The organism is Phaeobacter sp. CECT 5382 (genome assembly GCF_001457775.1).
Lineage (GTDB): Bacteria > Pseudomonadota > Alphaproteobacteria > Rhodobacterales > Rhodobacteraceae > Pseudophaeobacter.
This window is the reverse complement of record NZ_CYSG01000001.1, coordinates 340,377-398,047: the sequence shown is the minus strand read 5'-3', so window position 1 is coordinate 398,047 and position 57,671 is coordinate 340,377. Positions and strand designations below refer to the sequence as shown.

47 protein-coding genes (2 of these 47 cut by a window edge) are annotated in these 57,671 nt (G+C 59.1%); 29 read left to right on the top strand and 18 right to left on the bottom strand.

The genetic code is table 11. The annotated features are described in order from the left end of the window. The 3 genes from PH5382_RS01805 to PH5382_RS01795 form a co-directional block, all read right to left on the bottom strand. Nucleotides 1–796, bottom strand: partial view of a pyruvate carboxylase gene (locus PH5382_RS01805; protein ID WP_058332614.1) — the beginning only. 2,648 nt of this gene lie to the left of the window's left edge; only the first 796 of its 3,444 coding nucleotides appear in the window; the start codon lies at nucleotides 794–796; its stop codon lies beyond the left edge, outside the window. A 328-nt stretch (nucleotides 797–1,124) separates the two neighbouring features. Then, nucleotides 1,125–2,294 carry an alpha-hydroxy acid oxidase gene (locus PH5382_RS01800; protein ID WP_058332613.1) on the bottom strand — a complete coding sequence of 390 codons (1,170 nt, stop codon included), beginning with the start codon at nucleotides 2,292–2,294 and terminating at the stop codon, nucleotides 1,125–1,127. A gap of 56 nt (nucleotides 2,295–2,350) precedes the next feature. Continuing rightward, nucleotides 2,351–4,177, bottom strand: coding sequence for a sensor domain-containing diguanylate cyclase (locus PH5382_RS01795; RefSeq protein WP_082645531.1), 1,827 nt, complete (start codon nucleotides 4,175–4,177; stop codon nucleotides 2,351–2,353). A gap of 203 nt (nucleotides 4,178–4,380) precedes the next feature. On the opposite strand from PH5382_RS01795, the gene PH5382_RS01790 reads away from it, so the two are divergent. Further along, the gene (locus PH5382_RS01790; protein ID WP_058332612.1) at nucleotides 4,381–6,855 is read left to right on the top strand and encodes an ATP-dependent helicase; all 2,475 of its coding nucleotides are present in this window, start codon (nucleotides 4,381–4,383) and stop codon (nucleotides 6,853–6,855) included. Nucleotides 6,856–7,600: 745 nt separating this feature from the next. Here the strand turns inward: PH5382_RS01790 and PH5382_RS01785 are convergent. Next, entirely contained in the window at nucleotides 7,601–7,819 is a 219-nt protein-coding gene (locus tag PH5382_RS01785; RefSeq protein WP_058332611.1) for a DUF1127 domain-containing protein, read from the bottom strand. Between the two features lie 340 nt (nucleotides 7,820–8,159). Between PH5382_RS01785 and PH5382_RS01780 the strand changes: the two genes are divergently transcribed. The 9 genes from PH5382_RS01780 (at nucleotide 8,160) to murD (ending at nucleotide 19,548) form a co-directional block, all read left to right on the top strand. Next, nucleotides 8,160–9,317, top strand: coding sequence for an Mrp/NBP35 family ATP-binding protein (locus PH5382_RS01780; RefSeq protein WP_058332676.1), 1,158 nt, complete (start codon nucleotides 8,160–8,162; stop codon nucleotides 9,315–9,317). Nucleotides 9,318–10,208: 891 nt separating this feature from the next. Beyond that, the gene (mraZ, locus tag PH5382_RS01775) at nucleotides 10,209–10,676 is read left to right on the top strand and encodes a division/cell wall cluster transcriptional repressor MraZ (protein WP_058332610.1); all 468 of its coding nucleotides are present in this window, start codon (nucleotides 10,209–10,211) and stop codon (nucleotides 10,674–10,676) included. Nucleotides 10,677–10,679: 3 nt separating this feature from the next. Further along, on the top strand, nucleotides 10,680–11,672 hold the full coding sequence (gene rsmH / locus PH5382_RS01770; protein ID WP_058332609.1) for a 16S rRNA (cytosine(1402)-N(4))-methyltransferase RsmH: 993 nt from the start codon (nucleotides 10,680–10,682) through the stop codon (nucleotides 11,670–11,672). Continuing rightward, nucleotides 11,669–12,031, top strand: coding sequence for a cell division protein FtsL (locus PH5382_RS01765; protein WP_058332608.1), 363 nt, complete (start codon nucleotides 11,669–11,671; stop codon nucleotides 12,029–12,031). The genes rsmH and PH5382_RS01765 overlap by 4 nt, the downstream gene beginning before the upstream one ends. After that, nucleotides 12,028–13,812 carry a peptidoglycan D,D-transpeptidase FtsI family protein gene (locus PH5382_RS01760; protein ID WP_058332607.1) on the top strand — a complete coding sequence of 595 codons (1,785 nt, stop codon included), beginning with the start codon at nucleotides 12,028–12,030 and terminating at the stop codon, nucleotides 13,810–13,812. Before PH5382_RS01765 ends, PH5382_RS01760 begins: the two co-directional genes overlap by 4 nt. Nucleotides 13,813–13,856: 44 nt before the next feature. Beyond that, nucleotides 13,857–15,356, top strand: coding sequence for a UDP-N-acetylmuramoyl-L-alanyl-D-glutamate--2,6-diaminopimelate ligase (locus PH5382_RS01755; protein ID WP_231751768.1), 1,500 nt, complete (start codon nucleotides 13,857–13,859; stop codon nucleotides 15,354–15,356). Further along, nucleotides 15,353–16,747, top strand: coding sequence for a UDP-N-acetylmuramoyl-tripeptide--D-alanyl-D-alanine ligase (gene murF, locus PH5382_RS01750; RefSeq protein WP_058332606.1), 1,395 nt, complete (start codon nucleotides 15,353–15,355; stop codon nucleotides 16,745–16,747). Before PH5382_RS01755 ends, murF begins: the two co-directional genes overlap by 4 nt. A 36-nt stretch (nucleotides 16,748–16,783) precedes the next feature. Then, complete coding sequence (mraY, locus tag PH5382_RS01745; RefSeq protein WP_058332605.1) at nucleotides 16,784–17,866, top strand: phospho-N-acetylmuramoyl-pentapeptide-transferase; 1,083 nt, start codon at nucleotides 16,784–16,786, stop codon at nucleotides 17,864–17,866. A gap of 284 nt (nucleotides 17,867–18,150) precedes the next feature. Next, a complete protein-coding gene (gene murD / locus PH5382_RS01740; protein ID WP_058332604.1) occupies nucleotides 18,151–19,548 on the top strand; it encodes a UDP-N-acetylmuramoyl-L-alanine--D-glutamate ligase in 1,398 nt (465 codons plus the stop codon). Between the two features lie 216 nt (nucleotides 19,549–19,764). On the opposite strand, the gene PH5382_RS01735 is transcribed toward murD, so the two are convergent. Further along, nucleotides 19,765–20,946 (bottom strand): BaiN/RdsA family NAD(P)/FAD-dependent oxidoreductase, encoded by a 1,182-nt coding sequence (locus PH5382_RS01735; RefSeq protein WP_058332674.1) that lies wholly within the window; start codon nucleotides 20,944–20,946, stop codon nucleotides 19,765–19,767. Between the two features lie 198 nt (nucleotides 20,947–21,144). Between PH5382_RS01735 and ftsW the strand changes: the two genes are divergently transcribed. The 16 genes from ftsW to PH5382_RS01660 all read left to right on the top strand — a co-directional run bounded on the left by ftsW (nucleotide 21,145) and on the right by PH5382_RS01660 (nucleotide 39,141). Further along, entirely contained in the window at nucleotides 21,145–22,314 is a 1,170-nt protein-coding gene (gene ftsW, locus PH5382_RS01730) for a putative lipid II flippase FtsW (protein ID WP_058332673.1), read from the top strand. Nucleotides 22,315–22,353: 39 nt separating this feature from the next. Next, nucleotides 22,354–23,445: a UDP-N-acetylglucosamine--N-acetylmuramyl-(pentapeptide) pyrophosphoryl-undecaprenol N-acetylglucosamine transferase gene (locus PH5382_RS01725; protein WP_058332603.1), complete on the top strand. Its 1,092-nt coding sequence runs from the start codon at nucleotides 22,354–22,356 to the stop codon at nucleotides 23,443–23,445. Nucleotides 23,446–23,447: 2 nt separating this feature from the next. Next, on the top strand, nucleotides 23,448–24,863 hold the full coding sequence (murC, locus tag PH5382_RS01720) for a UDP-N-acetylmuramate--L-alanine ligase (RefSeq protein ID WP_058332602.1): 1,416 nt from the start codon (nucleotides 23,448–23,450) through the stop codon (nucleotides 24,861–24,863). Between the two features lie 39 nt (nucleotides 24,864–24,902). Further along, nucleotides 24,903–26,114 (top strand): APC family permease, encoded by a 1,212-nt coding sequence (locus tag PH5382_RS01715; protein WP_058332601.1) that lies wholly within the window; start codon nucleotides 24,903–24,905, stop codon nucleotides 26,112–26,114. Next, entirely contained in the window at nucleotides 26,111–26,356 is a 246-nt protein-coding gene (locus PH5382_RS01710; protein ID WP_058332600.1) for a DUF2484 family protein, read from the top strand. Before PH5382_RS01715 ends, PH5382_RS01710 begins: the two co-directional genes overlap by 4 nt. Beyond that, complete coding sequence (locus PH5382_RS01705; protein ID WP_058332599.1) at nucleotides 26,353–26,598, top strand: DUF2484 family protein; 246 nt, start codon at nucleotides 26,353–26,355, stop codon at nucleotides 26,596–26,598. The genes PH5382_RS01710 and PH5382_RS01705 overlap by 4 nt, the downstream gene beginning before the upstream one ends. Nucleotides 26,599–26,773: 175 nt before the next feature. Next, complete coding sequence (gene murB, locus PH5382_RS01700; protein ID WP_058332598.1) at nucleotides 26,774–27,697, top strand: UDP-N-acetylmuramate dehydrogenase; 924 nt, start codon at nucleotides 26,774–26,776, stop codon at nucleotides 27,695–27,697. A 386-nt stretch (nucleotides 27,698–28,083) separates the two neighbouring features. Then, nucleotides 28,084–29,004 (top strand): D-alanine--D-alanine ligase, encoded by a 921-nt coding sequence (locus tag PH5382_RS01695; protein ID WP_058332597.1) that lies wholly within the window; start codon nucleotides 28,084–28,086, stop codon nucleotides 29,002–29,004. After that, the gene (locus tag PH5382_RS01690; RefSeq protein WP_058332596.1) at nucleotides 28,992–29,882 is read left to right on the top strand and encodes a cell division protein FtsQ/DivIB; all 891 of its coding nucleotides are present in this window, start codon (nucleotides 28,992–28,994) and stop codon (nucleotides 29,880–29,882) included. Before PH5382_RS01695 ends, PH5382_RS01690 begins: the two co-directional genes overlap by 13 nt. Before the next feature lies 1 nt (nucleotide 29,883). Then, a complete protein-coding gene (gene ftsA, locus PH5382_RS01685) occupies nucleotides 29,884–31,218 on the top strand; it encodes a cell division protein FtsA (RefSeq protein WP_058332595.1) in 1,335 nt (444 codons plus the stop codon). 63 nt (nucleotides 31,219–31,281) lie between these two features. After that, entirely contained in the window at nucleotides 31,282–31,659 is a 378-nt protein-coding gene (locus PH5382_RS19665; RefSeq protein WP_156414815.1) for a hypothetical protein, read from the top strand. Next, entirely contained in the window at nucleotides 31,613–33,298 is a 1,686-nt protein-coding gene (gene ftsZ / locus PH5382_RS01680; protein ID WP_058332594.1) for a cell division protein FtsZ, read from the top strand. Before PH5382_RS19665 ends, ftsZ begins: the two co-directional genes overlap by 47 nt. A 210-nt stretch (nucleotides 33,299–33,508) precedes the next feature. Continuing rightward, nucleotides 33,509–34,441, top strand: coding sequence for a UDP-3-O-acyl-N-acetylglucosamine deacetylase (lpxC, locus tag PH5382_RS01675; protein WP_058332672.1), 933 nt, complete (start codon nucleotides 33,509–33,511; stop codon nucleotides 34,439–34,441). Between the two features lie 328 nt (nucleotides 34,442–34,769). Beyond that, nucleotides 34,770–35,618 carry an outer membrane protein assembly factor BamD gene (locus tag PH5382_RS01670; protein WP_058332593.1) on the top strand — a complete coding sequence of 283 codons (849 nt, stop codon included), beginning with the start codon at nucleotides 34,770–34,772 and terminating at the stop codon, nucleotides 35,616–35,618. A gap of 37 nt (nucleotides 35,619–35,655) precedes the next feature. Next, nucleotides 35,656–37,302, top strand: a complete 1,647-nt coding sequence (gene recN, locus PH5382_RS01665) for a DNA repair protein RecN (protein ID WP_058332592.1) — start codon at nucleotides 35,656–35,658, stop codon at nucleotides 37,300–37,302. 156 nt (nucleotides 37,303–37,458) lie between these two features. Next, nucleotides 37,459–39,141: a chloride channel protein gene (locus PH5382_RS01660; protein WP_058332591.1), complete on the top strand. Its 1,683-nt coding sequence runs from the start codon at nucleotides 37,459–37,461 to the stop codon at nucleotides 39,139–39,141. Nucleotides 39,142–39,244: 103 nt separating this feature from the next. Here the strand turns inward: PH5382_RS01660 and PH5382_RS01655 are convergent, their stop codons facing one another. After that, entirely contained in the window at nucleotides 39,245–40,156 is a 912-nt protein-coding gene (locus PH5382_RS01655; RefSeq protein WP_058332590.1) for a LysR family transcriptional regulator, read from the bottom strand. Nucleotides 40,157–40,248: 92 nt separating this feature from the next. Here PH5382_RS01655 and PH5382_RS01650 point away from each other — a divergent pair, with 92 nt between their 5' ends. Further along, nucleotides 40,249–40,437, top strand: a complete 189-nt coding sequence (locus tag PH5382_RS01650; RefSeq protein WP_058332589.1) for a hypothetical protein — start codon at nucleotides 40,249–40,251, stop codon at nucleotides 40,435–40,437. Nucleotides 40,438–40,826: 389 nt separating this feature from the next. Here PH5382_RS01650 and PH5382_RS01645 read toward each other — a convergent pair whose 3' ends face one another. The 6 genes from PH5382_RS01645 to PH5382_RS01620 form a co-directional block, all read right to left on the bottom strand. Further along, nucleotides 40,827–41,168, bottom strand: a complete 342-nt coding sequence (locus PH5382_RS01645; RefSeq protein WP_058332588.1) for a DUF427 domain-containing protein — start codon at nucleotides 41,166–41,168, stop codon at nucleotides 40,827–40,829. Nucleotides 41,169–41,231: 63 nt separating this feature from the next. Further along, complete coding sequence (locus PH5382_RS01640; RefSeq protein WP_058332587.1) at nucleotides 41,232–43,022, bottom strand: aminopeptidase P family protein; 1,791 nt, start codon at nucleotides 43,020–43,022, stop codon at nucleotides 41,232–41,234. Between the two features lie 441 nt (nucleotides 43,023–43,463). Beyond that, nucleotides 43,464–45,350 carry a cobaltochelatase subunit CobT gene (cobT, locus tag PH5382_RS01635; RefSeq protein ID WP_058332586.1) on the bottom strand — a complete coding sequence of 629 codons (1,887 nt, stop codon included), beginning with the start codon at nucleotides 45,348–45,350 and terminating at the stop codon, nucleotides 43,464–43,466. Beyond that, nucleotides 45,347–46,048 carry an aspartate/glutamate racemase family protein gene (locus tag PH5382_RS01630; RefSeq protein WP_058332585.1) on the bottom strand — a complete coding sequence of 234 codons (702 nt, stop codon included), beginning with the start codon at nucleotides 46,046–46,048 and terminating at the stop codon, nucleotides 45,347–45,349. Before PH5382_RS01630 ends, cobT begins: the two co-directional genes overlap by 4 nt. A 19-nt stretch (nucleotides 46,049–46,067) precedes the next feature. After that, nucleotides 46,068–47,054: a cobaltochelatase subunit CobS gene (gene cobS / locus PH5382_RS01625; RefSeq protein ID WP_058332584.1), complete on the bottom strand. Its 987-nt coding sequence runs from the start codon at nucleotides 47,052–47,054 to the stop codon at nucleotides 46,068–46,070. A gap of 276 nt (nucleotides 47,055–47,330) precedes the next feature. Beyond that, on the bottom strand, nucleotides 47,331–47,954 hold the full coding sequence (locus PH5382_RS01620) for a DnaJ domain-containing protein (RefSeq protein WP_058332583.1): 624 nt from the start codon (nucleotides 47,952–47,954) through the stop codon (nucleotides 47,331–47,333). A 106-nt stretch (nucleotides 47,955–48,060) separates the two neighbouring features. Here PH5382_RS01620 and PH5382_RS01615 point away from each other — a divergent pair, with 106 nt between their 5' ends. Continuing rightward, on the top strand, nucleotides 48,061–48,318 hold the full coding sequence (locus PH5382_RS01615; RefSeq protein ID WP_058332582.1) for a BolA family protein: 258 nt from the start codon (nucleotides 48,061–48,063) through the stop codon (nucleotides 48,316–48,318). A gap of 94 nt (nucleotides 48,319–48,412) precedes the next feature. Here PH5382_RS01615 and PH5382_RS01610 read toward each other — a convergent pair whose 3' ends face one another. The 3 genes from PH5382_RS01610 to gatB form a co-directional block, all read right to left on the bottom strand. After that, nucleotides 48,413–48,946 (bottom strand): DUF4177 domain-containing protein, encoded by a 534-nt coding sequence (locus tag PH5382_RS01610; protein ID WP_058332581.1) that lies wholly within the window; start codon nucleotides 48,944–48,946, stop codon nucleotides 48,413–48,415. Nucleotides 48,947–49,181: 235 nt separating this feature from the next. Beyond that, nucleotides 49,182–50,432 carry a peptidase T gene (pepT, locus tag PH5382_RS01605; protein ID WP_058332671.1) on the bottom strand — a complete coding sequence of 417 codons (1,251 nt, stop codon included), beginning with the start codon at nucleotides 50,430–50,432 and terminating at the stop codon, nucleotides 49,182–49,184. A 149-nt stretch (nucleotides 50,433–50,581) separates the two neighbouring features. Next, nucleotides 50,582–52,093 (bottom strand): Asp-tRNA(Asn)/Glu-tRNA(Gln) amidotransferase subunit GatB, encoded by a 1,512-nt coding sequence (gatB, locus tag PH5382_RS01600; protein WP_058332580.1) that lies wholly within the window; start codon nucleotides 52,091–52,093, stop codon nucleotides 50,582–50,584. 196 nt (nucleotides 52,094–52,289) lie between these two features. On the opposite strand from gatB, the gene PH5382_RS01595 reads away from it, so the two are divergent. After that, nucleotides 52,290–54,662: a Tex family protein gene (locus PH5382_RS01595; protein ID WP_058332670.1), complete on the top strand. Its 2,373-nt coding sequence runs from the start codon at nucleotides 52,290–52,292 to the stop codon at nucleotides 54,660–54,662. 237 nt (nucleotides 54,663–54,899) lie between these two features. On the opposite strand, the gene PH5382_RS01590 is transcribed toward PH5382_RS01595, so the two are convergent. The 3 genes from PH5382_RS01590 to pepN form a co-directional block, all read right to left on the bottom strand. Next, nucleotides 54,900–56,363 (bottom strand): hypothetical protein, encoded by a 1,464-nt coding sequence (locus PH5382_RS01590; protein ID WP_231751767.1) that lies wholly within the window; start codon nucleotides 56,361–56,363, stop codon nucleotides 54,900–54,902. A gap of 250 nt (nucleotides 56,364–56,613) precedes the next feature. Then, nucleotides 56,614–57,138, bottom strand: coding sequence for a hypothetical protein (locus PH5382_RS01585; RefSeq protein WP_197409973.1), 525 nt, complete (start codon nucleotides 57,136–57,138; stop codon nucleotides 56,614–56,616). Continuing rightward, nucleotides 57,131–57,671, bottom strand: the 3' portion of a protein-coding gene (gene pepN, locus PH5382_RS01580) for an aminopeptidase N (protein ID WP_058332579.1). Its footprint extends 2,030 nt past the window's final position; the window shows 541 of its 2,571 coding nt (coding positions 2,031–2,571); the start codon falls outside the window, past its right edge; its stop codon occupies nucleotides 57,131–57,133. Before pepN ends, PH5382_RS01585 begins: the two co-directional genes overlap by 8 nt.

Here is a 57,671-nt window from a genome sequence, read left to right as displayed (position 1 = left end):
AGATCTTGCGACCCAGATCGCAGATCTCGGCGCGCTGCTCTTCAGACAGATAAGGCGCGGGCGCACGTTCCACCACTTTTTGGTTGCGGCGCTGAACCGAGCAATCGCGCTCAAACAGGTGGTAGATCTCGCCGTGTTTGTCGCCAAGGATCTGCACTTCGACGTGACGCGCGCGGGTGATCATCTTTTCCAGATAACCTTCGCCATTGCCAAAGGCGGCTTCAGCCTCGCGTCGCCCTTCCAGGACTTTTTCTTCGACTTCCTCTTCGGAATAGATCGGCCGCATGCCGCGACCGCCGCCGCCCCAGGAGGCTTTCAGCATCAGCGGATAGCCAACTTCTGAGGCCTCGGCCTTGATCGCGGCCATGTCACTGCCAAGCACTTCGGTGGCGGGAATGACCGGCACACCGGCTTCGACCGCGACGCGGCGTGCGCTTGCCTTGTCGCCCAGGGCGCGCATGGTTTCGGCCTTGGGGCCGATGAAAGTAATGCCGTTGCGCGCACAGGCGTCGACAAAATCGGGGTTTTCCGACAAGAGGCCGTAGCCTGGATGGATCGCGTCCGCGCCGCATTCTTTGGCGACACGAATGATTTCATCAATGCTTAGATAAGCGGCAACCGGGCCCATGCCCTCGCCGATGCGGTAGGCTTCATCCGCTTTGAAACGGTGCAGGCCAAGCTTGTCTTCTTCGGCGTAGACGGCAACCGTGCGTTTGCCCATTTCATTCGCAGCCCGCATCACACGGATCGCGATTTCCCCCCTGTTTGCAATCAGGATTTTCTTGAAGTCGGTCATCGTGGCTCCTCCGGGGTGGGCTGTGTTTGGCGAAGTGTTAGGTGTATCTTAACCGCTGGTATACTCGTAGTTTTGGGTATCTGCGGCATGATTGCGCTCTCATGCGCCCATTTTCCGTCAGTTTTTGTGCAGTCGCAGCATTGCAGCCTGAATTGGAGTGGTGATTTGCTTGCAATCCGCCTAATTTTTAGGCAACTCGGCTTTTGGCGAATCTTCAGTCATCACTATTGACGTATCTACAACACGCGTGCCGTGCCGCAATCTGCGGATCAAGCGTGGAAATGGCTCGCAGGCTTTGCTACATGTTTCAGCTGCTTACGGTTTGCGGCTAAAATTGTAACGCTAAGTTGCGAATTTGCAAAGTCTTCACTTCTGAGAGAGACCGCAGTCCCAACTGCCCCATGTTGGCCTCCAGATCTTTTGCCAAGATGTCGTGCAGATGCTGGAGTCCGGGGGTGCCTAATGCTGCAAGTGCAAAATGGAAGGCGCGCCCCAGCATGATGAAATCGGCCCCCAGCGCCAGGGCACGCAGCATGTCCAGCCCGCCTTCGATGCCACTGTCAAAAATCAGCGGCAGGTCAGTTGCCGCGCGCAGTTCTGGCAGCACCTCAATAGAGGCAGGGGCGGCGTCAAATTGCCGTCCCGCATGGTTTGACACCCAAAGTGCGTCAACGCCAAGAGCCTCCAGCGGGGCGGCATCTTCGGCCCGCATCACGCCCTTGATCACAAAAGCTCCCTGCCAATTGTCACGCAGCCATTTCACGTAGTCCCAATCGGGCGAGGTGCGCAGCAGGTAGCCGATATGGGCCGTCGAGGACAGGCTTTGACTTTGCTCGGTGATGTATTTGTCCAGCGTGCGCATATGCGGCATGCCGCCCTCATGACGGTGCTGTCGTGCCATGCCCAGGGCCCAGGCCGGACGGCGCGCCACCTGTGCCAGCAGGCGCGGGGTCAGGCGCGGCGGCTGAGTGAGGCCAGAGCGTGTTTGGCGTTCGCGGCGCGAGGCGACAGGCACATCCACGGTCAGCACCAGTGTGGAGAACCCGGAGGCGCGGGCGCGCTCCAGCATGTCGTGGCGGATGTCTTCGTCTTTTGGCGGGTAGAGCTGGAACCAGGCCTCGGTCCCCAAATGCGGTGCCAGATCTTCGGGGGATTGGCTGGCAACGGTCGACAGCGCATAGGGAATGCCGGTAGCCGCACCAAAGCGGGCTAGGTGGCCTTCGGCGTCGGGCCAGATCAGGCCGGACATGCCCAGAGGCGCGATGCCAAAGGGCAGCGGTAGGCGACGCCCCAGCAAGCTGGTCGACAGGTCCACCTCAAGGGGGCCATGCAGGATCGAAGGCATCAGGCCGATCTGGTCAAGCGCGGTGCGATTGCGCCGCTTGGTGGCCTCGGTCCCGGTGCCGCTGTCGAGATATTCCCAGACGAATTTTGGCAGACGGGACTGGGCGCGTCGGCGCAGGTCAGACAGGGCAGGGTAGTGTTGATGCAGATCCATCCCCGCATTGATACGGGGCCGGAACCAATTGGCAAGAGCGGAGCTGCAATGCTGACCTAGGCCGCGCGGGAGTCGTCCGGCTCCGAAGGGCTTTTCGCGGGGCTTTCGGATGGGCTCTCGGGGCCAGTTTGCTCCGGCCTTGCGTTGGGATTGCGCGGCTCAGGTTCCGCGCCAGAGGCGATGCAGACTTGGTTGCGGCCCTTGGCTTTGGCGTCATAGAGCGCGTCATCTGAAGAACGCAGCAGATCCTGTGGCATGGTGCCATGGGCTGGGTAATGCGCCACCCCCAGCGAGATGGTGATCCGTGGCAGTGCCTTTTCGCCGTACCGTACCACCACGGCCTCGACCGCCTGACGCAGCATTTCGGCCTTGGTGATGACATCTTCCTGGCTGGCACCAGGTACGATCAGCGTGAACTCTTCGCCACCGGGGCGGCAGGCGACATCATCCCCCTCGCAGGCCTGTTCCAGGACCGAGCCCACGGCGCGCAGAACCATATCGCCGGCGTCATGACCATGGTTGTCATTGAACTTCTTGAAATGATCGACATCGACCGCAATGATGCTGAGGTTGCTGCCATGGTTCTGACTGGCATTGATGAATTTGCGCAAAGACTCAGTCATGTGGCGGCGGTTGAACAGCCCGGTCAACGGGTCGCGCACGGATTGGTCATGCAACTGGTCGCGCATCCGCACATTTGCAATCGCCATCGATATCTGTTCAGCGCACATCTGTGCCAGCTTCCTGTTGGCTTTGAATTCCTCGCAGTGTTTGTCAAAGGCACGCAGATGCATCAGGCCAACGGTTTCGCCATGGGCCAAAATCGGAAAGCAATAATAGGCACGCCCATCGTGAGGCTCCGCGTGTTCGCAGACAAATTCGATCTCGGAGGAGCCGTATTCATAGGTGCGCCCGCGCCGCAGCCCCCAGCATTCTTCGGGATGGATGTGATCCTTGTGGCTGCCGCCGTTCCAGCTGGCGCAGCCGTCCAGTACGTCACGCGAGTTGGAGTAGACATAAACACTGCCCTCTGCATGCGGCAGGATATGGGTCATGAACCGCGCGACCATATCAAACAGCTCATCTAGCGAGCGGCTGGATTGCAGCCATTCGTTAAGCTCTCCCAGGAGCTGTACTTCACGGGCCAGACGCAGCTGTTCGTCCAAAATGGCGCGCTCGCTTTGATTGCGGTCTTTCATCTGCCGCAGGCGCAGACGGTTTGCACTGAAGGTCATGGAGACCGCAAAAGACAGCGCGACCATCGCGATTGCAGTCAGCACGATAAGAGAAAAGCGTGCCCGCATTATGAAAGTCTCGCGGCGGTCTGTGATATCGGTGAAAAATTCAATTGCGCCGTCAAATTGGCCATTGTGCATCAGCGGGACATAGATTTCCGCAACCTCGCGCCGATTGCCGGACTGGGTATTTGCAACATGCATGACGATGCCGTCGATCTCAGAGGCATCTAGGCTTTCGTGCATATAGTAGATTTCGCCCTGCGCCACCACGGTGTCAAAATAGCTGCGGCTTTCATAATCGCCGATTTCATCCGGGCGGGTAGACCAGAAGATCATGCCGTCACTTGTGAACAGACGAAAGCGGTACACGTCCGAGGCCTCTGGCATCAGATTTAGATACTTGGCGTCGGCTGTGTCGATGGCACCGCTGTCAAAGGCCTGTTGCGGGTTTTCCATATGCAGGACCACGCGGCGCTTCCACAGTTCCGCTTCGCGTCTGATGTCGGCTTCGAGCATGCGGTCGACAACAGGTTCGGGCACCGCAATGATGGCCCAGACCGAACCTGCAGCCATGGCAGCCAGCAGCACCAGGAGGGTAAAGCTTCTCAGCTTGCTTTGAATGGTTTGCTTTTGCTCGGTCTTCATGGGTCACCCAGGGTAAATATGCGTCGCCAGTTAGACCGGAAACTACTTTAGATCTGGTTTCCAAATTGAAACAGACAAGGAAAATGCATCTTATAAGGGCGTATATTCGCATAGAATTGAAGGCAGTTTTGCGATGACTTAACTTGCGAACAGAATGCGAACGCCCTCTTTTCTATGGGGCTGAATCACGCTAGTGTTGTGGTATGAGCAGTTATGATGAAATGGACGCCTTTGAGGGCGCCTCCCTGTCGTCGCGGGCCATGGCGGCCCGTCCCACCCCCTATCTCGATGGGCTGAACCCGGCGCAACGCGCTGCGGTGGAGTGTTTGCAGGGACCCGTTTTGATGCTGGCGGGGGCAGGAACCGGCAAGACCAAGGCGCTGACAGCGCGGATCGTGCATCTGTTGAACACCGGCTCGGCGCGCACCAATGAGATTCTGGCGGTCACCTTCACCAACAAGGCCGCGCGCGAGATGAAAGAGCGGGTCGGCGTCATGCTAGGACAGCCTGCCGAGGGCATGCCTTGGCTGGGCACGTTTCATTCGGTTTGTGTCAAACTGCTGCGGCGTCATGCCGAACTGATCTGTGGCGAGGCGGCGCCGAATTCGGACGCGGTTGTCGAAGAGATCGTAAACTCGGAGAACCCGAATCCTTATGAGAATTCGGGCGCATCGGCAACACCACGTCGGCGCAACACATTGCATCTGAAATCGAACTTTACCATTCTCGACACCGATGATCAGATACGTCTGCTCAAACAGTTGATCCGCGCCTCTGGTATTGATGAAAAACGCTGGCCGCCGCGCATGCTGGCCGGCATCATTGATGACTGGAAGAACCGGGCACTGACGCCGGAAAAACTGCCTGCCTCAGATGCAGGCGCTTACAATCATCGCGGGCCAGAGCTCTATGCTCAATATCAGCGGCGCCTGTTGGAGCTCAATGCCGTCGATTTTGGCGATCTGCTGCTGCATGTGGTGACGATATTCCAGACCCACAGCGATATTCTGGCGCAGTATCAACGCTGGTTCCGCTACATCATGGTCGACGAATACCAAGATACCAATATCGCGCAATACATGTGGCTACGGCTGCTGGCAGGCGGGCATAAAAACATCTGTTGCGTTGGCGATGATGATCAGTCGATCTATGGCTGGCGCGGGGCCGAGGTTGGCAATATCCTGCGGTTTGAAAAGGATTTCCCCGGCGCGCATGTGGTGCGGCTGGAGCAGAATTATCGCTCGACCGAGCATATCCTTGCGGCCGCCTCTGGGGTGATCAGCGGCAATTCCGGCCGCCTGGGCAAGGAACTGTGGACGGCTGAGAAGGGCGGCGAAAAGGTCCGCTTGATTGGTCATTGGGATGGCGAAGAAGAGGCGCGCTGGATCGGCGAAGAGATCGAGGCGACACAGCGTGGCACCCGTGGCCAGCGCCCGATTGAGCTGAATGACATGGCGATTCTGGTACGCGCCTCGCATCAGATGCGCGCCTTCGAGGATCGCTTTCTCACCATCGGTCTGCCCTATCGGGTGATTGGTGGGCCGCGCTTTTATGAGCGGCTCGAAATACGCGATGCCATGGGGTATTTTCGTATGGTGACCTCGGCGGATGATGATCTGGCCTTTGAGAGAATTGTGAATACGCCCAAACGAGGCCTTGGCGACAAGGCGCGCCAGACCATTCAGGGTTTTGCCCGTGAAAACGGGGTGTCCCTGCTGGAAGGCGCACGCCTAGCTGTTGAGTCGGGGGCGATCAAGGGCAAAGGTGGTGCCGCGCTGCGCCGTCTGGTCGAGGATCTGGCCCGTTGGGGGCGGATGACCGGAGACGCGGATATCTCTCATATGGAGCTGGCGGAAATCGTGCTGGATGAAAGCGGTTATACCGGCATGTGGCAGGCGGATAAAAATCCCGACAGCCCAGGGCGGCTTGAAAACCTGAAGGAACTGGTTAAGGCGCTGGAAAATTTCGAGAACCTACAAGGGTTTTTGGAGCATGTCAGCCTGGTCATGGACAATGACAAACAGGATTCGGACCAGAAGGTCTCGATCATGACGCTGCATGCGGCCAAGGGGCTGGAGTTTCCGGCGGTGTTTTTGCCCGGCTGGGAGGATGGGTTGTTCCCCTCGCAGCGCTCGATGGATGAAAGCGGTCTCAAGGGCCTCGAAGAAGAGCGTCGGCTGGCCTATGTTGGCATCACCCGGGCTGAAGAGATTTGTACGATTACCTTTGCCGGCAACCGCCGTGTTTTTGGCCAGTGGCAATCGCAACTGCCCTCTCGTTTTGTGGACGAGCTGCCGGAAGAGCACGTGGAGGTGCTGACACCTCCGGGACTTTATGGCGGCGGCTACGGGGCGGCTGCCAGCGCGGCAGAGCCGGTGCGCTCAACCATTGATGCGAAAGTTGCGCAGGCGGATGGCTACAATTCCCCCGGCTGGAAGCGCATGCAGGCACGCGCCGGCCAGCGTGGCATGTCACAGCCTAAAGAGGCACGCAGTCAGGTGATTGATCTTGCAGCTGTTTCCAGCTTCACCTTGGGGGAGCGGGTGTTTCACCAGAAGTTTGGATACGGCATCATTCTCGGTATCGAGGGTGATAAGCTGGAGATTGATTTCGAGAAGGCCGGGCAAAAGAAGGTGGTTGCCCGGTTCGTATCCGCCAATGAAGACGTTCCGTTTTGATAGGCGCTTGGCTGCGCCTCTCGGAGTGATGCAAGTGGGAGCTGGGGCAAATGCGAGGTTGTGCTTTAAGACCTGTTGAGCGCCCAGTCTTGCATTTGGTCTAATGTGATTTCCTGGCTCTATTTCCGAATCCATTCCAAGTGAGCTTTGCGTTGGAAGCGCGAAAGGATCGGATAGCATTTGCGATCCGCTGCAGCCCCCCCCCTTTTTATCTCTTGGTTCTGCATTCCGTTGCCCGATTTTGTTGGAAAACCAGTCCGGAGCGGCGGGGGTGATTCCTGCAGCACAGGCGGACCCTTTTGTGGATTCTCGGGCTTTCAGGAGGTTTAACCCTCATGAATTGGACTGCCCGGAACGTCCGCCAGAACATGGGGTGGCGTCAGAGAGGCGGCCAGATCATTGGCGCGCATAAATTTGTACCGGTTGGGAGAAAAGGGGGGGCTTTGGCGCCTGATCTTTGGCGCCTCATTTGTGGTGGTGCGGCGATTGACCAACCTGCCTCCTGAGGCCACGCCTCCTGAAATCTGACAGCAAGGGCGCAAAAAAACAAAAAACGGCGGCGCCCAGGGAGGAGGAGGGGCACCGCCGTTCATGACAACACCAAGGCCTTTAGGGAGGAGGAGAGGCCTAGGTGTATTCGGGTCCGGCTAGAAGCCGTAAATAGGGTGCGGTGACATCAGGGAGGAGGAGGATGTCACCGCGTAGGACAGGTCCTTAGGGAGGAGGAGAAAGGACCTGATCTCTATTAGTTGTTTTCGTAAGCCGCCTGATAGGCGACGCGTTTGATCATCGAGCGATTCAGACCCAGATCGGCCAGTTCGCGCATTGTCAGTTCGTTCAACTCATTCACCGTCTGGCGATAGAGACGGTAGTTGGCGAACTTCACGCGCAGCTCTTCGATCCAGCTCAGGGCGTTTCCGGAGAATACAGCCTTGTGGGTTGAGATTTGATTTACAGCGGCCATCGGATGGATCCTCAGAACTGGTGAATAATGTTGTGCCGGTATCGGCGTTGCTTGAGAACAAAATAGGTGAATGCTGCGACTGCACAATCCCCCAACTGAGCATTTCTGCTATGCAGCATTTGCATGGGTCCTTTGTTAGTCGTATGGAAACAAGCTGTTTTTTGGGCAAAATTGTCTTTTTCGCACAGAGGTTGAGCAAGTCCAATTAGGGTCTTGAGTGGATGCCCTTGCGGAACCTGCCCTGACAGCAGATGGTGGCCTGCAAAGAAAATGCACAGTAATACGCAGCCCTCTGGCGCCTCAGGCTTTGGGGTATTTTGCAGCAAAAGGAACGCTGGTGATGATGGTAACTCAGGAGCAGGTTCGTGCTGCATTGGCGCGATTGGTGTTGCCAGATGGTGGTGATCTGATTGCACGGGACATGATCCGCGCACTGACAATAAAGCCCTCTGCGCAGGATGCGGTGGCGTCGCGTGCAGAAGGTTCCGCAGAAGAGGGCAAGGTAAGTTTCGTGATTGAAGCACCTAGTCCCGCGATTGCCCAGCAGATGGAGCCGCTGCGCCGTGCGGCCGAGGCTACAGTTCTGGCGCTGGAGGGTGTTGCCTCTGTTGCAGTCGCGTTGACGGCCCACGGTCCCGCAGCTGCTGGCGGATCGGGCAAGGGGGCTATGCCCGGAAAAGTGCCCGGAGAGATGCCCGGCCTCAAGATCGGGGGGCACCCAAAGGCGCAGGCCGGGCCGATCAAACCGTCTGGCGTGGCGCGGATTCTGGCGGTGGCCTCGGGGAAGGGGGGCGTCGGGAAATCGACTGTCAGCGCCAACCTCGCAGTGGCACTGGCGCGACAGGGGCGCAGGGTCGGATTGCTCGACGCTGATATATATGGGCCGAGCCAGCCGCGCATGATGGGGGTCTCGGGGCGTCCAAGCAGCCCGGATGGTAAAGTGATCGAACCTTTGCGGGCGCATGGTGTAACCGTGATGTCGATTGGCCTGATGGTTGACGAAAACAAGGCCGTCGTCTGGCGCGGGCCAATGCTGATGGGGGCTTTGCAGCAGATGCTGGGTCAGGTGAACTGGGGAGAGCTGGACGTGCTGATCGTTGATCTGCCGCCGGGCACCGGGGATGTGCAGCTGACGCTGTGCACCAAGGCAGAGCTGAGCGGCGCCATCGTTGTCAGCACACCGCAGGATGTAGCCCTTATTGATGCGCGCAAGGCGCTCGACATGTTCAACACGCTCAAGACCCCCGTTCTGGGCCTGATCGAGAACATGTCCTTTTTCACTTGCCCTGATTGCGGTGGCGAACATCATATCTTTGGTAATGGCGGCGTTGCGATCGAAGCGCAAAGCCTGGGGCTACCTCTGTTGGGCGCACTGCCAATTGATCTGGAGACCAGACTGGCCGGAGACGCCGGCACCCCGGTGGCGCTGGGGGATAGCCCTATTGCCGAAGCCTATGGGCAGATTGCCAAGGGGCTGGTGGCAGGCGGAATGGCCTGAGGCGCCATTGGGTACTGCTTCACAAGAGACTAGAGTTTGCTGTTGGCGCGTATTTATCGCGTGTGTCGGGATGCTACGGGACATGACTGGGCTTTTACTTGGTCGGAACGTCCCGGGGATGGGGCACCTTTAGGGAAATCATGGGTCGCACGGGAATTTATGGGATCCATGGGAAATTATGGGATGCGGGTTGGGCGCGGGGCGCGTTTTCCCGCATCCAGCTCGTTTCAGAGGGTGCGCGCGGCGGGCCCGGCGGGCAAATACCAGCGAATCGCTTGGTCTGTTTGAGCGAAAATCCACTTATCCACAAAGTTATTCACAGGATGCCCTTGGAACATAGGCGGAACATGTCTATCTAGGGCGTGAAGTCTTCCCTCTGCATAGGTCTTTTCCTGCCTTCTGGGAGTAAAAAATGCGTTTTTTTTGCACCCTAGATATTGTGTCTAAATATTGCGTCACTCCCATTTGTGCTAAAAAACCCCATATTTTGACCCTTTTTCGCCACGGTTTTTCTGAGGCTGAATTCTCCGTGGTGCGGAATTCCCGGATGGTGGGTTGCCAGACCATGAATTCCCATAGTATCCCTTATTCATCGGATGCAGCGGAGAGCACATAGGGGCGCCAAAGACCCCAAGCTCATAATAATAAGCAGGTTTCATACAGGCCTTCACTTCATCCGAACAATGAGAGATCCGGCGCGCGGGCGAGCAGACATCCCCCCAGGTGGCGTGCGCAGTCGGACACCCCCGCTCAGCGGGAATAGGGAGGCGGGTTGATCAGTGGCAGCAGATCAGCCCGCCCCTTTTACTTTCTGGGGTTGAAATGCGCCGAAGGCGCGCAAAAAGGGACAGTAGTTTGGGCCGCAGGTTCAGAGGCGAAAGCCACCATAAGGTGGATGCAAAGGGGCGGGTCTCGATTCCAGCCTCCTTTCGTCGTGTGATCGAAGCGAGTGATCCAAACTGGAAGTCCGGCGAAAGCCCTGAACTGGTGATCGTATACGGAGATCACCGCCGCAATTACCTGGAATGCTACACAATGGAGGCGATCGAGGAAGTCGACGCCAAGATTGACGCATTGCCGCGTGGCTCGATGCAGCGCAAACTGTTGCAGCGCATGTTCCACGGCCAGTCTTTCCCGACAACGGTAGACGAGACCGGCCGCCTGGTGCTGCCCGCCAAGCTGCGCAATAAGATCGACCTCGACAAAGAAGCCTTCTTTATGGCCGCAGGCGACACCTTCCAGATCTGGAAGCCCGAAACCTACGATGAAGAAGAGCTGGCTCAGACCGAGAAATGGATGGATGACCTGCCAGAGGACTTTGATCCGCTGGAGTTCCTAGATGGCGCCGGAGGCGCGTGAAGAATGACAACGGACCGCAACACCTCCTCCGGTCCCCATGTTCCGGTCCTGCTGCGCCCGCTGTTGAAAGCTGTGGCGCCAGTATCCGGGCGTTGGTTGGACGGCACATTCGGGGCAGGTGGCTACACCCGCGGGCTGCTTGAGGCGGGCGCGGATCAGGTGATCGGCGTTGATCGGGATCCGTTGGCATTTGAACTGGCCCGCCCCTGGGCCGCCGAATACGGCGACCGTCTGGTGCTGCAAGAGGGCGTGTTCTCGCGTATGGATGAATATGCGCAGGACCTTGATGGCGTGGTGCTGGACCTTGGAGTTTCCTCCATGCAGCTGGATATTGCTGAACGGGGCTTTTCATTCATGCGGGACGGCCCGCTGGATATGCGGATGTCACAGTCCGGTCCCTCGGCTGCGGATCTGGTCGCAGACCTGACCGAGGTGCAGCTGGCTGATGTTCTGTTTCACTACGGTGAAGAACGCGCCAGCCGCCGAATCGCCAAGGCCATCGTTGCCGCCCGCGCGCTAGAACCAATCACCACGACATTGCAACTTGCCAAGCTGGTCGAGGGCTGCCTGCCACGGCCAAAACCCGGCAAATCGCACCCCGCCACTCGCAGCTTTCAGGCGCTGCGCATCGCGGTGAACGCCGAATACGAAGAGCTGTTCAACGGGCTGTTGGCGGCCGAGCGCGCGTTGAAACCGGGTGGTTTGCTGGCGGTTGTAACCTTTCATTCCGTCGAGGACCGTATGGTCAAACGGTTCTTCCAGCACCGGGCTGGCAAAACTGGACGCGCCAATCGCTATGCTCCGGAAATGGAAGAGAGCCCGGCGCAGTTTGAACTGGTCACTCGCAAGGCGGTTGGCCCCGATGATGACGAGCTGGCGGAAAACCCGCGTTCTCGGTCGGCACGCCTGCGGGTGGGGCGGCGCACCAGTGCTGCGCCGACGCCGATCGGTGCACGGGATCTCAGCATGCCGCAGCTGAAAGATGACCGTCGATGAAAAGCCTGCTGTATGTTGCTACTGCTCTGGCGGTTTTTGGGCTGGCCTTCTGGGCCTATCAGGAAAACTACGCCACCCAGCAGGTGCTGAAGGAAACCCGCGGGCTGCAACGTGAAATCGGTGCAGCACAGGTGCGGCTCAGCGTGTTGCGGGCCGAATGGGCCTATCTCAACCGACCGGATCGGCTGATCGAGCTGGCAGAGCTGAACTTCGAACGACTTGGCCTGCTGCCGCTGCGCCCGGACCAGTTTGGGCGCGTGGATGAGGTCACCTATCCGGTGCAGCCAGCCCTGCAAATCACCCAAGGAGTAGATGTTTCTGGTCTGAATGCGGCCTCGGGTGAGGAGGTGCGTCCATGATCCGTAAGCCGTTGCGCCCACTGGCGCGCATTTTGGATGCCCGTGCCAAGGGGGAAAACCCCGACAGTATTGAAAAGGAAAACATCCGCGAGCGTCACGAAGAGATGCAGCTGAAATCCCGTCAGCGCGCCGAGGGGCGTTTGCTGGTGTTGGGGGTGTTTTTCCTTTGTGCCTATGCTGCCGTTGCGGGCCGCATGGGTGTCATGGCCACCTCGGAGCCACGTGAGCCGGTGGCGAGCGTGCCCGGCAGCGCCATCGCCATGCAGCGCGCCGATATTGTCGACCGCCAAGGCCGCATTCTGGCGACGAATTTCGAAACCCATTCGCTTTATGCTCAACCACGGCAGCTGATCGATCCACTCGCGGCTGCCAAGGGGCTGGTAGAGATCTTTCCGGATCTGGATCAGGATCGTCTGCTTGCGGATTTTACCGGCAAGCGCAAGTTTCTGTGGATCAAGAAGAAAATCAGCCCCGAGCAGAAACAGGCGGTGCATGACATCGGCGATCCTGGCCTGTTGTTTGGCCCGCGCGAGATGCGCCTTTATCCCAATGGCAGCGTAGCCGCCCATGTGTTGGGCGGTGCCGGCTTCGGTAAGGAAGGCGTAAGCGCGGCCGAGGTGATCGGTGTCGCTGGGGTTGAAAAACAGTTCGATACCTACCTGCGTGATCCGAGCAATGGCCGCAAACCGCTGGCGCTCTCGCTGGATCTGACGGTGCAGGCTGCCGCCGAGCGGGTGCTGGATGGCGGCATGAAGCTGATGGGCGCCAAGGGCGCGACTTCAATCCTGATGGATGTGAAGACCGGCGAGGTGATCTCGGTGGTGTCGCTGCCGGATTTTGATCCCAATGAACGGCCACGCGCGCCTGCAACCGGGTTTGATCCATCGGTCAGTCCGCTGTTTAACCGTGCGGTTCAGGGTGTTTATGAACTGGGTTCCACCTTCAAGATCTTTGCAGCCGCGCAGGCGGTGGATCTGGGGCTGGTGAACCCCGAAACGGTGATCGACACCCGCGGCCCACTGCGGTGGGGTAAATTCGCAATCCGGGATTTTCGAAATTACGGCAACGAGTTGTCGGTGACAAAGATTATTGTGAAGTCTTCTAACATCGGCACCGCACGTCTGGCGCAGCAGATCGGTGCCGAACGTCAGCGCGGCTTTCTCGATGATCTGGGGATGCTGGAAGCAACGCCTTTTGAGATCGTCGAGGCCCAGGGCGGCAAGCCCCTGTTGCCCAAAAACTGGTCGGAGCTTTCGGCGATGACCATTTCATATGGCCACGGAATTTCCACCACGCCGATGCATCTGGCGGCTGGCTATGCGGCCATTGCCAATGGGGGACACTATGTGAGCCCCACAATTCTGAAACAGGACGGCCCCCAGCTGGGACGCCGCATCATGTCGGTTGAGGCCGCTGATGCCGCGCGCATCATGCTGCGCAAGGTTGTGACCGAAGGCACTGCCAGTTTCGCCCGCGTGCCCGGCTATCAGGTTGGCGGCAAGACCGGCACCGCAGACAAACCAAAGCCGCGTGGTGGCTATTACGAGGACAAGGTGATTGCTACCTTTGCCTCGATGTTTCCGGCGCATGATCCCAAATATGTACTGGTCGTGACCCTGGATGAGCCCTCAATCATTGCGCATGGTGAAGAACGCCGGACCGCAGGTTGGACTGCGGTTCCTGTGGCCGCCGAGATGGTCGGCCGTCTGGCGCCGCTCTTGGGTCTCAGACCACAAGTTGAACCTGCTCAGGTGACTGGTATAACCCTCACCTCAAACTGACCCGGGACCTGATCCCGGGCCCTGAAACCTGGTGAGGGCCGCAGATGCAGAGCAACCCCGACATGAACCCGCCATCCCGCCCGCTGAGCGAGCTGGGCCTGACCGCGCGGGGTGGCGCCGACCCGGTGATCGAGGGCTTGTCAGTCGACAGCCGCCGGGTTGCGAAAGGCACGCTGTTTGCTGCCCTCCCGGGCAGTCAGGTGCACGGCGCCAAATTCATTCCGGCCGCTCTGGACCAAGGGGCGACAGCTATTCTAACCGATGCCGCTGGCGCAAAGATTGCCGCGCAGCCCCTGGCTGACAGCCATGCCGCGCTGGTGATCGTCGAAGACCCGCGCCAAGCGCTGGCCTATGCGGCAGCGCTTTGGTTCGGGGTTCAGCCGCAGACCATGGTGGCGGTGACCGGAACCAATGGCAAAACCTCGGTGGCGACCTTTGTGCGCCAGATCTGGTGCGAGTTGGGCCATGAGGCCGTAAACCTCGGCACCACCGGGATCGAGGGCAGTTGGAGCCATCCGCTGGCCCATACCACCCCTGAGCCGATCACCCTGCACGCGGCCCTCGCCAAGGCGGCGACTGCTGGTGTGACCCATGCGGCGATGGAGGCCTCATCGCATGGACTGGACCAATGCCGCCTAGATGGGGTGCAACTTGCGGCGGCTGGATTTACCAACTTCACTCAGGATCATCTGGATTATCACGAAACATTCGAGGCCTATTTTGCCGCCAAGGCGGGCCTGTTTCGCCGCGTGCTGTCCGAGGATGGCGTGGCGGTGATCAACATGAATGATCCGCGCGGCGCGGAGATGCGCGCCGTGGCGGCTGCGCGGGGTCAAGAGGTGCTCAGCGTTGGGCGCGGGCTGGGGGATATCAGCCTGTCGGGGCAACGCTATGACGATACCGGGCAGGATCTGCGGTTCACCTGGCATGATCGCCCGTTTCAGACCCGGCTCAACCTGATTGGCGGCTTTCAGGCCGAAAACGTTCTACTGGCCTGCGGGCTGGTGATTGCCAGTGGCGAGGACCCCGAAGCGGTGTTTGAAACCCTGCCGCATCTGACAACGGTGCGCGGGCGCATGCAGCACGCGGCGCGGCGTGACAATGGCGCCTCGGTATTTGTGGACTATGCCCATACGCCGGATGCGGTGGCCACCGCGATCAAGGCTCTGCGCCCGCATGTGCTGGGCCGACTGGTGGCCATTGTCGGGGCCGGCGGCGACCGCGATGCCTCCAAACGCCCGTTGATGGGGCAGGCCGCGCATGACAACGCCGATCTGGTCATCGTGACCGATGACAATCCCCGCACCGAAGATCCCGCACTGATCCGGGCAGCCGTCAAGAGCGGAGCCCCAGATGCGCTGGAATTTGGCGATCGCGCCGAGGCGATCCTGCGCGGTGTTGACGCTCTGGGCGCAGGCGACGCCCTGCTGATCTGCGGCAAAGGTCATGAAAGCGGCCAGATCGTGGGAACAGATGTCTTGCCCTTTGATGATGTGGAACAGGCCAGCATGGCGGTGGCAATTTTGGACGGAAAAGCAATATGAGCGCGCTTTGGACTGCGGCAGAGGCTGCAACAGCCACTGGAGGCACTGCCCAAGGTGACTGGCATGTTTCGGGAATTTCGATTGATACCCGCACGCTCCAGGCCGGAGATCTGTTCGTGGCCCTGAAAGCTGCACGCGACGGTCATGATTTTGTGGCGCAGGCGCTGAAACAGGGGGCGGGGGCCGCGCTGGTCACGCACCGCCCTGAAGGGGTCAGCGAGGAGGCACCGCTGCTGGTCGTCGAAGATGTTCAGGCCGCCCTCGAAGGATTGGGGCAGGCGGCGCGGGCCCGCACAGGCGCGCGGGTCGTCGCTGTGACGGGCTCGGTTGGTAAAACCTCGACCAAGGAAATGCTGGCCTGCATGCTGGCGGATCAGGGGCGTTGTCACGCCGCTGTGGCCAGCTACAACAATCACTGGGGTGTGCCGCTCACCCTGGCGCGGATGCCGCGCGACACGGACTTTGCGGTGATCGAAATTGGCATGAACCATCCCGGCGAGATCGCACCGCTGGCGCGTCAGGCGCGCCCGCATGTTGCCATGGTCACCACGGTGGCTGCTGTGCATCTTGAGGCTTTTGAGGATGTTGCAGGCATTGCGCGCGAAAAAGCCGCCATCATGGAGGGGCTGGAGCCGGGTGGTGTGGCTGTGCTGAACGCTGATATCGCCGAGGCAGCAGTTCTGGCAGCGGCGGCCAAAAACTATGGAGTGCGCCACACTTGGTTCGGAGAAACTGCCGAAGAATACAAGCTTCTGACCACGCGGATCCTAGGGGAAGAGACGATTGCCGACGTGCAATGTGGGGACACTAGGATGGAGCTGCACATCCAGTCGCTGGGGGCTCATTTTGCCATGAACGCGCTCGGGGCTCTGGCTGCGGTAGCGGCATTGGGCGCAGATCCTGTGCGCGCGGCGCAGGTGTTGGCGCTCTGGTCGCCAGTCAAGGGGCGCGGGGCACGTGTCACCGTCGCACTTGCGGGCGGTGATCTGCTGATCCTGGATGACAGCTATAATGCCAATCCGACCTCGATGGCGGCTGCACTTGCGGTGCTGGCGGCTACTCCGCAACAGGCGTCAGGACGTAAGATCGCCTATCTGGGCGACATGGGAGAGTTGGGGCCGCAAGAGATTGCCTTGCATGCAGGTCTGGCAGATCTGCCCGCCCTGGATCAAATCGACCAAGTGCATTGCATTGGTCCTTTGATGGCGCATCTGCACGCAGCGCTGCCCAATGATAAGCGCGGCACGGCCTATGCATCCTCGGCGGATGTGCTGGCGGATCTGGCGGATCAGCTGAGCTGTGGCGATATTGTGCTGGCCAAGGGCTCTTTGAGTGCCGGTCTGGCCAAGGTCGTTGACGGCATCCGGGAATTGGGTCATGGCAAGCGCTAATCTTGAAACATATCTAAAGGCGAGGATCGATCCGAGATGCTCTATTGGCTGACGGCCCTGTCGGATGGCGGCGATTTTTTCAATCTGTTCCGCTATATTACTTTCCGCGCGGGCGGGGCCTTTATGACGGCGCTGCTGTTTGGGTTTCTGTTTGGCAAGCCGCTGATCAATGTGCTGCGCCGCAAACAGGGCAAGGGTCAGCCGATCCGCGATGACGGCCCGGAAGGGCATTTTTCCAAGGCAGGGACCCCGACGATGGGCGGCTTGCTGATTGTCGGTGCCCTGCTGAGCGCCACGCTGGTCTGGGCGCGTCTGGACAACCCGTTTATCTGGCTCGTTCTTTTTGTCACTCTGTCCTTTGCGCTGATCGGGTTTGCGGATGATTATGCCAAGGTGTCCAAGCAGAATACAGCTGGAGTGTCCGGGAAGGTCCGGCTGTTGCTGGGGATTGCCATCGCGGTGATTGCCGCGCTTTGGGCCAGCGCCTATCACCCTGTGGGATTGCAGAACCAGCTTGCGATGCCGGTGTTCAAGGACACATTGATCAATTTGGGCCTTTTTTATGTGCCCTTCGTGATCTGCGTGATCGTGGGATCAGCCAATGCGGTGAATCTGACGGATGGTTTGGACGGGCTTGCGATCATGCCGGTGATGATCGCGGGCGGCACGCTGGGTGTCATAGCCTATGCGGTTGGACGTGTTGATTTCACTGAATACCTTGATGTGCACTATGTGCCCGGATCGGGCGAGATTCTCATCTTTACGGCCGCACTTTTTGGCGCGGGTCTTGGTTTCCTCTGGTACAACGCGCCTCCGGCGGCGGTGTTCATGGGCGATACCGGATCGCTGGCGCTTGGCGGGGCGCTGGGGGCGATTGCGGTTGTTACCAAGCACGAACTGGTCTGGGCTCTTGTGGGCGGTCTGTTCGTGGTTGAAGCCCTGTCGGTGATTATTCAGGTGCTCTATTTCAAGTGGAGCGGCAAACGGGTGTTCCTGATGGCGCCGATCCATCATCACTATGAGAAAAAGGGCTGGGCCGAGCCGACCATCGTTATCCGGTTCTGGATCATCGCGCTGATCCTGGCGCTGATTGGTCTGGCCACGTTGAAGGTTCGCTAGGCCAAAGCAGCCATCGGGGCCAATTACGACAGCACCTGACAAAATTGCGATTTCAAAAGGGGAGGGTGCGTGCCTTCCCTTTTTTTGTTGCGTGACATGTTTGTGGCGCGATGTGGCTGGGTTTGGTTACGCCAAAGGGGGGCTCCCGCCAATTTCGACAGGCGGAGCCTGTTTGCCAATTGTTGGGCCCGGCAGAGGCCTTGCGGCCTCTGCGGTGGCACTTGCAAGTCCAGGCGCTGCGGTGCACTGTGCCGCCGAAATTTTGATCAAAGATGAGGTAGGCCATGATCCCGGTGCTGGGCTTTGAAGGCGCGACTGTTGCCGTTTTGGGATTGGGGCGTTCGGGACTTGCGACGGCACGGGCGTTGCTGGCAGGGGGCGCGACACCCGTGTGTTGGGATGACAATCCCGGGGCGCGGGATGCTGCCGAAGCCGAAGGGTTCGAGCTGCGCGATCTGCACCGGCAGGGGGCCTTTGACGATATCGCCGTTCTGATCACCTCGCCGGGTATTCCGCATCTGTACCCGCAGCCCAACCCGGTGATCCGTGCCGCGCTTGAGGCTGGCGTGCCTGTCGACAATGATATCGGGTTGTTCTTTGCCTCACTTCCGGCGCAGGGCTGGGACATGCTGGATCAACCGCCAAAGGTGGTTGCGATCACGGGCTCCAACGGCAAATCCACGACGGTAGCCTTGCTGCATCATATCCTTGAGACCGTGGGGCGTGACAGCCAGATGGCCGGCAATATCGGCCGCGGCGTGCTGGATATTGATCCGCCCGGGAATGCAGGCGTGGTGGTGCTGGAGCTTTCGAGCTATCAGACAGAACTGGCGCGCGCGCTGACGCCGGATATCGCCATACTGACCAATCTTTCGCCGGATCATCTGGATCGCCACGGCGGTTTGGGCGGCTATTTTGCTGCCAAGAGACGCTTGTTTGCCGAAGGAGGCCCAGACCGTGCTATTATTGGCGTCGACGAGGACGAGGGGCTGTTTCTGGCCAATCAGATGTCGCAGGCGGCCAGCGATGATCGGGTGATCCGCATTTCTTCTGCGCGCAAACTGACCGGGCCGGGCTGGCAGGTCTTCGCCCGAAAGGGGTTCTTGAGCGAATACCGCAAGGGGCGTCAGGTGGGATCAATCGATCTGCGCCAGATGATTGGCCTGCCGGGTGAGCACAATCATCAGAACGCCTGCGCGGCCTATGCGGCGGCGCGGGTCCTGGGGCTGGCGCCACGGGTGATCGAAGGCGCGCTGGCTTCTTATCCGGGACTGCCGCATCGCAGCCAGACCGTCGCCGAGGCGCAGGGCGTTCGCTATGTCAACGATAGTAAAGCGACCAATCTCGACAGTGCTGCCAAGGCCCTGAGCGCCTTCAAAAACATCCGCTGGATCTGTGGCGGCTTGGAAAAGGAAGGCGGGCTGGGCGCGCTGCAGGGACAGACCGGAAATGTACGCAAGGCCTATGTGATCGGCCGCGAAGCATCAAGTTTTGCCATGCAACTGGACGTCGAGGCTGAGGTCTGCACCTCAATGGCGACAGCCGTCGCGCGCGCCATGGCCGAAGCTGAACCCGGTGATGTGGTCCTTTTGGCGCCCGCTGCCGCCAGTTTTGATCAGTACGATAATTTCGAACAGCGCGGCGATGATTTCATTATCGAGGTCGAAAAAGGGCTGGACTGACCGTTTTTGAAAGCACTGGTTTTTTGGGTTCGTGAAGATTACGGCTCGGGTTCACCAAAACGGAATTCCGTTTTTGGATCTCCCACGCCTGTGTCCTTTTGTGACAGGAGCCTGCCCCTTTGTCCTGTCCGGTAAAAGGCAGGCGAGGGTGGCTACGAAACGGAACTCCATGGTGGCTGGGGTAGTGGCCGGGGATGCGCGAGGCGGAATGCGGCGCTAGCTGCGCGCGGCGATGGCGGTGCCTGTCGCATGGCCCGAAGCCCAGGCCCACTGAAAGTTGTAGCCGCCCAGCCAGCCAGTGACATCCACAGCTTCGCCAATGGCAAAAAGACCAGGACGCTGTTTTGCCTCCATGGTCTTGGAGGACAGAACATCCGTGTCGATGCCACCCAGCGTGACCTCGGCGGTGCGATAGCCTTCGCTGCCACCGGGAGTGAGGCGCCAGGTTTCAAGTTGCGTGCAAAGTGCTTGGAGTGCTGCGTCCGACTGATCGGCGAGGCGGCCTTCGATTTTGAACTCCTGCGCCAAGAAATCCACCAGCCGCCCCGGCAGGTGGCGGGCCAGTTCTGTGGTGAGTGCCCGGCGGCCTTGCAACTGGCGCTGATCGCGCAGCAGGGTGAACAGATCCATCGTGGGGATCAGGTTGGCGGTGATCTCTTCCCCCTCGTGCCAATAGGACGACAGCTGCAGAACCGCAGGGCCTGAGAGGCCGCGATGGGTAAATAGCAAGGCTTCGTCAAATTGCGCGCGCGCATTGGACAGACGTGTGGGCAGGGCGGTGCCAGCCAGGGCGGTGAAGCGGCCATCGGGAAAGGTGAAGGGCACCAGGCCCGGACGTGTGTCGATCAGCGGCAAGTCGAATTGACGGGCGATATCATAGGCAAGTCCGGTGGCGCCCATTTTTGGGATGCTTTTTCCGCCGGTGGCCAGCACCAGGTTCTTGCAACTGATCTGCTGGGGTTTGCCATCGCGCAGCAGGGTCAGATGATAGGTCTCACCCTCATGGCGAATTTTCTCGACCGAGGTCTGCAGCCAGAGGTCGGCACCGGCCTGCTGCAATTCCTCTACCATCATGGCCACGATCTGTTTGGCAGAGCCGTCGCAAAACAATTGCCCCAGGTTTTTTTCGTGCCAGGCAATGCCGTATCGATCGACTAGTGAGATGAAGTCCCATTGGGTGTATCGCGCCAGCGCAGATTTGCAGAAGTGCGGGTTCTGCGACAGGTAGTTTTCTGGCGTTGTGTCCAGATTGGTGAAATTGCAGCGCCCGCCGCCGGAGATGCGGATCTTTTCGCCCGGTGATTTGGCGTGGTCCAGCACAAGGCAGTCGCCACCTGCATGGGCTGCGCACATCATGCCGGCGGCACCGGCGCCAAGAATCACGGTTTTTTTGAACATGCTGCGCATCGACCACGGATGAGCCTTTGGCGCAAGGGTGTCGCTCGGATGGCTCGCATCTGGGCTCGCATATGGGAGAGGCGCGATTTCATGCCCGTTAACTATCTAGGGCTGGCTTGATGTGCAGTTTGCGGGTACTCTTTGCGCAATGACCCCAAAAATGGGGCTTATCTTGAGGCAAATAGCGGCGGTGTTCCCATGACTGAGATGGTCTATGGCGCGGTTCCTGTACCCACAGGTGAACCGATCCTTCCGAAATGGTGGCGGACCCTAGACAAGTGGTCCATGTCCTGCATTCTGATGCTCTTTGTTTTGGGGCTGTTGCTGGGGCTTGCGGCCTCGGTGCCGCTGGCCGAACGCAATGGCTTTGACAACTTCCACTATGTGCAACGGCAGGCCATTTTTGGCACCACGGCGCTGGCAGCGATGATCCTGACCTCGATGATGACACCGCAACTGGTGCGCCGCCTCGCGGTGATTGGTTTTGCCTGTGCTTTTGTCGCCTTGGCACTATTGCCGGTGCTGGGCACTGATTTTGGCAAGGGAGCTGTGCGCTGGTACAGCCTTGGCTTTGCCTCGCTTCAGCCATCAGAGTTTTTGAAGCCTGGTTTTGTGGTGGTGGCGGCCTGGATGATTTCATCCAGTCAGCAGATCAACGGTCCCCCCGGCACGCTGATTTCATTCGGGATCTGCATGGCGGTGGTGATGATGCTGGTGCTGCAGCCTGATTTTGGCCAGGCCTGCCTGATCCTGTTTGGCTGGGGGGTGATGTATTTTGTCGCCGGTGCCCCGATGCTGTTGCTGGTGGGCATGGCGGCCGTGGTGGTTTTGGGGGGTATCTTTGCCTATTCAAACTCGGAGCACTTTGCCCGCCGTATCGATGGCTTTCTCAACCCCGAGATCGATCCCACCACCCAGATGGGCTATGCTACCAACGCGATCCGCGAAGGCGGGTTGTTTGGTGTCGGTGTGGGCGAAGGCCAGGTGAAATGGTCGCTGCCGGATGCGCATACTGATTTCATCGTGGCCGTCGCTGCCGAAGAATACGGGCTGATCCTGGTGCTGGTGCTGATTGGGCTTTATGCCATGGTGGTTGTGCGCTCGCTGTTTCGCCTGATGCGCGAACGCGACACGTTCATTCGTCTGGCGGGTACCGGTCTGGTTTGCATGTTTGGCGTGCAGGCGATGATCAATATGGGTGTTGCGGTACGCCTGTTGCCGGCCAAGGGCATGACACTGCCCTTTGTCAGCTACGGCGGGTCTTCGCTGATTGCCGGCGGGATTGCGCTGGGGATGCTCTTGTCTTTTACCCGTGCCAGACCGCAGGGTGAGATCGCCGATTTCCTGCGTGCTCGCGGGCGCGGCTGATCACGACCCAAGCAAAGCCCAAGCAAAGATTGACATGACATGACACAGAAACTGCTCCTGATGGCGGCCGGTGGCACCGGTGGACATATGTTCCCGGCTCAGGCCCTGGCCGAGGCGATGCTGCGCAAAGGCTGGCGGGTCAAACTTTCAACCGATGCACGCGGCGCGCGTTACACCGGTGGCTTTCCGCATAGTACTGAGATTTCCGAGGTGTCTTCGGCGACTTTTGCCCGCGGTGGCCTGCTGGCCAAGGCCATGGTCGCCCCTAGGATCGCCGCTGGCGTGGTGTCGATGGCGCTACAGATGCGCCGGGACCGCCCTGATGCGGTGATTGGTTTTGGCGGCTATCCGTCGATCCCGGCGCTGGGGGCAGCGACGCTGCTGAAACTGCCGCGTATGATCCATGAACAAAATGGCGTGCTGGGTCGGGTCAATCAGCTGTTTGCGACGCGTGTGGCCGGGGTTGCCTGTGGCACCTGGCCAACAGATCTGCCGGACACAGTGCCGCATGAACATGTCGGCAATCCGGTGCGCGCCGCCGTGATGGAACGCGCAGGGGCCGGCTATATCGCACCCGGAGACTATCCGATGTCGATCCTGGTGATGGGAGGCAGTCAGGGCGCGCGCATTCTGTCGGATGTGGTGCCTGCCGCCATTGCAGCACTGCCGGAAGAGATCCGCAAATATCTGCGGATTTCGCATCAGGCCCGCGGCGAAGACATGGCGCGGGTGGCGGAATTTTATACCACTCACGGCATTTCTGCGGATGTGCAGCCCTTTTTCCACGATGTGCCCGCCCGGATGTCCGAAGCACAGCTGGTTATCTCGCGTTCAGGCGCGTCCTCGGTGGCGGATATATCGGTCATTGGCCGTCCGTCTATTCTGGTGCCCTATGCGGCGGCCACTGGCGATCATCAAACCGCGAACGCCCGTGGGCTGGTGGACGCGGGCGGCGCCATCCTGATCCCCGAAAGCGCGCTTGACGTTTCTGCGCTGGCGGCGCAAATCACCGCTGTTTTGAGTAACCCGCAGGCAGCGAACCAGATGTCGCTTGCCGCATTGAGCGCCGGTGTTCCCGATGCCACCGAACGATTGGTGGCCCTGGTCGAACAGCTGGCCGAGAAAGGATAAAGATGACCCCTGCAACCAAATTGCCCGGCGACGTTGGCCCGATCCATTTTGTTGGGATCGGTGGCATTGGCATGTCCGGTATCGCCGAGGTGCTGCTCAACCTTGGTTATGTGGTGCAGGGATCAGATCTGAAGTCGTCAAAGATCACTCAGCGGCTGGAAAAACTCGGCGCACTGGTTTTTGTTGGTCAGCAGGCGGAAAATCTGGCTGAGGCCGAAGTGGTGGTGATTTCCTCTGCCATCAAACCCGGTAACCCCGAACTGGACGAGGCCCGCCGCCGTGGCCTGCCGGTGGTGCGCCGTGCCGAGATGCTGGCTGAGCTGATGCGGCTGAAATCCAACATCGCCATCGGCGGCACCCATGGTAAAACCACCACCACCACCATGATGGCCGAACTGATGGTGGCGGGCAAATTTGACCCCACCGTGGTCAATGGCGGCATCATCCATGCCTATGGTTCCAACGCGCGCATGGGGCAGGGCGAATGGATGGTGGTCGAGGCTGACGAGAGTGACGGGACATTCAATCGCCTGCCTGCCACCATTGCCGTTGTCACCAATATCGACCCCGAACACATGGAACATTGGGGTGATTTTGACACGCTGCGGGATGGGTTTTACGAATTCGTCTCCAACATTCCCTTTTACGGCGTCGCTGTGTGTTGCACAGATCACGCCGAAGTGCAGGCGCTGGTTGGCCGCATCACGGATCGGCGCGTCGTCACCTATGGCTTCAATGCGCAGGCCGACGTGCGTGCCACAAATCTGACCTACAAGGCGGGCGTGGCGCATTTTGATATTCACCTACAGTCTGAAGGCCGCGTGATCGAGGACTGTAGCCTGCCTATGCCCGGCGACCACAATGTCTCCAACGCGCTGTCGGCGGTGGCCGTGGCGCGACATCTGGGCATGAAGGGCTCTGAAATCCGCGAGGCCCTGGCCAATTTTGGTGGCGTCAACCGCCGTTTCACCAAGGTGGGCGAGGTCAATGGCGTGACCATCATCGACGACTATGGTCACCACCCGGTTGAGATCGCAGCCGTTTTGAAAGCGGCGCGCCAGGCCATTGGCGACAACCCCGAGGCCCGCGTTATCGCAGTGCATCAGCCACACCGCTATTCGCGACTGTCAGATCTGTTTGATGATTTCTGTGCCTGCTTCAACGAGGCTGACGTGGTGGCTATTGCCGAAGTGTTTGCGGCCGGCGAAGATCCCATAGAAGGCGCCAGCCGGGACGATCTGGTCGCCGGATTGATCCGCCATGGTCATCGCCATGCGCGTGCCTTGCTGGACGAGGACGATCTGGAGCGGCTGGTGCGCGAACAGGCGCGCCCCGGCGATATGGTCGTATGTCTTGGAGCCGGGACAATCAGTACCTGGGCCAACGGCCTGCCGGAGCGGTTGAGCAAGAATACCTGAACGGGAAGTAAGCGAGCCCGCATATAAGGGAGACCCCAGATGACAGAGCCCCTGAAGCGTCGTATCGGCCTTGGCCTACTGACGGCCTATGGGGTGGGTGTCATGGTTGGGGCTGGCATTTATGTGCTGGTGGGCGCCGTGGTGGCCGAGGCGGGCACTCTGGCGCCGTTTTCCTTTTTGCTGGCAGGTCTGATCGCGGCGCCGACGGCGCTGTCCTATGCCGAATTTTCCTCGCGCCTGCCCGAAGCCGCAGGTGAGGCCGCCTTTGTCGGGCAGGGGCTGTCATCGCCGCGACTTGCAATCTTTGTGGGGCTTTCGGTGGTTCTGGCGGGGACTATTTCCGCAGGGGCTGTGTTGCGCGGTGGGGCCGGGTATTTTGCGGCCGCCACCGGTATCAGCCCCGATATCGCCATTCTGGCCATGGGGATTGCGTTGACGGCTGTGGCTGTTCTGGGTGTGCTGGAAAGCTTTGCGCTGGTCGCGGTCTTTACTGCGATCGAGATCGCCGGTCTTGCGCTGGTGATCTGGGCCGGTTTCGGTGCTGAAGTCACGCAGGACTGGAGTACGGCAGCGCCTGCCATCACAGCCCTTGCTCACCCGGCCGTGTTGACCGGAGTTTCCTTTGGCGCAGTGCTGGCGTTCTTTGCCTTTATCGGTTTTGAAGATATCGTCAACATGGCCGAAGAAGTGCGCCATCCTACCCGCGTCATGCCCCGCGCCATCATGCTGTCGCTGGCGATCACCTCGGTGGTTTATGCGCTGGTCTGTTGGGCGGCGGTTCGGGCGGTGCCCCTGCAGGATCTGGCTCAGTCGCAAAGCCCGCTGGCGCTGGTCTGGCAAGTAACCCAGGGGGGGAATGCGCATTTCCTGTCCAGTATTGCGGTTTTTGCCGCCCTTAATGGCGTGCTGGCGCAGATCGTCATGGCCTCGCGGGTGTTGTTCGGGCTGGGGCGTAGAACGGCGACACTGCATGTGTTTCGCCAGACACATCACCGCTTCGGCACACCTGTGCGTGCAACAGTGTTGATCGGCGGCGCGGTTGTGGCAGCGGCCTATCTGGTGCCCCTGTCGCAATTGGCCGAGATGACCTCGACCACCTTGCTGGCCGTGTTCATCCTAGTGAATCTGGCGCTGATCCTGCAAAAACGACGCGCGCCTGAGGCCTCCTTCAGGGTGCCGATGCTGGTCCCGGTTGTTGGCTTGCTGCTGTCGCTTGGTGCGTTTTCGACCGCGATTGCGGGAATGTTATGAGTGCGGCGGTTGCAATCGTCTGGGTATTTGCGACAACGGCTGTCGCCATGTTGCCGGTAGGGCGACATTACTATCCCGGACGTGTTCTGCTGTGCTTGGCCCCAGCGGTGATTATCTGGCTGGGGCTGGACTACGGCTGGGGCGCTGTTGCATTCGGGGTCTTTGCTGTGGGGTCGATGTATCGACGGCCAATCCGATACTATTGGCAAAAGCTGCGCCGCAGTGAGGAGCCCCCTGGATGACGCTTTCCTTGACACTGGCGGCCCTCTGGGCGCTGGCGGCGAATTTCCTGGGGATGTTGCCCAGTCGGGACAACCATTGGCGCCGCGCCTATGGGCTGATTCTTATAGGCCTGCCAATCCTGGGCTATGTGACATATGAAAACGGGCTCTGGTGGGGGCTTGGCGTGCTATGCGCCGGGATGAGCGTGCTGCGCTGGCCGGTGATCTATCTGATGCGCTGGCTTCGCCGAGGGCTGCGGTAAAGCACCCAACGGGAAAGATTAGGGCTGAGGCCCTCCGGGATCTGCGCCATGCAGCGCCAACGCGAACTGGCTTGGCCGTTCTGATTGCGCGTTGTCAATGCGCCGGGAACCGCGCTAAAGGCTGACGACAGAATTTCGGCCCAGTGTGGCCGAACGGCCAAAGGAGGGCTGTGGCGTGATTATTGAAGGGCTGCGTGGGAAACTCACCGCGAACCGGGATCTGTCCGGACTGACCTGGCTGCGCGTCGGTGGCCAAGCTGACTATCTGTTTCAGCCTGCTGATATCGCCGACCTTCAATTAGTTTTGCGCCAGCTGCCTGCGGATGTGGAGATCTTTCCTATGGGGGTGGGCTCGAACCTGATCGTGCGCGACGGTGGCCTGCGGGCTGTGGTGATCCGCCTGGGGCGTGGCTTCAACGGGATCGAGATCGAGGGCGATCAGATCACAGCGGGGGCGGCAGCGCTGGATGCGCATGTGGCCAAACGGGCCGCAGACGCCGGGCTGGACCTTTCTTTCTTGCGCACCATTCCCGGCTCTATCGGCGGGGCTGTGCGCATGAATGCCGGCTGCTATGGCAGTTACATCGCCGATGTCTTTGTGTCGGCGCAGATTGTCACCCGCACGGGTGAGCTGCTTGAAATCACCGCACGGGATTTGCAGTTTCAGTATCGCCAGACAGCTTTTCCCGCAGGCGCAGTTCTGGTGTCTGCCACCCTGCGCGGCACGCAGGCCGATCCGAAAAACCTGCATGACCGCATGGCGGAGCAGTTGAAAAAGCGTGACGAGAGCCAGCCCACCAAAGAGCGCTCTGCCGGGTCTACGTTTCGCAATCCTGCTGGGTTTTCCTCGACCGGGCGGGCCGATGATGTGCAAGATCTCAAAGCCTGGAAGGTGATTGATGACGCGGGCATGCGCGGCGCAAGGGTGGGCGGGGCCCAGATGAGCGAGAAGCACTCTAACTTTATGATCAATGCGGGTGGCGCATCTGCCGCAGATCTTGAGAGTTTGGGGGAAAAGGTCAGAAAAAAGGTTTACGCCAATTCGGGCATAACGCTAGAATGGGAAATCATGCGGGTCGGAGAGCCGCTGTCTGACTAACACAAAATGACCCCTAAATCCTTATCGTTTCAGTGTCTTGCGATGACGCTGCTATGCTTTGGGAAAATAGGGGCGGGTGCTGCAGGGCAGGGGCGATCTTAAACATGGTAAAGTACACGTTAATAACCCGGTAAGACATGCGGCGTTATGATGGCGTGACCGATCTCGTTTCGCAGTGGGGACTGGATCGGTGCAAAAAAAAGGATTTTCCCGGTGGAGCAGGCAGCCACAGGGGATCGGCGCAGGGCTGATATGGATCAGGGCTTGCGCCGGGCCGAAGAGAAAGACTGACGCCGGAAAACGGCGACCAAAGACAAAAACAATGCGGGCCAATTTCCGGCTCCAATAACCAAGGGCGCAAAGCCCGACAATTTTGAGGCGCTATCGTGGGTGAGTCGAGCGGAACACTCCCGAAAGTGGCGGTACTATTGGGCGGACCCTCAGCAGAACGTGAGGTGTCTTTGTCTAGTGGGCGTGAATGCGCGGCCGCGCTACGGGGCGAAGGATATGACGTAACAGAACTGGACGCGGGTCCGGATCTTTATGCGCATCTGATCAGTTGCAAACCGGATGTTGTGTTCAACGCCCTGCATGGTCGCTGGGGTGAAGACGGCTGCGTACAGGGTTTGTTGGAATGGATGGGTTTGCCCTATACCCATTCCGGGGTGCTGGCCTCGGCGCTGGCGATGGACAAGCAGCGTAGCAAGATGGTGTTCCAGGAGGCTGGCCTGCCAGTGATGGGCAGTGGCCTGTTTTCCAAGGCCGCCGTCATGGCAGGACACGTGATGGAGCCACCCTATGTGGTGAAGCCTAACAATGAAGGTTCCAGCGTTGGCATCTATCTGGTGCATGAGGCCGCAAACGGCCCGCCGCAGCTATCGCAGGATATGCCGGACGACGTGTTGGTCGAGGCCTTCGCGCCGGGCCGCGAGCTGACGACCACGGTGGTTGGCGACCAGGCTCTGGCGGTCACCGACATCCTGACGGATGGATGGTATGACTATGACGCAAAATACAAACCCGGTGGGTCCCGCCATGTGGTGCCTGCCGAGGTGCCAGATGAGATCACTCAGCTATGTCTCGACTATGCCCTGCGGGCGCATCAGGCTCTGGGATGTCGCGGCGTCAGCCGGACAGATTTCCGTTGGGATGAAAGCCGCGGCGCTGATGGCCTGATTTTGCTGGAAACCAATACCCAGCCGGGCATGACGCCGACCTCTTTGGTTCCTGAACAGGCAGCCTATTGCGGCATGACCTTTGGCCAGCTCTGTGACTGGATGGTAAAGGACGCATCATGCGGGCGTTGATGGGCAGGCTGCAGCGCGGCGACTCGCGCGCCGATCCGGCACCTTCGCGGCTGAAATATCGCCTGCAGCGCTGGATGTTGACGCCGGGCATTCGCTTTGGTCTGAAATTCGGTGTGCCGCTGTGCCTGTTGCTCGCTGCTGGTGGCGGTTTTCTTGCAGATGCAGGTCGGCGGGATCTGGTCGTGGCGCAAATCAATGCCGTACGGGCCGCTATCGAGGAGCGCCCTGAATTCATGGTCAATGTTATGGCCATCGATGGGGCTGGCGCCAGTGTGGCGCAGGATGTGCGCGAAGTGGTGCCGCTGGATTTCCCTATCAGCTCGTTCGATCTCGATCTGGGCCAGATCCGCGATCAGATCGAAGGTCTGGATCCGGTGAAATCTGCCAAGGTGCGTATTCGCCCGGGCGGTATTTTGCAGGTGGATGTTGAAGAGCGTGCGCCTGCTCTGATTTGGCGCAGTCACGAAGGTCTGGCGCTGTTGGATGAAACCGGCGCCCATGTTGCAGAGCTGGGTCAGCGCGGGCTGCACCCGGATCTGCCATTGATCGCCGGGCAGGCCGCAGACCAGCAGGCACACGAGGCGCTTCAGCTGATTGCAGCCGCCAATCCGCTGGGCACGCGATTGCGTGGTCTTGTCCGAATTGGTGAACGCCGCTGGGATGTGGTGTTGGATCGCGGTCAGCGCATCCTGTTGCCAGCCGACAGGCCGATCCCGGCGCTGGAGCGGGTGATCGTGGTGAGTGAAGTGCAGGACTTGCTGGAGCGCGATGTTGCGGTGGTGGATATGCGGATTGCGGCGCGGCCGACAATTCGAATGACGGAGAATGCAGTGGAAAACTGGTGGCGCATCAGAGAATTGAACGAAGGCGGGCTGTAAGATGACGGATCTCTATCAATCCCAGCGCGCGATGCGGCAGATGCGCCGTCAGGCCATGCAGCGTGGTGTGGTTGCCATTCTGGATATTGGCAGCTCCAAAATTGCCTGCCTGGTGCTGCGTTTCGACGGTACGGGACGGCTGAGCGAAGATAATTCGATCGGCTCGCTTGCGGGGCAGTCAGGCTTTCGGGTGATTGGGGCTGCCACGACACGGTCGCGCGGCGTGCAGTTTGGTGAAATCACCGCCATGCAGGAAACCGAACGCGCCATCCGGACTGCCGTGCAGGCCGCGCAAAAGATGGCTGGTGTGCGCGTCGATCATGTGATCGCCAGTTTTTCCGGTGCCAATCCGCGTTCTTATGGCTTGGATGCTCAGCTCGAACTTGAAGGGCAGGAGGTGTCTGAATCCGAGATCGCCCGTGTGCTGGCAGCCTGCGAGGTGCCGGAATATGGTGCTGGTCGCGAGGTTCTGCACGCGCAGCCAGTGAACTTTGCGCTCGACAATCGGTCCGGGCTGGAAGACCCGCGTGGCCAGTTGGGCCAGACCCTGGCAGTGGACATGCATATGCTCACAGTTGATGCTGCTACGGTGCAAAATCTCGTACGCTGTATTCAGCGCTGTGATTTGGAACTGGCCGGTATTGCCTCCTCCGCCTATGCCTCCGGCTATGCAGCACTGGTCGAAGATGAACAGGAGTTGGGTGCCGCCTGCATCGACATGGGCGGCGGCTCCACTTCGATCTCGGTCTTTATGAAGAAACACATGATCTATGCCGATGCGGTGCGTATGGGTGGCGATCATATTACCTCTGATATTTCCATGGGGCTGGGTGTTCCAATGGCGAACGCCGAGCGCATCAAGACCTTCTGTGGTGGCGTGCATGCCACCGGGGCCGATGATCGTGACATGATTGATATTGGTGGAGACACGGGTGACTGGGAGCATGACCGGCGCACCGTTAGCCGGGCAGAGCTGATTGGTATTATGCGCCCCCGGGTCGAGGAGATCCTCGAAGAAGTGCGCACGCGGCTTGATGCCGCCGGATTCGAATACCTTCCAAGCCAGCAGATCGTTCTGACCGGCGGCTCCAGCCAGATCCTCGGTCTTGATGGGCTGGCGAGTCGCATTCTGGGCCAGCAGGTGCGTCTGGGACGTCCGTTGCGGGTGCATGGTCTGCCACAATCGGCCACCGGGCCAGGATTCGCAGCCGCCGTCGGCCTGAGCCTTTTTGCTGCCAACCCACAGGATGAGTGGTGGGACTTTGAGACTCCGGTAGATCGATATCAGGGCCGCACGATTAGTCGGGCAGTGCGGTGGTTCAGAGACAATTGGTAGGCGTCCGGGCGGCAACAGTCTGAAAAATTTCCACAGCTTGTGGAAAAACCCTGAACGGGCTGGGTGACAGGCCATGCAAAACCGGATAACAAAGATTTAATGACCGTAAAAGCGGCAGCAGCAGGCCGAGCAGTGGCCAGCCACAAAAACAAAACAACACGTTTGACCTTTGGCATCTTTGCTAGGGGCATGATCTCTGTTGTGTTGTCGTGGCCAGTGTTCTACCAGATCTGCTGGGATAAGCGAAAATCTGCGGGTTTTTACCAATCTTTGGGCCATATTTTGTGGCGTTTTTCGCTTTTTAGGATGACGAGACTCCGCCATCACGGTAAGATTGAGGCGGATTACACAGGAATAGCCCTTGCGGGAGGGCTGAAAAACAGGCGGGAAGAGCATGACATTGAACCTTTCGATGCCCGGGCAGGAAGAACTGGCCCCTAAGATCACCGTGTTCGGTGTCGGCGGTGCAGGTGGCAACGCGGTCAACAATATGATCGCCAAAGAGCTGGAAGGTGTCGATTTTGTCGTTGCCAATACCGATGCTCAGGCCCTGCAGCAAAACGCGGCCACAAGCCGTATCCAACTGGGTGTGAAAGTCACCGAAGGTCTTGGTGCCGGTGCGCGCCCCTCGGTAGGTTCCGCCTCGGCTGAAGAAAGCATCGAACAGATCGTTGACCACCTGGCGGGGGCACATATGTGCTTTATCACCGCCGGTATGGGGGGCGGCACTGGTACTGGTGCAGCACCAATCATTGCGCAGGCCGCGCGTGAGCTGGGTGTGCTGACCGTCGGTGTTGTCACCAAGCCTTTCCAGTTTGAAGGCAATAAGCGGATGAAACAGGCCGAGGAGGGCGTCGAAGCCCTGCAAAAGGTTGTTGATACGCTGATCATCATTCCAAACCAGAACCTGTTCCGTCTGGCCAATGAAAAGACCACCTTTACCGAGGCCTTCTCGATGGCCGACGATGTGCTCTATCAGGGTGTCAAAGGTGTGACCGACCTGATGGTTCGTCCGGGCCTGATCAATCTCGACTTTGCCGATGTTCGCGCCGTAATGGACGAAATGGGCAAGGCGATGATGGGCACTGGCGAGGCCGAAGGCGAAGATCGCGCGGTTCAGGCGGCTGAGAAAGCTATTGCCAACCCGCTGCTGGATGAAATCAGCCTGCGCGGAGCCAAAGGTGTTCTGATCAACATCACCGGCGCGCATGACCTCACCTTGTTTGAACTCGACGAGGCTGCCAATCGTATCCGCGAAGAGGTGGACCCGGAAGCAAACATTATCGTTGGCTCCACGTTGGACACCGGCATGGAAGGCAAGATGCGCGTCTCCGTTGTCGCCACCGGGATCGACGCCACCGATGTGATGACGGATATGCCGGTACCGCGTCGCCCGATGTCAGCGCCTTTGAAAAAGGCCGTCAGCGTCGAGCAGGCCCGCCCCGCACCGCTGGAGCTGAACACGCCCGTTGAACAGCCACAGGTTGCAACTGAAGCCGCTCCCGTTGCGGCGCAAGCACAGCAAGAACCTACTTTGTTTGAGGGCATGGATGTGCAGCAGGTTGCCGCGCAGGAGCAGGCAGAAGATCTGTTCGAGGAAATCGACGAGCTGGACAATGACGGCTTGCCGCGCCCGGCCTATCAGCCTCAGGTGCCTGACTTCCAGCCTCAGGCGGATGCGATGGATGCCCAGCCCGAAGCCTCGTTTGTGGCGCCCAAAGCGCCCGCACCTGGTACCCCGTCGGCGGATGCAATCGTGCGCCTTCAGCAGGCCGCTGCCCGCGCCCAAGGTCAGCAGCGTCCGATGACACAGCAGGTCGCACCGCAGCAACGTCCGGTGGCGGCTCAGCAAGAAGAGCCTCAGTCCGAGCAGCGCCGCTTTGGTCTCAACTCGCTGATCCACCGGATGACCGGCAGCGCCGCCGAAGCGCAGGGGGCAAAACCCCAGCCTGTGCGCCAGCAGCCGCCGGTTCAGCAGCAGGCGGTGGCGCCACAGCCACAGCCCGCGCCGCAACAGCAGGCCGAAGAAGAGCAGGATCGTATCGAAATTCCCGCTTTCCTGCGCCGTCAGGCAAATTAACACCTCACTAGTTGAGGTTGAAAGGCCGCCTTCGGGCGGCCTTTTCTATTTTAAAAACAAAGATTTGCCCAAAGTTAAGCAGTCTTTTGCCTATCTGTTTCAGAGATGTTTCATTCCGTTACAAAGATTGAGTTGTGGCTTTTTTGTGAAATCCTTACCTGTCTTTGCAACACGGCGCCTGTCGCCGGACATAGAGATCAGGAGCACAAGGTGCAAAATACGCTTAAAGCATCGGTGACATTTGAAGGGGTTGGCCTGCATTCAGGTAAATCGGCCCGACTGGTTCTCAACCCTGCTGCGGCAGGTCACGGCATTCAATTCAAACGCACTGATATCGCTTTGGGCAATACCATCGTTCCAGCCCGCTGGGATCATGTGGAACGCACTGCACTGTGTACACGTCTGATCAATGCAGCCGGTGTCACGGTTTCGACCGTTGAGCATGTGATGGCTGCTTTGGCGGGCTGTGGTATCCACAACGCTCTGATCGAAATCGACGGTCCCGAAGTTCCGATCCTCGATGGGTCTTCGGCACCTTTCGTGCGCGGGATCATGGCGCGTGGCATTCACCGTCTTGGTGTTCCGGCACGAGCCATCGAAGTGCTGAAGCCGGTGACCGTGACCAAGGACGGAGCAACCGCAACTCTGCTGCCCTGTGATCGCCTGATGATTGAGTTCCATATCGATTTCGAAGAACAGGCCATCGGGCGCCAAAGCCGGGTTCTGGACCTGCGCAACGGTGCCTTTGTGCGTGAACTTTGCGACAGTCGCACCTTCTGCCGCCGTTCTGATGTCGAGACGATGCAGGCCAATGGGTTGGCTCTGGGCGGTGTGCCAGGCGAGAACGCTATCGTTTTTGATGGCTCCACCATCGAAAGCGGCGAGGGGCTGCGCCACGCGGATGAACCCGTCCGTCATAAAATGCTAGATGCTCTTGGCGATCTCGCGCTGGCTGGTGGACCACTGCTTGGGCGTTATGTTGGCGAACGGGCCGGTCACGCGCTGACCAATACCCTGTTGCGGGAGCTTTTTGCGACACCGGGTGCATCGCGAGTGGTTGACTGCGATCTGGCGATGACTGCACGGCTGCCGGGCCAGGGTCTTGTCTGGTCCGAGGTTCCGGCCACGCGTCGCGTCGCCTGAGGTCCCGACCTGAACGGCAATCAAGAATGCATCAGCAAGATCGAGGCGTGGGGAAATCTCCTCACTGCGGTCTTGGAAAGCACAACTAGAAAGCACATCTATTTGACACTCTCAGAGCCCCGTTGGAACGGGGCTTTATGCGTTTTGGGGCGCATAGCTATGTCGTTGTGCTGCCCCAGAGCCCTGTCAGGCTTGACCATCCTTCACATTCTCTGCCAAGTGGGGGAGCAAACGGGTTAAAGGCGTTTTGCACGCCAGATGAATGTGCTAAACGGGGCTGAACCCGGGGCGCGACACCCGAAAGACAATGACGGTGAGGTTAGGCAATATGATCGGCATCAAGACTGGAGCCAAATTCATCGGTGCGGCTCTTTTGATGGCAACACTCTCCGCATGTGGTGGAGATGGTGGGGCTGCGGAACAGACTGTGCCGCTGGAAAGCTATACGCCTCAACAGATCTTTGAACGTGGCGAGTTCGAACTGGCGCGCAACCGTACCAAGGATGCCGCCTACTATTTCTCCGAGATCGAACGGCTCTATCCTTACTCCGAATTTGCCAAGCAGGCGTTGATCATGCAGGCCTTTGCCAATCACCAGGCAAAGAACTACGAAGAAAGCCGTAGTGCGGCCCAGCGGTATATCGATTTCTACCCGACCGATGAAGACGCCGCCTACGCACAATACCTTCTGGCACTCAGCTATTACGACCAGATTGACGAAGTTGGCCGTGACCAGGGGTTGACCTATCAGGCGCTTCAATCACTGCGGACCGTGATCGAGGTCTATCCCGAAAGTGAATATGCCAACTCCGCACTGTTGAAATTTGATCTTGCCTTTGACCACTTGGCTGGCAAGGAAATGGAAGTCGGGCGCTATTATCTGCGTCGAGGTCACTATACCTCTGCAATCAATCGCTTCCGTGTCGTGGTCGAAGACTTCCAGACCACCAGCCACACTGCCGAGGCTCTGCATCGTCTGGTCGAAGCCTATCTGTCTCTGGGGCTTTTGGATGAAGCGCAGACGGCAGGGGCTATTCTGGGCCATAACTACCAGTCCACCGAATGGTATGAGGACAGCTATCGCCTGCTGACCGCGCAGGGGCTGAAACTCAAGGATCGTGGCAATAACTGGCTAAGCCAGGTCTATCGTCAATCGATCAAGGGGCGTTGGCTGTAAGCAGCTGTGTGGCGGAACGAGACGACGGAACCAGGCCATGCTGCGCGCACTTGATATACGCGATCTTCTGATCATTGATCATTTGGAACTGGCTTTTCAGCCGGGGCTGAATGTACTCACCGGCGAAACCGGGGCCGGGAAATCCATCTTGCTAGACTCTTTGGGGTTTGTTCTGGGGTGGCGCGGTCGGGCTGAACTGGTGCGTCAGGGCGCGGCCCAGGGCGAAGTCATCGCGGAATTTGATCTGAATGCAGATCACCCGGCGCATTCGATCCTCGAAGAGGCGGGACTGCCCGGCGGTGAGCAATTGGTCCTGCGGCGGGTGAACACCGCTGACGGCCGCAAGACCGCCTGGGTCAATGACCGGCGTTGTTCCGGTGAAGTCCTGCGGCGTCTGTCTGAAACCCTGGTGGAGTTGCACGGGCAGCACGATGATCGTGGCCTGTTGAACCCACGGGGGCACCGCGCTCTGCTGGATGCCTTCGCCAATGTGCCGGATCTGTTGAACGACACTCGTAAAACCTGGTCTGCCATGGCCAAGGCGCGCAAATCGGTTGCGGCGACGCGAGCCGCGCTTGACGCTATCCGTGCCGAAGAAGAATTCCTTCGCCATGCAGTGGCGGAACTCGACAAGCTAAGCCCCGAGCCCGGTGAGGACGAGGCGCTGGATGCGCGCCGCCGCCAGATGCAGGGCGCAGAGCGGATCCGGGGCGACATTGCCCGCGCCCATGCGTTGCTGAGCGAAGGCGCCGAGGGGGCGATGGGCGACGCGCAACGTTGGCTCGAAGGCGTTGAGGGCGGCGATGATGTCGGGCTTGTTGCACCGCTTGCCGCGTTGAGCCGGGCGATGATTGAGCTTGGCGATGCTCAGGACGGGGTCGCGCGTATTCTCGATGGGCTGGAATTCAATCCCGGTGATCTGGAAGATTGCGAGGCACGGCTGTTCGAAATTCGGGCCATGGCGCGTAAACACGGGGTTCAGCCGGATGAACTGGCGGCACATGCCGAGAGCCTGCGCATCAAGCTGGGCGCATTGGATGCCGGGGACCGTGATCTTGCCGATCAGGAGCAGGCATTAAAGGCCTGCCAGCAGGCGTATCAGGCGGCCTCGGATCTGCTGAGCGCGGCGCGGCGTCAGAATGCAGGTGTGCTGGATCAGGCCGTCATGACCGAACTCGCGCCGCTCAAGATGGAGCGTGCCGTATTTGAAACTCTGGTCACACAGGGCGACGCTGGTCCTGAGGGGCAGGATGACGTTGCCTTTACGGTTGCGACTAACCCCGGAGCACCTTCGGGACCGTTGAACAAGATCGCCTCTGGGGGGGAGTTGAGCCGGTTCCTGCTGGCTCTGAAGGTTTGCCTGCGCGGGGACGATCAAAGCAAGACGCTGATTTTTGATGAGATCGACCGTGGCGTTGGCGGTGCAACGGCAGATGCCGTTGGGCGCCGTTTGAAGGCGCTGGCCGCGGCTGGGCAGGTACTGGTCGTCACCCATTCGCCCCAGGTTGCCGCGCAAGGGGGCTATCACTGGCGGGTGCAAAAACGCGTTGCCGATGGGATTACCCTGTCAGAAGTGGTACCCTTGGATGACACGGAGCGGGTGGATGAAATTGCCCGAATGGTCTCTGGTGATACCATAACTCAAGAAGCACGCGCCGCGGCACGGGCCTTGCTGGTGAGCTGACGCTTTGATGTGACCTCCTGAATTGGCACGTTGTGTTGATCCAGGGTGGGAGTTCGAAATTTTTACTGTCTTCTCGCGACGTTCGATGAGATCTTTACGATGTCTTGTCTTTTCTTTGGCTGATTGGGTCAAAAATTGACACAGCACAGGACCAATATGCCCCAGATGCTTCGCGCCGCCATTTCTGCTCATGTTTCCCAAATGCTTGCGGGAGTACGTGACCTGTGGCGCATTCTGTTGCAAAGGGGGCCGAGCCAGTTTCAATTCTGGGTGATTGCGCTGCTGATCGGGATCGGTGCAGGGTTTGCGGCACTGTCGTTCCGCAAAGGGATTTCAGCTTTGCAAGCATGGGTTTATGGCGCCGAAGATGCCAACTACCTGCATAGTTTTGCGGCCGATCTGCCCTGGTACACGCTGGTATTGATCGCCACTTGTGGTGGCCTGATCGTTGGCATCATTCTGGATCGGTTCACGCCGGATGCGCGGGTGCGTTCGGTGGCTGACGTGATCGAGGGCGCCGCGCTCAAGGACGGTCGGCTGGAAATCCGCGCAGGTTTAGCCTCTGCGCTGGCGTCCTTTCTGACTCTCTCCACTGGTGGCTCTTCTGGGCGGGAGGGGCCGGTTGTGCATCTCGCCGGGGTGATTTCCAGCTGGGTCAGCGAAAAAATCAAAGCAGATGGCATCACCGGCCGCGACCTGCTGGGTTGCGCAGTTGCAGCGGCTGTTTCCGCCAGCTTCAACGCGCCGATTGCCGGTGCCCTGTTTGCGCTGGAAGTGGTCTTGCGTCATTTTGCAGTCCACGCCTTTGCGCCCATCGTCATTGCATCGGTGGCGGGCACGGTGATCAACCGTCTGGAATATGGCGATGTGACCGAGTTTTCACTGATGACACCTGGCGCGCTGCAGTTTTATGTCGAACTGCCAGCCTTTTTGCTGTTGGGGGTGATCTGCGGCCTGGTTGCTGTGGTTCTTATGCGGTCGATCTTTATGGCGGACAAGATCGGTGACGAGATCCAGGCGCAGTTGCGGCTTCCGCGATGGCTGCGTCCTGCGGTCTCTGGGTTAATGCTCGGGGTGATCGCGATCTGGTACCCGCATATCATCGGCGTCGGCTATGAAACCACTGTGCTGGCTCTGACCGGGGGGCTGGTGCTGTCACAGGCGGTGCTGTTCGTCGTGGTCAAGACGGCTGCGGTGGCAATCACCATGGGCGGTCGGATGGGCGGCGGGGTGTTTTCCCCGTCTCTGATGATCGGGGCAATCACAGGTCTCGCCTTTGGCCTGGTTGCGACTTCGTTTTTGCCGGATGTTTCGGGGACGCATACGCTTTATGCTTTTGCTGGAATGGGGGCCGTGGCGGCTGCTGTTCTCGGAGCGCCGATCTCCACCACCTTGATTGTTTTTGAGCTCACTGGGGACTGGCAGATCGGTCTGGCGGTGATGGTGGCCGTTTCGATTTCAACAGCTCTGGCGTCGCGTCTGGTGGACCGTTCCTTTTTCCTGACCCAGCTCGAAAAGCGCAACATCCGCTGCGCGGCGGGACCACAGGCCTACCTGCTTGCTCTGCTGAAGGCGAATGCGGTCATGCGCCCGTTGGAAAGCCCAGGCTGCGCCTCTGCGGAAGAGTGTCATGCGCTGCTTGAACAGGGGCTATTTCTTGAAGAAGGTGCCTCACTGGAAGCAGCCTTACCGGTTTTTGATCGCGCAGATGTGACATTTTTGCCAGTAGTTGATAGGTCAGATGGCACGGATCGGCTGCTTGGCGCCATTTATCATCTGGATACCCTAAAGGCCTACAACCGCGCTTTGGTGGCGATCGCGGCAGAGGAGCACCGCTGAAATAAGCGGAACTACGAAGCAACGCAGCTGTCGGAGTGATCGAAAAGGCAGGTCCGCAAAGGGTCTGTTTTTCAATGAATACCGGTTGGGCCGATGGGGATGCTCAGCTGCGGTTTGGGGCCAGCGCTTCGGTCAGTTGGCTGCGAATCCATGAAATTCGGGCTGAATCATCGTAGCGTCGGTGCCAGACCAGATCAAAGTGCACGGGTGGGATGGAGATCGGTAAATCGCAGGTTTCCAGATCCTGAAAGGCAGATTTTTTCAACAGAGCGGGCAGGGTGGCGACCAGATCCGTTCCTTTCAAAGTTTGGGCCAAAAACCAAACATTGGGAACACTGATCACGATGTTTCGAGACAGCCCCAGCGTTTCAAGTGTCGTTTCCACGACGCTTTTGACAGAGCCGCCGAAATCAAGGTTCACGTGGCGAGCGGTGCAATATTCGTTAATGGTTTCAATTGGTTTTCTGAAATTTGGGTCGTAGAAGATCACAGATTTCTCAGCAAAAAGCTCCTGGCTGACCAGAAGGTCAGGATAGTGAAAGGGGCGCGCGGTGACAGCGATGTCAGCCTTGCCTTTGTCCAGAACACTTTCAAGATTTGCGCGTGAACCGAGCTCTCGAAAGATGAGTTTTTTGTCCGGAATCTTGGACCAAATCAGCTTGCGAACCTGGTCCAGTTCGGGCGCCAAAGTGCTGCCGTTTGTTGCGATGGTTGCGGCAGACCGGTCTTTTTCCGGGTCGTATTCACTGCCATCCGCCAAGATTTCCAATTCCGCCAGAAGAAGGCGGATTTTAGGGGCGAGGACCTCGGCACGGGCACTTGGAATGATGCCGCGACCTGATTGCAAAAACAATGTGTCGCCAAGAATACTGCGCAATTTTTCAAGGTTGTGACTGATGGTAGACTGGCTGCTTTCCAACTGCGCGGCGGCCTTGCTGACGGACATTTCATCAAACACAGTGATGAACACCTTCAGGAGGCGGCCACTAATTTGCGATGTATCGACATCACGCATAGGTTAATTTTTTCTTTCTATTGATTAACAGTTTGGCCTGGTGAAAGGTATCCCTACAGTAGCGATAGTTACTAAAGTGCGGAAGGATGAATATGCGTACTTTTGAAGTCAGCCCAAAAGAGGCTGTGCAAAAACAAAACGCTGGCGAGCAGGAAAAAGAAAAGGCGGCGCTTGAATCATTGATCGACTATGCGATTCAGTGTGCCTTGGACACTAATGTCTTTAGTGCGGATGAACGTCTTGAGAATGCTCGACGCCATCTTTGTCGCGCTGTTCTTTAGGCCTGACTTTGGTGAATTCGCCGCATTTGAATTCGTAAACTTTGGGGATGGCAGTTATTGCCATAACTATTCTGGTGCCTGATAAAGGGCGACCGGGACTAGAGCGCCGTTAGTTGATCCCTATCTATCTGTATAGGCATGCTTTTTTCGCTTTCTTCAGGCTACTTACATCCTGGCACTAGTCGTGTTTGATCCCAACCACCTGGTTCAATTGCAGCTCGCTTTGAAGCTGACGCAATAATTTGGCCGTCACCATTTTCAATTTGATGCCTTGGCTCGGATCCCCGCCAAGGATCAGGATTTTGGCAGGGGCCCTAGTTTGGCAAGGGCCCTAGTTTGGCAAGGGCCCTAGGCTGGCAGGTTCTGAGGCTGGCAGGGCCTCCTCTGTCCTAGATCCGTTCAACCTTGATGCTATCGCCCTGATGAAACGCTAGATAGCCTTTGATTGCAGCTACTGCTTCAGTCGGGTCTTCGTAACTCCAGACCACATTTTTGCTGACCGAAGATTTGTTGGCGATCGAATAGTAGGTTGCGTCGCCCTTTTTCGGGCAATGGCTCGTCTTGCTGCCGGGGTCGAGAAAGGCCATGGCGATGTCAGCCCGGGGGAAATAGATCACGGGAGAGTGTCCCTCTTCCTCCAGCTCCAGCGCCTGATTGCTTTCGCCCAAAACCGCGCCGCCCGAGCGGACTACCCAAGTTCCTTCGGCTTTGTGAATACGAATGCTGCTCATCTTTTTCCCCCATGTTTTATCTTGTGGCATATCTCTATGCCGTTTTTATGTAACAATCTGTTATCAGAGCGGAGCGGTCGCGTCATCCAGCCAGATCTGCGCCTCTGGACTGACGTCGGGACGAAGCTTGCTGCGGATTTCGGCGTGATAGGCATTGAGCCAGTCACGTTCGCCCTCGGTCAGCCAGTCGCGCAGGATCAGTCGCCGGTCTATCGGCACAAAGGTCAGGGTCTGCCAGGTCAGCATCTCCCGTTCACGATCACTGGTCTCCAACTGGGCAGCAGGCTGTACCACCAGCAGGTTCTCTATCCGGATCCCAAAGGCGCCTTCACGATAGTAGCCGGGCTCGTTGGAGAGGATCATACCCGGCTCCAGTGGTACATGCGAAGCGCGGCTCAGGCGTTGTGGGCCCTCATGGACACTGAGATAGGCGCCAACACCATGACCAAGCCCGTGATTGAAATCCTGCCCCGCCAGCCAAAGCGGCATGCGACCTATGGCTTCGATATCGCGTCCTGCAAGCCCTTTGGGCCAACGCAGGCGCGACATGGCGATCATCCCCTGCAAGACCCGGGTGAAGGCGGCGCATTGCTCGGCATCTGGTATGCCGATTGCGATGGTCCGGGTGATATCCGTTGTTCCGTCCAGGTATTGTCCGCCGCTGTCCAAAACCAGAATATGTCCGGGCTGCAGTAGGCTATTGCTTTCGTCTGTGACCCGGTAATGCATCACGGCACCGTTTTCGCCAGTGCCAGAAATGGTCTCGAAACTGATATCGCGCAGGTTGGGGTCGCGGCGACGCAGGGTTTCGAGCCGTTTTGCCACATCGATTTCCGTCACCGTGCCGGGCGCCTGAGCGTCGAGCCAGGCGAGAAGTTCGATGACGGCAGCTCCATCGCGCAGATGCGCGGCGGCAGAGCCTGCGATTTCGGCGGCATTTTTGCGGGCTTTGGGCAGGGCGCAAGGATCGCCGACAGCGATGAGCTTGTCGCCCAGAGCATCCGCCGCAAACTGTGGCAGGCTGGCAGTATCGACCGCAACCGATCCGGTGAGGTCGGCGATGGCCTGCAAGAACTGCGACGGTGGGTGAACAGAGACCGTATCCGGCAGGTGATTGCCCAGGTTTTGAAGTTTTTTGCGGGACATGAACAGATCGACGCGGGCATCGGCATGCAGAATGGCAAAGCCATGTGCCACCGGGTTGCGCGGAATGTCTGCACCGCGAATATTGAGCAGCCACATGATGCTGTCGGGCAGGGTGATCAGGGCGGCACTGTGCCCGGCTGAGCTCAACGCTTTCGCCAGACGTCCGGATTTGTCGGTGGCGCTTTCACCTGCATAGGTTAGCGCATGGGACTGGACGGGTTCCGCGGGCGGGGCGGGTTGATCTGACCAGATGCGATCCACCAGATTGTCCGTCTGTACCAGCTCGATCCCGCTGTTTTGCAGATCCTGGGCGAGGGTGGTGATTTGCGAGGTGGCATGCAGCCAGGGATCAAAGCCGACCTTTCCGCCGTGAGGGAGCTGTTCTTTTAACCAGTCTGCCAGCTGGACTTCGGGCCAGGGCACCGGAGTGAAAAGGTCTGCCACCTGACGTTTGACCTGAGTACGGTATCGCCCGTCGACAAACACGCCAGCGATGTTTGCAAGGGCGGCACAGAACCCGGCCGAACCGGTGAAGCCGGTCAGCCAGCTCAGTCGTTCGTCATGCGGAGCGACATATTCGCCCTGGTGGGCATCGGCACGTGGGACCAGAAAACCATCCAACCCGTCGCGTGCAAGTTCCTGGCGCAGCGCCTGTAGCCGTGGGGGACCTTGTTCAGGGCGCGCAGTGACCTCGTAACTCTGAAACATCGGGTGCTCTCCTTGGCTTTGTCTTGGTCTTTGGCGGCGGCAGGGATCAGTGGTTCTGTCGGCTTTGACGCCAGTCGTAATGATCAAGCTTATGGTATGTCTTTCAAATCCCCCCGCCAGTGGCAAGGGGGAGCCGGACCTCTCGGCCACTCTGGAATGAGGGGGAGGGCGGGCAATCCTGTGACGCGGTGCCTCCCGCGCGTTGCAACAGCATCAAAGATGCTTTGCGTCGCTTGGGCCGGGCGCCGCGCTATTGCGCGGCGCGGTTGGCGACAGGCGCAGAGGTTTCGCTTGTTCGCAACCGCAGCGCGCCGGAAGGTGCGCTGCCATGCACAAGACTTGAAAGCGCATCTGTGATGCGCAGCCATGGCGCGGGACCCTTTCGTTCACCTGGCTTTAGAATTGGGAAGGCACCCACTGGGACCGGGCTAAGCCACAGCCTTAGCCGCTTCTGCTGATGTTGTTTATGCCCATGACTCGTGCGCGGGCCCGTGGGTCACTGTCAAACAGGGCGGCCAGTTGTTCTGTCATAGCACCGGCCAACTGCTCCACATCGGTGATGGTTACGGCGCGGTCGTAGTAGCGTGTCACGTCATGGCCGATACCAATCGCCAGGAGTTCAACCTGCTTGCGTCGCTCCACCATGGCGATCACATCGCGCAGGTGTTTTTCCAGGTAATTGGCCGGGTTTACAGAGAGCGTGCTGTCGTCCACGGGCGCCCCATCCGAGATCACCATCAGGATCTTGCGCGCCTCTTGCCGCCCTAACATTCTCCGGTGGGCCCATTCCAGGGCTTCGCCGTCGATGTTTTCTTTCAGCAGGCCCTCTTTCATCATCAGCCCCAGATTGGGGCGCACCCGCCGCCAGGGAGAATCTGCCGATTTATAGATGATGTGGCGCAGATCATTCAGGCGACCGGGCATCTGGGGGCGACCTTCGTTCAGCCAGGCCTCACGGGCGAGGCCGCCTTTCCAGGCGCGGGTGGTAAAGCCGAGGATCTCGACCTTGACGTTGCAGCGTTCCAGCGTGCGGGCCAAAACATCAGCGCAGATCGCAGCAATAGAGATCGGCCGACCGCGCATCGAGCCGGAGTTATCCAGCAGCAATGTCACCACAGTGTCCCGGAACTCGGTGTCTTTTTCGCGTTTGAACGACAGCGGTGTAGTCGGGTTGGCAATCACCCGCGCCAGACGGCCTGCATCCAGAATGCCCTCTTCAAGGTCAAACTCCCAAGAGCGGTTCTGCTGTGCCTGCAGACGGCGCTGCAACTTGTTGGCCAGGCGGCTCACGGCACCTTTCAGCGGCTCCAACTGCTGGTCCAAATAGGCGCGCAGGCGCTCCAGTTCGGCCGGTTCGGCCAGATCCTCGGCAGCGATTTCTTCGTCGTTGGCGTCGAGAAAGACCTTATAGTCCGGATCCGCTTCCGAGGCGGCAGGTGGCGGGGGCGGCTCCAAGGGGGCCTCGCCATCGGGCATCTCGGTGTCTTCGGCGAGTTCCTCGTCGGCCAGCTCATCCATCGAGATCTGGGCCTGGCTTTCGTCCTGCTGCTGTTCCTGCGCCTGTTCGGCGTCGGCTTCGGCCTGCTCGTCTTCAGAGTCATCCTGGCCAGAGCTGTCTGGGTCGGGCTGTTCTTCGGCGTTGTCTTCGGCCTCGTCGTCTTGGTTGTCGTCCAGCTCATCCGGGTCGTCGCCCAGCTGGTCGCCGTAACCCAGATCCGAGATGATCTGACGCGCGAATTTGGCAAACTCGGATTGATCGGCGATTTTTTCGTCGAGGTTTTCCAGCGTTTCGCCGGCCTGGGATTCAATGAACCCGCGCCACAGCTCCATCACATTTTCGGCCCCCTGCGGCAGGGGGCGCCCTGTCGCCAGATGGCGCACCAGATAACCGGCCGAGGCCGCCAGAGGGGCCTCTGAAGAGCTCTTCATCTGGTCATAGCCGCGCCGGATGGCTTCGTTGCGGATCTTCACGTCAATATTGCTGGCGGTGCCGGGCATGTGGCGTGCGCCCATCGCTTCGCAGCGCGCAGTTTCCATCGCCTCATAGAGATCGCGTGCCATCTCACCCTGGGGAGTGTATTTGGCATGGGTGGCATCGTCATGGAATTTGCGGCGCAGGGCCAGTGCGTCAGCCGTGCCACGCGCCAGCAGCACTTCTTCGCGACTCATGCGGCGGCTAACCTGCGGCAGGCGCATGTTGTCACCAGACACACCAGAGGGATCGACGGTGTAAGACACGCTCAGCTCTGGGTCATTGGCCATGACCTTGGTGGCTTCGGCCAGCGCCTTTTTGAAGGGATCAGCTGGGTTGTCGTTTGGTTTTTTCATCTTTTCGCGCTCACTTCATCGAGGTCGGCGTCACCTGCCGCAAGCTGGGCCAGCAAATCCACATGTACGTCCAGAGCGTCTACAACCCTATACCCTGGATCCTGCCCGTCAAAGGCAAGGTTCAGGTCGGTGCCTGCCAGGACAATGGCGTCTGCACCTAGGGTCTCGACCATACGCTGCCCGGCATCCAGAAATGTGTCGCGCAGCTGAGGAGGGCAGGTTCCGGCAACGGCCATATCCACGTAGCTTTGTCCCAAGCTGTCAATTTCATCTGCCAGTGTCACGGCCCGGGTCTGCGTCAACTGCCCATAGACTTTTGTGCGCATCACTACGCGAGTGCCCAGAAGGCCAACTGTCTTCAGCCCCTGAGAGGTGAAATAGCTGTCCAGCGGCGTCACGGCAGAGACCAGTGGCAGGCTGGACAAGGGCACAGTTTCGTCAAAGCAAAAGTGCCCCCCAAGCGAGGTGATTGCGGCACAATCGGCTCCGGCCCCGTGTAACTGGTCGATCAGACCGGCATATACCTCGGCCTGTGCCGCGCGGTTATCCGCAAGATTGTTGCGGATAAGTTCCTGAACATCGGCATGCACAATGGTCAATTGGAGCGGCAGATTGCGGACTGCCATCGCGGCCGTCAGCCGTTGATAGTAGACCACTGTGGCCGCAACACCGATGCCACCAATCAATCCAATATGCATGGTTCTTGTCCTTGTCTGATCAGCCCAGACTGACGCTTGCGGCGCTTTCGGGCAGCTCTTCGTCAAAGCAGCGCTGATAGAACTCGGCGACAGTCTGGCGTTCCAGCTCGTCACATTTGTTCAAGAACGACAGGCGGAAGGCATAGCCCACGTCGCGGAATATCTCGGCGTTTTGCGCCCAGTTGATCACGGTCCGGGGGCTCATCACGGTCGACAGATCACCATTCATAAAGGCGGTGCGGGTCAGATCCGCGACGGTGACCATCTGGCTGATGCTCTTGCGGCCTGCCTCGGTGTTGTAATGTGGCGCTTTGGACAGAACGATGGCGGTTTCGGCGTCATGGCTGAGATAGTTCAGCGTGGCGACCAGTGACCAACGGTCCATCTGGGCCTGGTTGATCTGCTGGGTGCCGTGATACAGACCGGTGGTGTCGCCCAGACCAACAGTGTTGGCAGTGGCAAACAGGCGGAAGAACGGGTTCGGGGTAATGATTTCGTTCTGGTCCAGCAGGGTCAGCTTGCCGTCATGTTCCAGCACACGCTGGATCACAAACATCACGTCGGCGCGGCCTGCGTCGTATTCGTCAAAGACGATGGCGACGGGGTTGCGCAGCGCCCAGGGCAGGATGCCTTCGTGGAACTCAGTCACCTGTTTGCCATCGCGCAGCTTGATCGCGTCCTTACCGATGAGATCGATCCGGGAAATGTGGCTGTCGAGGTTCACGCGTACAGAGGGCCAGTTGAGACGGGCAGCGACCTGTTCGATATGGGTCGATTTGCCTGTGCCGTGGTAGCCCTGGATCATCACACGGCGATTGTGCGAAAACCCGGCCAGAATGGCCATGGTGGTGTCGGGGTCGAACTTATAGGTGTTGTCGATCGCTGGAACCCGGTCAGAGCCTTCGGCAAAGCCCTTGATGGTCATGTCTGTGTCGATGCCGAAGACATCGCGGACCGAAATACTATCGGTCGGTTTTGCATTCATATCCAGCATGCCATCAGTCATCTCAGTCGATCCTTGTTCCTCTCCCGCTGCTTGCGGGGTCAATCCGCTGGATTGGTGCCTGATCTTGCGGTGAAGGGCAAGAGGCAGAGTAGGAGGCAACCAAATAACGTGATGTTGTGGCAGGAACTGGCCTTATGGCAGGCTCACTATGTGAACTATCAGAACTATCAAAAGTGAACCACTACGGCAGGGGCAAAGAAAGGGCGGCACGAAAAAGGGCAGCCGCGACTGCCCTTTGTATTTTGCCGAGGTGATGCAGGAGCGCAGAGCGCGCCACTATTTGAAGCTGCGGCTGTCCTTGATCTGATCCCAGGCCCACATGACTTCTTGCAGCTGTTCTTCCTGGCTGCGGTCGCCGCCGTTCATATCCGGGTGCAGAACCTTGATGAGTTTTTTATAGGCCTTGCGGATGTCGGCCTTTGACCAGTCATCCTTGGCCTCCAGCACTTCGATGGCGCGGCGCTCGGTTGGGGGCAGGCGGCGTCCGGTTGCGGCGGATCGACCGGGGTTCTGGGTCGCATTGCCCCCCAGAACCTGATGCGGATCCTCGATGCCAAGGCGGGCCCAGGCGCGGGCCTCAGGGTCACCCATGGGTTTGGTCTGGCGTTCCCAGACCTTGTCTTTGGATTGCTGGGCGTTCAACTCGGCCTCGGTGGTGCCTTGGAAGAAATTCCAGTGGTTGTTATATTCGCGGACATGTTCCTGACAGAACCAAAAGAAATCATCCAGCACATCGGGGGCCTTGGGCGCGCGGAACTTGCCGGCTTCTTTGCAGCCCTCTTTGTCACAGACCCGCACAGAGGTCTCGGAAGCCCCGGTTGCGGCTCGGCGTCCACGCGGATTTTTCTTTTTGGCAGAACTGACGGACATATCGAAACCGAAAGGATCTGATTTGCTCATGGGGTGCACCTTCTCGACGCATCTACTCGACTCGGAGGCAGCAGTTTAGTCTAAGGGGCGTCAGATTGAAGGGGGGCAGAGAAATAAATATGAGGATGAGCGGAAAATGAGCATTCGTGCGGAAATGGAACAGCGCCTGACAGAGGCTTTTGACCCCTCTGCTTTGCAGGTGGTGGACGACAGTAATAGCCATATTGGCCATGCGGGACATGATGGCAGTGGTGAAAGCCACTTCAACGTGATGATCCGGGCAGCCGCCTTTGCCGAGATGAACCGGGTGCAGCAACACCGCGCAGTTCATAAGGCTTTGGGCGATATCGTGCCACGTATTCATGCTCTGGCGCTGGATATCGGCAGCGCATGACCAACAGGTACTGATAGCACTCCTCGTCTTTCGGGACGAGGGGCATCAAGTTAGGTCTCAAAAGGGGCCGAACTTTTATGGCGGCTGCAGTGCCTCAGTCTTCGCTAGGCGTGTTCAGCTTCGCACGGGCTTTCAGCGCAGCTGTCATGCCGGAAACCGGGCTCAGCTCTTCAACACCATCATCGGCCTGCATTTTGGCGGCCCCTGCTCCGGGCACTGGTTTGGCATCTGCCGGCGCTTCGGGATCGCCGGCCGTTGCAGTAACCGGAGCCCTCTGCACTGGTGGTGTGGAGGCGGCCTGGGATGTGACCGGCGGAGTTGCGACCGGCGGAGCAGTGGACGGGGTGACGGCAGGGGTGGTTGCTGTAACCGGAGCAGAGCCGGCCGCCTGAGCAGGGATTGCCCGGCGAAACACAAGGACATTGCGCCAGTGGGTGGTTGATCCGGTCAGACCAGACCGTTCATCCGAAGGCAGCAGTTCCGCGCGCAAATATTCCCAACCTTCCGCAGCCATCTCGTTCAGAGTGGTTTCCACGGAATTCGCGAACCGCGCTTCTGGCGTTTTGACGCCTTTGGCCTTGATCCCCTTGTGCGGGGCGGGGACAACTTTGTACTCAAACGCTTGCATGCCGGTCTCCTGACTTGGAGCGCAGGTGTAACGCATGCAGGCGAGGGGTCAAGTCTGGGTTCGCTGGCTTAAGCGGGCTCTGTCGTCTTTGACGAGAAACACGGCAAATGAGATGTCTCCCAACTGGCTGATATCTCCGCGATATCATGTTGTACTGCGCCCACCTGTCCCCCCCCCCTGCTCGAACTTGCAATCGGGCAGGAGGGGACGAGAGGGTAGAGGGTGACGGGCGAGTTTACTTTTTCGCGGCCAGCTGAGCGAGAGTCAGGCAAACCTGCAAGGATGCGGCCATGTCCTGCACCGAAACCCATTCAAGTGGTCCGTGTACGCACTGCATTCCGCAGAAGATATTGGGCGTGGGGACCCCCAATTCTGTCAGGCGCGAGCCATCAGTGCCGCCGCGAATAGGGACAGAGATCGGCTCGATCCCATTGGCGCGGCAAGCCTCCAGTGCCAGATCAACCGGGGTCATGTCGTCCTCTAGCCAGTACCGCATGTTGCGATACTGCGGATAGATCTCACAGGTGATTTCTGCGCGCGGCTCTGACGCCTGCACCGCATCGCAGACCTTGCGCAGCAGATCGCCCTTGGCCGCAAGGCCGTCGCGTTCAAAATCACGCAGGATCAGCTTGATCTCCATCTCGGAGGAGCCGCCGCTCATATCGGTGACATGCAAGAAACCCTCGCGCCCGTCGGTGGTCTCTGGGGTCATGGTTGCCTGCGGCAGGGTCTGCACGATTTTGGACGCCAGGTGGGCGGCATTGACCATCTTTTCCTTGGCCCAGCCGGGGTGGATAGAGACGCCTTTGATCTTGACGACTGCGCGATCCGCAGAAAAGCTCTCGTAGATGATTTCCCCCAGATCGCTCCCGTCCAGAGTATAGGCAAAATCCGCTCCCAGATCCTTGGGCAGTTTGGCATCGACCCCGCGTCCGATTTCTTCATCAGGCGTAAAGGCGATGCGGATGGGGCCATGGGGAATGTCTGGATTGGCCAGCAGGTGGCGGGCCAAGGTCATGACAATCGACACCCCGGATTTGTCATCGGCCCCCAGTAGCGTCAACCCCGAGGCTGTCACGAGGTCATGGCCTTCCTTACCGGAAAGGTAAGGGTGGTCGGCAGGGGACAACACCAGGTCTGGATTGTCAGGAAAGGTGATGTCGCCACCGTTGTAGCCTTTGATCACACGGGGTTTTACGCCCTCGGCATTGAACTGCGGCGCGGTGTCGACATGGGCGAGAAAGCCAACTGTTGGTCCTTCTGTGTTGCCGGGAACGGTGGCCAAGACGGTGCCATAGTCTGTCAACTGCACATCCTGTGCGCCGATTTCCTGCAGCTCTTGAACCAGCAGGTTTTGCATGTCGAACTGGATGTCTGTGCTGGGCGAAGAAGGTGAGTTTTCATCGCTTTGACTGTCGATGGCGGCGTAGCGCACCAGACGATCCTGAAGTTCCTGATCAAAACGCCTGTCGAAATCCTGCTGCATGATGGTATCCCCTTTTGGTTTTGCCAGCAGGCTTAGCCAGACAAGTCTTGGGGTCAAGAGGAGCTTGCATCGACACCTGCATCGACAAAAGAGAAGGAGCGGCCCTGTGTGCTACAGACCCGCCCCTTTGTATTGGAATTCGTGTGGGCTTATTCGCCCAGTTTCTGCGCCACAAGCTGGTTCACCGCTTTTGGGTTGGCCTTGCCGCCGGTCGCTTTCATCACCTGACCCACAAACCAGCCCGCCAGTTTGGGGTTCTGTTTGGCTTTTTCCACCTGCGCGGGGTTGTCGGCGATGATCTGGTCCAGGGCAGCTTCGATGGCGCCCGTATCAGTCACCTGCTTCATGCCACGCTCTTCGACGATCTGTGCCGGGTCGCCGCCTTCGGTGTAGACGATTTCAAACAGATCCTTGGCGATCTTGCCCGAGATGGTTTCAGCTGAGATCAGCGCCACGATACCACCGAGCTGCTCTGGGGTGACCGGACTGTTGGCAATATCGGCTTCGTCCGCTTTCAGGCGGCCAAACAGCTCGTTGATCACCCAGTTGGCGGCCAGTTTGCCGTTGCGCCCCTCAGCCACGGCCTCGAAATAGGCGGCGGAAGCGACATCGGCAGTCAGTACCGAGGCATCATAATCGCTGAGACCAAAATCTGCGATGAAGCGCGCCTTTTTGCCATCGGGCAATTCGGGTAGGGTAGCTGCGATACCGTCGACCCAGGCCTGTTCGATTTCCAGTGGCAGCAGATCAGGATCGGGGAAATAGCGGTAGTCATGCGCTTCTTCTTTTGACCGCATCGAACGGGTCTCGCCCTTGTCAGGGTCATACAGACGGGTCTCTTGCGTGACCTCTCCGCCACCCTCAATGATGGCGATCTGACGGCGGGCCTCCACCTCGATGGCCTGCTGAATGAACCGCATCGAGTTCATGTTCTTGATTTCGCAACGGGTGCCGAGGTGCGAGAAATCCTGAGTTTCCTGATACTTCTCGTACTGACCGGGGCGGCAGACAGAGACGTTCACATCTGCGCGCAGGTTGCCGTTTTGCATGTTGCCGTCGCAGGTGCCCAAGTAACGCATGATCTGGCGGATTTTAGCAACATAGGCGGCGGCTTCTTCGGGGCCACGAATGTCGGGGCGGCTGACGATCTCCATCAGGCAGACGCCGGTCCGGTTCAGGTCAACAAAAGACATGTTGGGGTCCATGTCATGGATCGACTTGCCCGCGTCCTGTTCCATGTGGATGCGTTCGACCCGCACGTTGCGCGCGGTGCCGTCACCCAGTTCCACCAGCACTTCTCCTTCGCCCACGATGGGGTGATAGAGCTGGCTGATCTGATAGCCCTGCGGCAGATCGGGGTAGAAATAGTTCTTGCGGTCAAAGGCGGACCAGAGGTTGATCTCTGCCTTGAGACCCAGCCCGGTGCGCACCGCCTGCTCAACGCAGTATTCGTTGATGACGGGCAGCATGCCGGGCATAGCGGCATCCACGAACGAGACATTCGAGTTCGGCTCGGCGCCGAATTTTGTCGAAGCGCCAGAGAACAGCTTGGCATTGGAGCTGACCTGGGCATGGACTTCCAAACCGATGACCAGTTCCCAGTCATGTTTGGCGCCCGAAATCACCTTGGGCTTGGGGAGTTCATATGTCAGGTCGAGCATTTCGCACCGGCTCCATTTATCACGTTTGCAAAGCGTTCTAGGCCAGCGGGCCATGCGGGGCAAGAGGATAAGGCGTGCCAGGTTGATAAGGCGGGGCAGGTCAGGGCTGCATCCGCCTACCAGTGATCTGAGCACTTGGCGCGGCTGCCACGCAGAGCTAAGAAGAGTGCCCGAGCAGAACGAAGAGGACGCATCGTTGGATACCGCAGCCCGTATTGCCCAGACCATTGCCACTGAAATTGGCGCAGCCCCCAAACAGGTAAACAGTGCCGTGACGCTGCTGGACGAGGGCGCAACCGTGCCGTTCGTGGCGCGCTATCGCAAAGAGGTTACCGGTGGTCTGGATGATACCCAGTTGCGCACACTGGCAGAGCGTCTGTCCTATCTGCGTGAGCTGGAGGCCCGGCGGGTGACGATCTTTGATCAGATCAAATCGCAGGACAAACTGACCGATGAACTGGCGGCTTCAATCGCCAAGGCCGAGACCAAGGCGCAGCTGGAAGATATCTATCTGCCCTTCAAACCTAAACGCCGCACCAAGGCGATGATTGCCCGTGAAAACGGGCTGGAGCCATTGGTAGAGGCTATCCTTGCAGACCGCTCGGCGGTGCCTGATGCGCTGGCTGCGGGCTTTGTCACAGAGGCTGTGCCGGATACCAAAGCGGCGCTGAACGGCGCGCGTGATATTCTGACCGAACGTATGACGGAAAACGCGAGCCTTCTGGGGCGGCTGCGCCAGTTCATGCAGGCCGAGGCCCGGCTGACCGCCCGGGTGGTCGAGGGCAAGGAACAGGTCGGCGCCAAGTTTTCTGACTATTTTGATCATAGCGAACGTTGGGCCGATGTGGCTTCGCACCGTGCACTGGCGATGTTGCGCGGCTCCAATGAGGGCGTGTTGACGCTGGATATCGGGCCCGAGCCCGAAGAGGGTGTTGCCCGCGCCGAAAGCATGGTGGCGGCAGAACTGGGGGCTGGGGGCACCGGCCCCGGTGACAAGTGGTTGCGCAAAGTGGCAGGCTGGACCTGGCGCGTGAAGCTGAGCCTGTCGATGATGCTGGAACTGATGAGCGATCTGCGCGCCCGTGCGCAGGACGATGCAATTCAGGTCTTTGCGCGTAATCTCAAGGATCTGCTGTTTGCTGCCCCAGCCGGTGCGCGGCCGACTCTCGGGCTGGATCCGGGCATTCGCACCGGCGTCAAGGCGGCAGTGGTTGATGCAACCGGGAAACTGCTCGCCACAGAGACGCTGTATCCGTTTCAGCCAAAGAATGATTTGCGTGGCGCCCAGGTCAGCATCCTGAAACTGGTCGCCGAACATGGTGTCGAGCTGATCGCCATCGGCAACGGCACTGCCAGCCGAGAAACCGAACGCATGGTGGCAGAGGTGATCCAGAACCTTCCCGCCAAGGTGAAAAAACCCACTAAAGTGGTGGTCTCCGAAGCTGGCGCCTCGGTCTATTCGGCCTCTGAACTTGCGGCGCGGGAGTTTCCTGATCTGGATGTCAGTCTGCGCGGGGCGGTTTCCATCGCGCGGCGTCTACAGGATCCGCTGGCCGAGTTGGTCAAGATCGAGCCCAAAAGCATCGGTGTGGGGCAATATCAGCATGACGTTGACCAGCACCGTCTGACGAAATCGCTCGAGGCGGTGATCGAGGACGTGGTGAACGCAGTGGGCGTTGATCTCAATATGGCCTCGGCGCCGCTGCTGAGCCATGTTTCGGGGCTGGGGCCAGGATTGGCCGAGGCTATCGTGGCACATCGCGATGTGAACGGTGCTTTTGTCTCGCGCCGGGAATTGCTGAAGGTGGCGCGCCTTGGTCCCAAGGCCTTTGAGCAATGCGCGGGCTTCTTGCGTATCCGCGAAGGAAAAGAGCCGCTGGATGCTTCATCGGTGCATCCGGAAGCCTATGATGTGGCGCGCAAGATTGTTTCGGCCTGCGGGCGCGACATTCGCCAGATCATGGGCGACAGCACGGCCCTCAAAACCCTGCGCGCCGATCAGTTTGTCAGTGAGACCTTTGGCTTGCCGACCGTGCGCGACATCTTTGCCGAGCTGGAAAAGCCGGGTCGAGATCCACGCCCCTCCTTTGTGACGGCCACCTTTGCGGAAGGGGTCGAAACCATGCAGGATCTGAAGCCGGGTATGGTGCTGGAAGGTACGGTGACCAATGTCGCAGCTTTTGGCGCTTTTGTGGATATTGGGGTGCATCAGGACGGTCTTGTGCATGTCAGCCAGCTGGCGGACAAATTTGTGAAAGATCCCCATGAGATTGTAAAAACGGGGCAAGTGGTCAAGGTCACCGTCACCGAGGTCGATGTGGCGCGCAAACGCATTGCGCTAACCATGCGCAAGGATGGCGGCGCGTCGGCACGTGAAGACCGCAATGCCACAGGGCCAGCGGCACGCGAAACCGGTAAAGGGGCCAAACATGGCCCGCGCGGTGGACAAAAGGTGGGGCAAAAAGGTGGGCAGGGGCGCGGTAAAATGTCGGCCTCGCCTGGTGGCGGTGGTAAGTCCGAAACCGGTGCGTTGGGCGCGGCCCTGATGGATGCCTTCAAAAAGAACTAGCTAGGCTTGATGCTATCTAGGCTTGATGACGAAAGTGCCAGAGGAAAGGCCGGGCGCTATGTCCGGCCTTTTCTGTATGTCGCCCTTGGTGATTTCGCCCTGCTTCAAGTCACTTGAGGGGCTCAAGTCCCGCGTTCTATCTGCGCGAACTACATCGGATGCTCTGGGATTGCCAAGAGGCACGCATTGGTGGGAACGCCGAGAACGTGGCTGAAGGGGCGGCGGCAGATTGCTGTCTCAGCCCTGCAGCAGATCAAAGCCCTCCGGAGTAAAGGAGATCCTGTGGCCGCTGTCGATTTCTTCGTGGAAAACGCGGGCAATACATTCCAGTGCCTCGGCCTGCCCGCGTGCGGCAAATCGGCGGACTGATGTGACGCGAGCACTGTTGTCAAATCCCCGCGTCGCATGCGCCCAGACAAGCGGGTGTAGTTCGCGCAGGTGGCTGCGTACCAGCCAGCGGGTGGCTTCGCAGATCTGGCGTCGGGTGGCCTCGGCCTGATCATTGCGACCGTTGTCGTGACGCAGGGTGACACCGCAATAGGCGGTCAGCAGGTTGATCATCTCCTGGCTGGGATTGGCGCAGAGGATATCCTGCAACCCATCCATAAAGAACTTTGGATCGACCCGTGCACAGGCCTGTCCATCCAGCGCCATGGCATCAAAATAGACCCAGGTATAGCCGCCAGCCCCCCACAACTCCTGCGTGCGGGCAGCAGTCCGTCGGGCCTCCAGTTCGAGCGCGGCATAAGAACCATTGGCGCGGGGCAGCATCTGCATGCCAAGGCCACGCATATGGCGTGGATTGCCAGGGTCACGGTCGATCAGGGCCGCGTAGGCGTCGGCCACGCGCAGGGTGTCTTCGGTTTTGCCGGCATAAAGCGCGCATTGGGCCGATGACAAAAAGGCGCTTTCTTCGCAGTCGTCCTTGAGAGGGGCCATAAGAGCTGCAGCGCGGTCAAAATGCGCCGCCGCGCGCCGTTGCGCCGTCTTGCCATTGGTCTCGTCGGTCGCCGAGCGGCGCCAGATCCAGGCAATATCGACATGGGCCAATGCGACCAAAGCCGTCAGATAACTGTTCAGGCGATGTTCACCGCGTAGCGCTTCCAGTGCCATGATACCGGCAATGAGGGCGCGATTGTTATTGGCCGGTGCCCCTTTGACGCTGGCGTCTTCAAGTGCATGTTCGACCGCATTGACCACATCTGCCCGGGCGCCAAAGGCCAAAAGATCGGCCTCGGCGAGCCCACCGGGGGTGCAGGTCTGGTTCCGGTCTGCGGTGCGGATCAGTGCCGATAGCTCCTCCCAGCGTTCCTGACGGGCCAGAAACTGGCCTTGGTCTTGCAGAGACTGGCGGCGTGCAACATCCGGGCAATCGGTGCAGATTGGGATCAGCAGCTTGTCTTCCAGGTGTTTCGCCCGACCTTCGGCTGGAGTGTCTTGCACTGTGCTTTCGCTGGTGTCCGCTGCCGAAATTACTCCAGTCGGAATTGCAATTTCGGCCTTAGGTTGTGACCTCGTGTCGGGAGCTGTTTCTGATGCGCCTGCGGCTCTATGTGTCCCGGAGACAGAAACAGTATCTGTTTCGGTGCCTGCATTGCCACCGGGAAAGGGCAGGGCCGACACTCTGGCATTGAGCCAGTTGGGAATATCCTTGGGCAGTTGGGACATGAATGCCCACATCTGTTCGCGCGTTTTGAGCATTCAAAAGTCCTGCGGGTTGGCAGCTTCGTTGTTGGGATCAAACTGATCCTTCAATGCGGCGCAATCGTGGCAGGGATGGGGAGTTTGCCGAGCCGAATTGGGAAATCGCAAGGCATCGGAGATTGCTTATGATGTATTTGAAATAATGTATTTAGGAGTGCCGTTGAAACAGCCGCGAGGGATCTGCGATATGTCGCTTGAAATGGTTGTGACCTGAGAGCTGGGCCTTGAGGGCAGGCACAGCCGGAGGCTAAAATACCGTGAAATGGTGGCGCTCGCTGGTGACCCCACGGTCTTGCATCTTCTGTTCGAAGGGATCCACCGGTGGCAGAGCAGATTGCGGCAGGCGGATTTTGCCGCCGCTCCGCAGGATCAAGGTGGCGCGGAAGGAGAAATCCCAGCGCCGGTCCAGCCGCAATAGTTGAATATCTTGCAGCGCCAGGCTGTTGCGTGCTGTGCCGGTGAACCAGGTAATCTGGTCACCCTCCAGAACCAGGCCCGAGGAAGGGTTGCGCCACAGATCCCAGGTTGCAGGCAAGGCAGGCAGAGCAAAGATCAGAATGATCCACCCGGCAGCCTCAAGCACGAGGCCGAGGGCGGCAAGCGCCAGTATCCAACACAGCAGGGCCAGAACCAGTGATAACGACCGTCCTTGTCGCTGGAAGTGATAATCAGGATGGGGGGCGTGTTTTGCCCCCGCATCCTGTGTGCTTTCCTGCCCCGGGGCGTGGTTGTGCGCGCGCCCGGACCCGACTGGGGGCTTGGGGTCAAGCATTCAGGATCCGGCTGACCATTTCATTGGTGTCCCGGCTGAGACCGCCGCTGGACGCAATGCGCTGCAACTGGGCTTTGATCAGGGACTGGCGGTCGCTGTCATAGCGTTTCCAGGTCTGGAAGGCGGTGCACATGCGCGCCGTGGTTTGTGGATTGAGCTTATCCAGCGCGATGAGGTTTTCTGCTAGCAGGCTATAGCCCGCGCCACTGGCATGATGAAAGCCCGCGTGGTGACCGGCGAGGGCGCCCATGACCGCCCGGAACCGGTTGGGGTTCTTCAGGGTGAAAAGCGGATGCCGGGTCAGATCAGCGGCAATGCCTGCGGCGCGGTCCGGGCTGGCGCAGGCCACTTGCAGAGCAAACCATTTGTCCATCACTAGCCGGTCTGCTTGCCACTTCTCAAAGAAGGCTATGGACTGGGTTTCGCCTTTTTCCGCTTTCATCAGGCTGGCCAGTGCACTGTATTGCTGGGTCATATTATCGGCAGAGGCGAACTGACGTGCGGCAGCATCGCCGCCATCCAGTCGTGTCAGC

What these genes read in the sequence shown, in the direction of transcription:
- PH5382_RS01800 (WP_058332613.1), bottom strand. Translation starts at nt 2,294, where the DNA reads ATGGATCTGCATCAACACTACCCTGCCCTGTCTGACCTGCGCCGACGC.
- PH5382_RS01795 (WP_082645531.1), bottom strand. Translation starts at nt 4,177, where the DNA reads ATGAAGACCGAGCAAAAGCAAACCATTCAAAGCAAGCTGAGAAGCTTT.
- PH5382_RS01790 (WP_058332612.1), top strand. Translation starts at nt 4,381, where the DNA reads ATGAGCAGTTATGATGAAATGGACGCCTTTGAGGGCGCCTCCCTGTCG.
- PH5382_RS01785 (WP_058332611.1), bottom strand. Translation starts at nt 7,819, where the DNA reads ATGGCCGCTGTAAATCAAATCTCAACCCACAAGGCTGTATTCTCCGGA.
- PH5382_RS01780 (WP_058332676.1), top strand. Translation starts at nt 8,160, where the DNA reads ATGATGGTAACTCAGGAGCAGGTTCGTGCTGCATTGGCGCGATTGGTG.
- rsmH (WP_058332609.1), top strand. Translation starts at nt 10,680, where the DNA reads ATGACAACGGACCGCAACACCTCCTCCGGTCCCCATGTTCCGGTCCTG.
- PH5382_RS01765 (WP_058332608.1), top strand. Translation starts at nt 11,669, where the DNA reads ATGAAAAGCCTGCTGTATGTTGCTACTGCTCTGGCGGTTTTTGGGCTG.
- PH5382_RS01760 (WP_058332607.1), top strand. Translation starts at nt 12,028, where the DNA reads ATGATCCGTAAGCCGTTGCGCCCACTGGCGCGCATTTTGGATGCCCGT.
- PH5382_RS01755 (WP_231751768.1), top strand. Translation starts at nt 13,857, where the DNA reads ATGCAGAGCAACCCCGACATGAACCCGCCATCCCGCCCGCTGAGCGAG.
- murF (WP_058332606.1), top strand. Translation starts at nt 15,353, where the DNA reads ATGAGCGCGCTTTGGACTGCGGCAGAGGCTGCAACAGCCACTGGAGGC.
- mraY (WP_058332605.1), top strand. Translation starts at nt 16,784, where the DNA reads ATGCTCTATTGGCTGACGGCCCTGTCGGATGGCGGCGATTTTTTCAAT.
- murD (WP_058332604.1), top strand. Translation starts at nt 18,151, where the DNA reads ATGATCCCGGTGCTGGGCTTTGAAGGCGCGACTGTTGCCGTTTTGGGA.
- PH5382_RS01735 (WP_058332674.1), bottom strand. Translation starts at nt 20,946, where the DNA reads ATGTTCAAAAAAACCGTGATTCTTGGCGCCGGTGCCGCCGGCATGATG.
- ftsW (WP_058332673.1), top strand. Translation starts at nt 21,145, where the DNA reads ATGACTGAGATGGTCTATGGCGCGGTTCCTGTACCCACAGGTGAACCG.
- PH5382_RS01725 (WP_058332603.1), top strand. Translation starts at nt 22,354, where the DNA reads ATGACACAGAAACTGCTCCTGATGGCGGCCGGTGGCACCGGTGGACAT.
- murC (WP_058332602.1), top strand. Translation starts at nt 23,448, where the DNA reads ATGACCCCTGCAACCAAATTGCCCGGCGACGTTGGCCCGATCCATTTT.
- PH5382_RS01715 (WP_058332601.1), top strand. Translation starts at nt 24,903, where the DNA reads ATGACAGAGCCCCTGAAGCGTCGTATCGGCCTTGGCCTACTGACGGCC.
- PH5382_RS01710 (WP_058332600.1), top strand. Translation starts at nt 26,111, where the DNA reads ATGAGTGCGGCGGTTGCAATCGTCTGGGTATTTGCGACAACGGCTGTC.
- PH5382_RS01705 (WP_058332599.1), top strand. Translation starts at nt 26,353, where the DNA reads ATGACGCTTTCCTTGACACTGGCGGCCCTCTGGGCGCTGGCGGCGAAT.
- PH5382_RS01690 (WP_058332596.1), top strand. Translation starts at nt 28,992, where the DNA reads ATGCGGGCGTTGATGGGCAGGCTGCAGCGCGGCGACTCGCGCGCCGAT.
- ftsA (WP_058332595.1), top strand. Translation starts at nt 29,884, where the DNA reads ATGACGGATCTCTATCAATCCCAGCGCGCGATGCGGCAGATGCGCCGT.
- ftsZ (WP_058332594.1), top strand. Translation starts at nt 31,613, where the DNA reads ATGACATTGAACCTTTCGATGCCCGGGCAGGAAGAACTGGCCCCTAAG.
- PH5382_RS01670 (WP_058332593.1), top strand. Translation starts at nt 34,770, where the DNA reads ATGATCGGCATCAAGACTGGAGCCAAATTCATCGGTGCGGCTCTTTTG.
- recN (WP_058332592.1), top strand. Translation starts at nt 35,656, where the DNA reads ATGCTGCGCGCACTTGATATACGCGATCTTCTGATCATTGATCATTTG.
- PH5382_RS01660 (WP_058332591.1), top strand. Translation starts at nt 37,459, where the DNA reads ATGCCCCAGATGCTTCGCGCCGCCATTTCTGCTCATGTTTCCCAAATG.
- PH5382_RS01655 (WP_058332590.1), bottom strand. Translation starts at nt 40,156, where the DNA reads ATGCGTGATGTCGATACATCGCAAATTAGTGGCCGCCTCCTGAAGGTG.
- PH5382_RS01650 (WP_058332589.1), top strand. Translation starts at nt 40,249, where the DNA reads ATGCGTACTTTTGAAGTCAGCCCAAAAGAGGCTGTGCAAAAACAAAAC.
- PH5382_RS01645 (WP_058332588.1), bottom strand. Translation starts at nt 41,168, where the DNA reads ATGAGCAGCATTCGTATTCACAAAGCCGAAGGAACTTGGGTAGTCCGC.
- PH5382_RS01640 (WP_058332587.1), bottom strand. Translation starts at nt 43,022, where the DNA reads ATGTTTCAGAGTTACGAGGTCACTGCGCGCCCTGAACAAGGTCCCCCA.
- cobT (WP_058332586.1), bottom strand. Translation starts at nt 45,350, where the DNA reads ATGAAAAAACCAAACGACAACCCAGCTGATCCCTTCAAAAAGGCGCTG.
- PH5382_RS01630 (WP_058332585.1), bottom strand. Translation starts at nt 46,048, where the DNA reads ATGCATATTGGATTGATTGGTGGCATCGGTGTTGCGGCCACAGTGGTC.
- cobS (WP_058332584.1), bottom strand. Translation starts at nt 47,054, where the DNA reads ATGACTGATGGCATGCTGGATATGAATGCAAAACCGACCGATAGTATT.
- PH5382_RS01620 (WP_058332583.1), bottom strand. Translation starts at nt 47,954, where the DNA reads ATGAGCAAATCAGATCCTTTCGGTTTCGATATGTCCGTCAGTTCTGCC.
- PH5382_RS01615 (WP_058332582.1), top strand. Translation starts at nt 48,061, where the DNA reads ATGAGCATTCGTGCGGAAATGGAACAGCGCCTGACAGAGGCTTTTGAC.
- PH5382_RS01610 (WP_058332581.1), bottom strand. Translation starts at nt 48,946, where the DNA reads ATGCAAGCGTTTGAGTACAAAGTTGTCCCCGCCCCGCACAAGGGGATC.
- pepT (WP_058332671.1), bottom strand. Translation starts at nt 50,432, where the DNA reads ATGCAGCAGGATTTCGACAGGCGTTTTGATCAGGAACTTCAGGATCGT.
- gatB (WP_058332580.1), bottom strand. Translation starts at nt 52,093, where the DNA reads ATGCTCGACCTGACATATGAACTCCCCAAGCCCAAGGTGATTTCGGGC.
- PH5382_RS01590 (WP_231751767.1), bottom strand. Translation starts at nt 56,363, where the DNA reads ATGCTCAAAACGCGCGAACAGATGTGGGCATTCATGTCCCAACTGCCC.
- PH5382_RS01585 (WP_197409973.1), bottom strand. Translation starts at nt 57,138, where the DNA reads ATGCTTGACCCCAAGCCCCCAGTCGGGTCCGGGCGCGCGCACAACCAC.